The 57,061-nt window shown below is 65.0% G+C and carries 52 protein-coding genes (1 of these 52 cut by a window edge); 21 read left to right on the top strand and 31 right to left on the bottom strand.

Features of this window, described 5'->3' with window-relative positions; translation table 11 throughout:
* A protein-coding gene (gene astC, locus ACY34H_RS27870) for an acetylornithine/succinylornithine family transaminase (protein ID WP_464980676.1) crosses the window boundary here: on the bottom strand, nt 1–1,184 show its 5' portion. The gene continues 61 nt to the left of window position 1, outside the view; 1,184 of the gene's 1,245 nt are visible here — the first part of the coding sequence; it begins with the start codon at nt 1,182–1,184; its stop codon lies beyond the left edge, outside the window.
* A gap of 172 nt (nt 1,185–1,356) precedes the next feature.
* The gene (locus tag ACY34H_RS27865; protein ID WP_464980675.1) at nt 1,357–2,298 is read right to left on the bottom strand and encodes a GlxA family transcriptional regulator; all 942 of its coding nucleotides are present in this window, start codon (nt 2,296–2,298) and stop codon (nt 1,357–1,359) included.
* Nucleotides 2,299–2,479: 181 nt separating this feature from the next.
* On the opposite strand from ACY34H_RS27865, the gene ACY34H_RS27860 reads away from it, so the two are divergent.
* The 4 genes from ACY34H_RS27860 to ACY34H_RS27845 all read left to right on the top strand — a co-directional run bounded on the left by ACY34H_RS27860 (nt 2,480) and on the right by ACY34H_RS27845 (nt 5,078).
* The gene (locus ACY34H_RS27860) at nt 2,480–2,881 is read left to right on the top strand and encodes a MarR family winged helix-turn-helix transcriptional regulator (RefSeq protein WP_464980674.1); all 402 of its coding nucleotides are present in this window, start codon (nt 2,480–2,482) and stop codon (nt 2,879–2,881) included.
* A 7-nt stretch (nt 2,882–2,888) separates the two neighbouring features.
* Entirely contained in the window at nt 2,889–3,176 is a 288-nt protein-coding gene (locus ACY34H_RS27855) for a hypothetical protein (RefSeq protein ID WP_464980673.1), read from the top strand.
* Between the two features lie 90 nt (nt 3,177–3,266).
* Entirely contained in the window at nt 3,267–4,100 is an 834-nt protein-coding gene (locus tag ACY34H_RS27850; RefSeq protein WP_464980672.1) for an HDOD domain-containing protein, read from the top strand.
* A 63-nt stretch (nt 4,101–4,163) separates the two neighbouring features.
* Nucleotides 4,164–5,078 (top strand): alpha/beta hydrolase, encoded by a 915-nt coding sequence (locus tag ACY34H_RS27845; protein WP_464980671.1) that lies wholly within the window; start codon nt 4,164–4,166, stop codon nt 5,076–5,078.
* Between the two features lie 384 nt (nt 5,079–5,462).
* Here ACY34H_RS27845 and ACY34H_RS27840 read toward each other — a convergent pair whose 3' ends face one another.
* The gene (locus ACY34H_RS27840; protein ID WP_464980670.1) at nt 5,463–6,155 is read right to left on the bottom strand and encodes a helix-turn-helix transcriptional regulator; all 693 of its coding nucleotides are present in this window, start codon (nt 6,153–6,155) and stop codon (nt 5,463–5,465) included.
* A 192-nt stretch (nt 6,156–6,347) separates the two neighbouring features.
* Between ACY34H_RS27840 and gntR the strand changes: the two genes are divergently transcribed.
* Together gntR and ACY34H_RS27830 are read left to right on the top strand one after the other, a co-directional pair.
* Nucleotides 6,348–7,376 carry an HTH-type transcriptional regulator GntR gene (gene gntR, locus ACY34H_RS27835; RefSeq protein WP_464980669.1) on the top strand — a complete coding sequence of 343 codons (1,029 nt, stop codon included), beginning with the start codon at nt 6,348–6,350 and terminating at the stop codon, nt 7,374–7,376.
* 263 nt (nt 7,377–7,639) lie between these two features.
* Nucleotides 7,640–8,155, top strand: coding sequence for a gluconokinase (locus tag ACY34H_RS27830; RefSeq protein ID WP_464980668.1), 516 nt, complete (start codon nt 7,640–7,642; stop codon nt 8,153–8,155).
* Between the two features lie 85 nt (nt 8,156–8,240).
* On the opposite strand, the gene ACY34H_RS27825 is transcribed toward ACY34H_RS27830, so the two are convergent.
* Complete coding sequence (locus tag ACY34H_RS27825) at nt 8,241–10,622, bottom strand: GH36-type glycosyl hydrolase domain-containing protein (RefSeq protein WP_464980667.1); 2,382 nt, start codon at nt 10,620–10,622, stop codon at nt 8,241–8,243.
* Entirely contained in the window at nt 10,579–12,021 is a 1,443-nt protein-coding gene (locus ACY34H_RS27820) for an MFS transporter (protein ID WP_464980666.1), read from the bottom strand. The genes ACY34H_RS27825 and ACY34H_RS27820 overlap by 44 nt, the downstream gene beginning before the upstream one ends.
* Before the next feature lie 595 nt (nt 12,022–12,616).
* Here ACY34H_RS27820 and ACY34H_RS27815 point away from each other — a divergent pair.
* The 6 genes from ACY34H_RS27815 to ACY34H_RS27790 all read left to right on the top strand — a co-directional run bounded on the left by ACY34H_RS27815 (nt 12,617) and on the right by ACY34H_RS27790 (nt 19,445).
* A complete protein-coding gene (locus tag ACY34H_RS27815) occupies nt 12,617–14,830 on the top strand; it encodes a TonB-dependent siderophore receptor (protein WP_464980665.1) in 2,214 nt (737 codons plus the stop codon).
* A 70-nt stretch (nt 14,831–14,900) separates the two neighbouring features.
* A complete protein-coding gene (locus ACY34H_RS27810; protein ID WP_464980664.1) occupies nt 14,901–15,218 on the top strand; it encodes a DUF3649 domain-containing protein in 318 nt (105 codons plus the stop codon).
* Nucleotides 15,215–16,906, top strand: a complete 1,692-nt coding sequence (locus ACY34H_RS27805) for a PepSY-associated TM helix domain-containing protein (RefSeq protein WP_464980663.1) — start codon at nt 15,215–15,217, stop codon at nt 16,904–16,906. The genes ACY34H_RS27810 and ACY34H_RS27805 overlap by 4 nt, the downstream gene beginning before the upstream one ends.
* Entirely contained in the window at nt 16,903–17,223 is a 321-nt protein-coding gene (locus tag ACY34H_RS27800; protein ID WP_464980662.1) for a DUF3325 domain-containing protein, read from the top strand. Before ACY34H_RS27805 ends, ACY34H_RS27800 begins: the two co-directional genes overlap by 4 nt.
* Before the next feature lie 87 nt (nt 17,224–17,310).
* On the top strand, nt 17,311–18,045 hold the full coding sequence (locus tag ACY34H_RS27795; protein ID WP_464980661.1) for a response regulator: 735 nt from the start codon (nt 17,311–17,313) through the stop codon (nt 18,043–18,045).
* Nucleotides 18,042–19,445, top strand: coding sequence for an ATP-binding protein (locus ACY34H_RS27790; RefSeq protein WP_464980660.1), 1,404 nt, complete (start codon nt 18,042–18,044; stop codon nt 19,443–19,445). The genes ACY34H_RS27795 and ACY34H_RS27790 overlap by 4 nt, the downstream gene beginning before the upstream one ends.
* Nucleotides 19,446–19,584: 139 nt before the next feature.
* Here the strand turns inward: ACY34H_RS27790 and secF are convergent, their stop codons facing one another.
* The 5 genes from secF to queA all read right to left on the bottom strand — a co-directional run bounded on the left by secF (nt 19,585) and on the right by queA (nt 25,193).
* On the bottom strand, nt 19,585–20,607 hold the full coding sequence (gene secF / locus ACY34H_RS27785) for a protein translocase subunit SecF (RefSeq protein ID WP_464980659.1): 1,023 nt from the start codon (nt 20,605–20,607) through the stop codon (nt 19,585–19,587).
* A gap of 25 nt (nt 20,608–20,632) precedes the next feature.
* Nucleotides 20,633–22,492: a protein translocase subunit SecD gene (secD, locus tag ACY34H_RS27780; protein WP_464980658.1), complete on the bottom strand. Its 1,860-nt coding sequence runs from the start codon at nt 22,490–22,492 to the stop codon at nt 20,633–20,635.
* An 81-nt stretch (nt 22,493–22,573) separates the two neighbouring features.
* Complete coding sequence (gene yajC / locus ACY34H_RS27775) at nt 22,574–22,906, bottom strand: preprotein translocase subunit YajC (RefSeq protein ID WP_464980657.1); 333 nt, start codon at nt 22,904–22,906, stop codon at nt 22,574–22,576.
* Nucleotides 22,907–23,001: 95 nt separating this feature from the next.
* Nucleotides 23,002–24,141: a tRNA guanosine(34) transglycosylase Tgt gene (gene tgt / locus ACY34H_RS27770; RefSeq protein WP_464980656.1), complete on the bottom strand. Its 1,140-nt coding sequence runs from the start codon at nt 24,139–24,141 to the stop codon at nt 23,002–23,004.
* A 26-nt stretch (nt 24,142–24,167) separates the two neighbouring features.
* Nucleotides 24,168–25,193 (bottom strand): tRNA preQ1(34) S-adenosylmethionine ribosyltransferase-isomerase QueA, encoded by a 1,026-nt coding sequence (gene queA, locus ACY34H_RS27765; RefSeq protein WP_464980655.1) that lies wholly within the window; start codon nt 25,191–25,193, stop codon nt 24,168–24,170.
* 122 nt (nt 25,194–25,315) lie between these two features.
* Between queA and recG the strand changes: the two genes are divergently transcribed.
* From recG to ACY34H_RS27750, 3 genes are all read left to right on the top strand, one after another.
* Nucleotides 25,316–27,391: an ATP-dependent DNA helicase RecG gene (gene recG / locus ACY34H_RS27760; protein WP_464980654.1), complete on the top strand. Its 2,076-nt coding sequence runs from the start codon at nt 25,316–25,318 to the stop codon at nt 27,389–27,391.
* Between the two features lie 150 nt (nt 27,392–27,541).
* Nucleotides 27,542–28,372 carry a PEP-CTERM sorting domain-containing protein gene (locus ACY34H_RS27755; RefSeq protein ID WP_464980653.1) on the top strand — a complete coding sequence of 277 codons (831 nt, stop codon included), beginning with the start codon at nt 27,542–27,544 and terminating at the stop codon, nt 28,370–28,372.
* 111 nt (nt 28,373–28,483) lie between these two features.
* Nucleotides 28,484–29,326, top strand: coding sequence for a PEP-CTERM sorting domain-containing protein (locus ACY34H_RS27750; RefSeq protein WP_464980652.1), 843 nt, complete (start codon nt 28,484–28,486; stop codon nt 29,324–29,326).
* Nucleotides 29,327–29,336: 10 nt separating this feature from the next.
* Here ACY34H_RS27750 and ACY34H_RS27745 read toward each other — a convergent pair whose 3' ends face one another.
* A complete protein-coding gene (locus tag ACY34H_RS27745; RefSeq protein WP_464980651.1) occupies nt 29,337–29,465 on the bottom strand; it encodes a hypothetical protein in 129 nt (42 codons plus the stop codon).
* A gap of 41 nt (nt 29,466–29,506) precedes the next feature.
* Complete coding sequence (locus ACY34H_RS27740; RefSeq protein ID WP_464980650.1) at nt 29,507–30,724, bottom strand: MFS transporter; 1,218 nt, start codon at nt 30,722–30,724, stop codon at nt 29,507–29,509.
* A 148-nt stretch (nt 30,725–30,872) separates the two neighbouring features.
* Between ACY34H_RS27740 and ACY34H_RS27735 the strand changes: the two genes are divergently transcribed.
* On the top strand, nt 30,873–31,190 hold the full coding sequence (locus ACY34H_RS27735; RefSeq protein WP_464980649.1) for a hypothetical protein: 318 nt from the start codon (nt 30,873–30,875) through the stop codon (nt 31,188–31,190).
* Here ACY34H_RS27735 and ACY34H_RS27730 read toward each other — a convergent pair whose 3' ends face one another.
* The 7 genes from ACY34H_RS27730 to ACY34H_RS27700 form a co-directional block, all read right to left on the bottom strand.
* On the bottom strand, nt 31,191–32,189 hold the full coding sequence (locus ACY34H_RS27730) for a Gfo/Idh/MocA family protein (protein ID WP_464980648.1): 999 nt from the start codon (nt 32,187–32,189) through the stop codon (nt 31,191–31,193).
* Nucleotides 32,186–33,001, bottom strand: a complete 816-nt coding sequence (locus ACY34H_RS27725; RefSeq protein ID WP_464980647.1) for a DUF3025 domain-containing protein — start codon at nt 32,999–33,001, stop codon at nt 32,186–32,188. The genes ACY34H_RS27730 and ACY34H_RS27725 overlap by 4 nt, the downstream gene beginning before the upstream one ends.
* Before the next feature lie 16 nt (nt 33,002–33,017).
* On the bottom strand, nt 33,018–34,070 hold the full coding sequence (gene pyrC / locus ACY34H_RS27720) for a dihydroorotase (RefSeq protein ID WP_464980646.1): 1,053 nt from the start codon (nt 34,068–34,070) through the stop codon (nt 33,018–33,020).
* Between the two features lie 42 nt (nt 34,071–34,112).
* Entirely contained in the window at nt 34,113–34,790 is a 678-nt protein-coding gene (locus ACY34H_RS27715; protein WP_464980645.1) for an amino acid ABC transporter permease, read from the bottom strand.
* Between the two features lie 10 nt (nt 34,791–34,800).
* Entirely contained in the window at nt 34,801–35,532 is a 732-nt protein-coding gene (locus ACY34H_RS27710) for an amino acid ABC transporter permease (RefSeq protein WP_464980644.1), read from the bottom strand.
* 31 nt (nt 35,533–35,563) lie between these two features.
* Nucleotides 35,564–36,478, bottom strand: a complete 915-nt coding sequence (locus tag ACY34H_RS27705; protein WP_464980643.1) for an amino acid ABC transporter substrate-binding protein — start codon at nt 36,476–36,478, stop codon at nt 35,564–35,566.
* Between the two features lie 67 nt (nt 36,479–36,545).
* Nucleotides 36,546–37,271: an amino acid ABC transporter ATP-binding protein gene (locus ACY34H_RS27700; RefSeq protein ID WP_464980692.1), complete on the bottom strand. Its 726-nt coding sequence runs from the start codon at nt 37,269–37,271 to the stop codon at nt 36,546–36,548.
* A gap of 162 nt (nt 37,272–37,433) precedes the next feature.
* Between ACY34H_RS27700 and ACY34H_RS27695 the strand changes: the two genes are divergently transcribed.
* Complete coding sequence (locus ACY34H_RS27695; RefSeq protein WP_464980642.1) at nt 37,434–38,696, top strand: dicarboxylate/amino acid:cation symporter; 1,263 nt, start codon at nt 37,434–37,436, stop codon at nt 38,694–38,696.
* Between the two features lie 139 nt (nt 38,697–38,835).
* Here the strand turns inward: ACY34H_RS27695 and ACY34H_RS27690 are convergent, their stop codons facing one another.
* Nucleotides 38,836–40,659, bottom strand: coding sequence for an ABCB family ABC transporter ATP-binding protein/permease (locus ACY34H_RS27690; RefSeq protein ID WP_464980641.1), 1,824 nt, complete (start codon nt 40,657–40,659; stop codon nt 38,836–38,838).
* A 65-nt stretch (nt 40,660–40,724) separates the two neighbouring features.
* On the opposite strand from ACY34H_RS27690, the gene ACY34H_RS27685 reads away from it, so the two are divergent.
* Together ACY34H_RS27685 and ACY34H_RS27680 are read left to right on the top strand one after the other, a co-directional pair.
* Entirely contained in the window at nt 40,725–41,168 is a 444-nt protein-coding gene (locus tag ACY34H_RS27685; protein ID WP_464980691.1) for an acyl-CoA thioesterase, read from the top strand.
* A 2-nt stretch (nt 41,169–41,170) separates the two neighbouring features.
* Nucleotides 41,171–42,739, top strand: coding sequence for an alkaline phosphatase D family protein (locus tag ACY34H_RS27680; RefSeq protein ID WP_464980640.1), 1,569 nt, complete (start codon nt 41,171–41,173; stop codon nt 42,737–42,739).
* 55 nt (nt 42,740–42,794) lie between these two features.
* Here the strand turns inward: ACY34H_RS27680 and ACY34H_RS27675 are convergent, their stop codons facing one another.
* The 4 genes from ACY34H_RS27675 to ACY34H_RS27660 form a co-directional block, all read right to left on the bottom strand.
* Entirely contained in the window at nt 42,795–44,465 is a 1,671-nt protein-coding gene (locus ACY34H_RS27675) for a long-chain-fatty-acid--CoA ligase (protein WP_464980639.1), read from the bottom strand.
* Nucleotides 44,466–44,510: 45 nt separating this feature from the next.
* Nucleotides 44,511–46,208, bottom strand: a complete 1,698-nt coding sequence (locus ACY34H_RS27670; protein WP_464980638.1) for a long-chain-fatty-acid--CoA ligase — start codon at nt 46,206–46,208, stop codon at nt 44,511–44,513.
* 281 nt (nt 46,209–46,489) lie between these two features.
* Nucleotides 46,490–47,620 (bottom strand): aminopeptidase, encoded by a 1,131-nt coding sequence (locus tag ACY34H_RS27665; protein ID WP_464980637.1) that lies wholly within the window; start codon nt 47,618–47,620, stop codon nt 46,490–46,492.
* A gap of 9 nt (nt 47,621–47,629) precedes the next feature.
* On the bottom strand, nt 47,630–49,705 hold the full coding sequence (locus ACY34H_RS27660; protein WP_464980636.1) for a molybdopterin-containing oxidoreductase family protein: 2,076 nt from the start codon (nt 49,703–49,705) through the stop codon (nt 47,630–47,632).
* Between the two features lie 192 nt (nt 49,706–49,897).
* Here ACY34H_RS27660 and ACY34H_RS27655 point away from each other — a divergent pair, with 192 nt between their 5' ends.
* A complete protein-coding gene (locus tag ACY34H_RS27655; protein WP_464980635.1) occupies nt 49,898–51,091 on the top strand; it encodes a M20 aminoacylase family protein in 1,194 nt (397 codons plus the stop codon).
* Nucleotides 51,092–51,145: 54 nt separating this feature from the next.
* On the opposite strand, the gene ACY34H_RS27650 is transcribed toward ACY34H_RS27655, so the two are convergent.
* Nucleotides 51,146–52,045: an NAD(P)-dependent oxidoreductase gene (locus tag ACY34H_RS27650; RefSeq protein WP_464980634.1), complete on the bottom strand. Its 900-nt coding sequence runs from the start codon at nt 52,043–52,045 to the stop codon at nt 51,146–51,148.
* Between the two features lie 158 nt (nt 52,046–52,203).
* Here ACY34H_RS27650 and ACY34H_RS27645 point away from each other — a divergent pair, with 158 nt between their 5' ends.
* The gene (locus ACY34H_RS27645) at nt 52,204–52,752 is read left to right on the top strand and encodes an acyloxyacyl hydrolase (RefSeq protein ID WP_464980633.1); all 549 of its coding nucleotides are present in this window, start codon (nt 52,204–52,206) and stop codon (nt 52,750–52,752) included.
* Between the two features lie 74 nt (nt 52,753–52,826).
* Here ACY34H_RS27645 and ACY34H_RS27640 read toward each other — a convergent pair whose 3' ends face one another.
* The 6 genes from ACY34H_RS27640 to tnpA all read right to left on the bottom strand — a co-directional run bounded on the left by ACY34H_RS27640 (nt 52,827) and on the right by tnpA (nt 56,978).
* Nucleotides 52,827–53,129, bottom strand: coding sequence for a spondin domain-containing protein (locus tag ACY34H_RS27640; RefSeq protein WP_464980632.1), 303 nt, complete (start codon nt 53,127–53,129; stop codon nt 52,827–52,829).
* A gap of 327 nt (nt 53,130–53,456) precedes the next feature.
* Nucleotides 53,457–54,092 carry an NrsF family protein gene (locus ACY34H_RS27635; RefSeq protein ID WP_464980631.1) on the bottom strand — a complete coding sequence of 212 codons (636 nt, stop codon included), beginning with the start codon at nt 54,090–54,092 and terminating at the stop codon, nt 53,457–53,459.
* On the bottom strand, nt 54,089–54,619 hold the full coding sequence (locus ACY34H_RS27630) for a sigma-70 family RNA polymerase sigma factor (RefSeq protein ID WP_464980690.1): 531 nt from the start codon (nt 54,617–54,619) through the stop codon (nt 54,089–54,091). The genes ACY34H_RS27635 and ACY34H_RS27630 overlap by 4 nt, the downstream gene beginning before the upstream one ends.
* Nucleotides 54,620–54,663: 44 nt before the next feature.
* On the bottom strand, nt 54,664–56,244 hold the full coding sequence (gene tnpC / locus ACY34H_RS27625; protein WP_464976079.1) for an IS66 family transposase: 1,581 nt from the start codon (nt 56,242–56,244) through the stop codon (nt 54,664–54,666).
* 30 nt (nt 56,245–56,274) lie between these two features.
* Entirely contained in the window at nt 56,275–56,622 is a 348-nt protein-coding gene (gene tnpB / locus ACY34H_RS27620; protein ID WP_464976078.1) for an IS66 family insertion sequence element accessory protein TnpB, read from the bottom strand.
* Nucleotides 56,619–56,978, bottom strand: a complete 360-nt coding sequence (gene tnpA / locus ACY34H_RS27615; protein WP_464976077.1) for an IS66-like element accessory protein TnpA — start codon at nt 56,976–56,978, stop codon at nt 56,619–56,621. Before tnpA ends, tnpB begins: the two co-directional genes overlap by 4 nt.
* Nucleotides 56,979–57,061: the final 83 nt, after the last annotated feature.

The following is a 57,061-nucleotide window of genomic DNA, read 5'->3' as shown; positions in this document are numbered from 1 at the left end:
TGTGCGTCGGTCACGATCAGCGCCGGCGCCATGCGCACGACGTCCGGGCCGGCGATCAGCACCATCAGGCCTTCGGCCTCGACGGCGCGCTGGATATCCTTCGAGCGGCCCTTGAATTCGTCGCTGACGACGAGGCCCAGCAGCAGGCCGGCGCCGCGCACGGTGGTGAACACCTGCGGGTAGTCGCGGATCAGTTCTTCCAGCTTGCCGATCAGGTACAGGCTCGCTTCCTTCACGCGCGCCAGGAAGGCAGGCTGGTTGATGGTTTCCAGCACCGTCAGCGCCACCGTGGCCGCCAGCGGGTTGCCGCCGTACGTGGTGCCGTGCGTGCCGACCGACAGGTTCTTCGCCAGCTCTTCCGTGGTCAGCATCGCCGCGACCGGGAAGCCGTTGCCCAGCGCCTTCGCCGACGTCAGCACGTCCGGCGTCACGCCGTAGCCCATATAGGCGAACAGCGAGCCGGTACGGCCCATGCCGCACTGTACCTCGTCGAAGATCAGCAGGGCGCCGGTCTTGTCGCACAGCGCGCGCAGCTCCTGCAGGTATTCCGGATTACCCGGCATCACGCCGCCCTCGCCCTGCACCGGCTCGACGATCACCGCGCACACGTCGTCGCCGATCGCGGCGCGCGCCGCTTCGATATCGTTGTACGGAATATGGTCGATCGACGGCGGCAGCGGCTCGAAGCCTTCGGTGTATTTCGGCTGGCCGCCGACGGACACGGTAAACAGCGTGCGGCCGTGGAACGAATTCAGGCACGACACGATGCGCGACTTGTGCTCGCCGAACTTGGTATGCGCATGCTTGCGCGCCAGCTTCAATGCCGCTTCGTTGGCTTCGGCGCCGGAATTGCAGAAGAAGGCGCGGTCGGCGAACGTGGCTTCCGTGATCGCCAGGCCCAGGCGCAGCACCGGTTCGTTCGTGTAGCCGTTGCCCAGGTGCCAGACCGTGTTGGCCTGGCGGGTCAGCGCCTCGACCACGACCGGGTTGCAGTGGCCCAGCGCCGCCACGGCGATGCCGGAAGTGAAGTCCAGGTAGTGCTTGCCTTCCTGGTCCCACAGGTCCAGGCCCGATGCTCGCACCGGTACCATCTGCGCCGGTGCATAGGTTGGCACCAGGACTTCGTCATAAGTCTGCCGGGTGACAGGGCGAGTGGTAACAGTCGAATCAAGCTTGGCGTTCATTGGCATTCCCCACGAAAAGAAGAGGTACGGCCGCGGCAAGTCCACGGTGAGTACGCATTTTAAAAGCGGCGATGCTAAAACTCTTTTGAAGATGCGACAAGAAATTTCAAAAAATAGGGACGGACCCTGTTTTCTGAGAAATTTCCTGTAAAACAGGGTCCGTCCCTATTTTTTACGCGGCGGCGAGTTTGCGTTGGCGTTCTTCGCGGGGGGTGTTGCCGAACAGCGTGCCGAAGGCGGTGGAGAAGTGGGAGCCGGACGAGAAGCCGCACATCAGCCCGACCTGCACGATCGAGTGGTTGGTCTCGCGCAGCAGCTGGCGGGCGCGCTGCAGCCGCAGTTCCAGGTAGTAGCGCGACGGCAGGCTGCCCAGGTACTGCTTGAACAGCCGTTCGAGCTGGCGGCGCGACAGGCCGACGAGGTTGGCGATATCGTCGGTCGACAGCGGTTCCTCGATGTTCGCTTCCATCAGCGTCACCGCTTCGGACAGTTTCGGTTGCAGCACGCCGAAGCGGGCCTGCAAGGCCACGCGCTGCCGTTCGTCTGCACTGCGCACACGATCGATGCACAGCGCTTCCTTGACGGCGGCGCCAGTGGCGCTGCCGAGCAGGTGTTCGATCAGGGTCAGCGCGAAGTCGATGCTGGCCGCGCCACCGCAGCAGGTGATGTGCCGGCCATCGCATTCGAACAGGTGCGGCGTCAGGATTGCCTGCTCGGCGACCTCCCCGGTGTCGCCGTACAGGGCCCAGGGCAGCGCGATGCGCACGCCGGCGGCATGCCCCGCCGAGGCCAGCCACAGCACGGCGGCGCCGACGCCGCCCCAGCTGGCCGCGCTGCGGCAACGGTCGAGCACCGTGCGCAACAGTTGAGGGGGCAACGCGGCCTGCTGCTCGTCCGCGACCAGCAGCGCCACGTGCCAGCCGTCGGTGCCGGCGGCCGTCACCGTGGCGGGTGTGCGAATGTCGAGCACGAACGTTTCGCCAAGCAGGCGCTGCGCCAGCCGCAATGGCTGGGCCAGGCCGGACCAGGTCAGGCTCTCGGCATCGCCGGCATTGACGAGCAGCATGCGCAGCGGCCGCTCGCGGCCGAGCCGTGCGAGATTAGCGAAGGACATCGGACATGCAGGGTGTCATCGAAGGCAAGGGAAACGGGACTGCTATGGTAACAGTTCACGGGTGACGGCAACCCGCGGCCCCTGCCCGGCAGCCGGGGCGGCACCGGCAAGGCCGCCCGCCCGCTATAATCCGCCCATGGGTGAACGTTATCTGAAAAGTATCCGGCTGCTGGCGGAATGCATGCAAGCCTTCGAGCGCCTGTCCGGCCGCCACGTGCGCGAGAACGGCCTGACCCACGCCCAGTTCGACATCATCGCCACGCTGGGCAATACGCAGGGCATGTCGTACAAGGAGCTGGGCGAGCGCACGCTGATCACGAAAGGCACGCTGACCGGCGTGATCGAACGGCTGGAGCAGAAAGGCCTGGTGATGCGCGAGCGCAGCACGCTCGATGCGCGCAGCTGGTTCATCCGCCTCACGCCAGCCGGGGAAACAACGTTCCATGAAGTATTCCCCCGCGTGACCTCGCGCGGCGGCGCGGTGTTCGCCCATTACACGGAGGCCGATTACGCGGAACTGGAACGGGTGCTGGCGCGCCTGAAATCCGTGATCGATGCCTCTCCCGAATCCACTCCATCCTGAAAAGACGATGCTGAAAACTACCCTGATCGCCGGTTTCGCGCCGGCCAAGTTCGACAAAGATATCGCCGGCAACCTGCTGCTGGAAACCGCCACCGAGGACGAGGTGCGCGCGCAGAAGTTCCTGATCGGCGTGCGCAACGAGGATGGCGACATCTATCGCCTGATCGGCGCCACCAAGCACAACAGCTTCACCAACGCGGTCGAGGAACTGGAAGACCTGGAGCTGACCGACGAACTGGCCGACATGGACGGCACCACGCACGAAGGTTGCGACGCCATCTTCCGCCAGGAGTAATCGCACCGGCGCGGCGGCATCCGCGCAACATCGTCGCAACATCGCCATCGAGTTATTTCCACAAGGCAATCTTGTGGGTATAATTTTCCGATGGACAGAATCGAAGCCTTCAACACGATCGCGGCCCAGGCCGGCCGCGGCGAGCTTGCATTTCCCGCCAGCGTGGAGGCTTCCGTCAAGCTCCAGCAGGCCCTTGTCGATCCGGACTGCCACGTGGACATTGCCGCGCGCCTGGTCGGCGCCGATCCGCTGCTGGCCGCGCGCACCGTGGCCATCGCCAATTCCGTGGCCTTCAACCGTTCCGGCACGCCGATCTCCAGCGTGCGCGCGGCGGTGCACCGGCTCGGCGTGCGCACGCTGCAATCGCTGGTGGCAGCGCTGATCGTGCGCCAGCTGGGCAACGCGCTCGATGCCGGCTTGCGCGCCAGGGCGGATCAATTGTGGGCGCACACGGCGCATACGGCCGCACTGGCCCAGGTGATCGCGCGCCGCGTTACGCACGTGGACCCGGACACGGCCCTGTTTGCCGGCATCGTCCACGAAGTGGGTGCGTTCTATCTGCTGTCGCATTCGGCCGACTTCCCGGGGCTGCTGGACGGCGCGCCGGACGACTGGGTCGCGCACGGCGAAACCACGATCGGCCGGAACGTGCTGGGCGCGCTGATGGTGCCGGAGCATGTGGTGCGCGCCATCGAAGCGATGTGGACCGGCATGCGCGCGCTGCCGCCGGAAACGCTGGGCGACACGCTGCTGCTGGCCGACGACCTGGCGCCGGTCGCCTCGCCGATGCATGCGCGGCCCGGTGCGACGACGCCGCAGGCGGCGCGCACGATCGACTTCGCGGTCGGCGACGGCACGCTGCAGGCAATCCTCGACGAGTCGCGCGGCGAGGTGCAGTCGCTGCATGCGGTATTGATGCTGTAGTCCCGGCACCGCCCCCCGATCCCTTATTTCGGCGATAATCGTTTCTTTTGCCTCGCCGACAACATGAAGAACCAACTCCGCGCCCTTGCCGTCGCGTGCTGCTTCGTGGCCGGCGGCGCGCTGGCCCAGGGCGCCTCGATCGCGCTCGAGGGTGCGCCGTACGTGCTGGATGGAACCGAAGTGCGCACCGTGCGCGCCCGCGAACTGCAGCGCGATTACCAGATCTACGTCAGCCTGCCGGCGTCGTACGCGCGCTCCGGCCGCAGCTACCCGGTGGTGTTCGTGACCGACGCGCCCTACGCGTTTCCGCTGACGCGCGCCATCGCCGGCCGCGCCGGCCGCAAGGGCCGCACGATCGGCGAATTCATCCTGGTGGGCCTGTCCTACGCGAACGGCGACACGCCGGAATACAGCCGCCGCCGCGACTATACCCCGGGCCCGCCGGACGATGCCGACGTGCGCTCCGACATGCCGGGCCGCGAACCGAAGTTCGGCGAAGCGGCACCCTTCGCCCGTTTCATCGCCAACGACGTGTTCCCGTTCGTGGCCAGGCACTATCGCGCCGACATGAACCGCAAGACCTTCATCGGCCATTCGTACGGTTCACTGCTGGGCCTTGAAATGCTGTTCGGCGAACGGCCGATGTTCGAGAACTACGTGCTGGGCAGCCCGTCGCTGTGGTTCGGCCGGCGCATGATGTTCGAGCGCGAGAAGGCCGTTGCCGCCAGCCGCAGGGATATCCGCGCCAACGTGCTGCTGGCCGTGGGCGAATACGAAGCGATCAAGCCGGGGCCGCGCTTCAACAAGCGCGAGGACCTGGTGCGCGACGTGCGTGCCTTCAAGGCGGCACTGAAGTCGCGCCAATATCCGGGGCTGAAGGTCTCTGCCGACGTGATCCCCGAGGAAGACCACCTGACCGTGGGCCCGGCCGTGATCACGCGCGGACTGCGCTGGGCATTGCCGGGCAGCGAACAGTAGCTTCGGTCGCGGCGGCGGCCCATGCCTCCAGGCGCAGCCGCCGGTAACGGTTGAACAGGCGGTCGGGGCCGTCACCGTCCGCATCGTCCCAGCCGGAGGGCTCGCGCAGGGCCGCATTCGGGCGGCCTTCCCCAACGTCCGCGGGCTGCGGCCGCCCAAGCAACATCTCGTATCCCTTGTCCATTCCCGGCTCCATCGCGCGGCGCAGCAATCGCACGGGACAAAAAAAATGCCCGCTCGAAAGCGGGCCAAGTCCAAAACTAGGGATGTCCTGAAAGAGACAGTTCCATAGTACTAGCCGGACCAGCCGCGCTCTGTGCGCCAGTTCACATAACATCAATATTCGTTGGCAAGCATGGTAAGGGTGGCGCCTGACAGTTCCTGTCAGGAGTCGTCGCGGATGCCGTGCTCGGCGCGCCAGGCGCGGATCAGGGCATGGCGCGGCGTCGGATAGCGCTCGCCGAGCGCGGTGGCATCGCGGATGCGGTCGATGCGGAAGTGGCGCTGGGCGGCTCGCAGTTCGCACCAGGCGGCGAGCAGCCGCCGGCCATCCAGGAAGGCCAGTGCGAACGGCCAGACGGTGCGCTCGGACGCCCGGCCATGTTCGTCGCTGTAGCTGATGCGCAGCTTGTGCTGCCGGCGGATCGCTTCGCGGGCCGGGCGCACGAAGGCATCATGCTCCGTCTGCGGAGGCGCGAGCGGCACCCACAGGCTGGTTTCCGCCATCTCGTCGCGCAGGTCCTTCGGGGTGGCGGTAGCGATCTTGGCCAGCGCGCTGGCGGCGGCGGTGGCGAGCGCCGCGTCGCCCTGGCGCCGCACCCAACGCGCGCCCAGCACCAGGGCCTCCAGCTCATCGGCATCGAACATCAGCGGCGGCAGGAAGAAGCCGCTCTTGAGCAGGTAGCCGACCCCGGCGGAGCCCTGCACCGGCGCGCCCAGTTCGGCCAGCGCGGCGATGTCGCGGTAGATCGTGCGTTCTGAAACGCCCAGCCGCTCGGCCAGCGCGGCCGCCGTGACGGGATGCCGGTTGCCGCGCAGCGTATCCATCAACTGGAACATCCGGCCGGTGCGGCTCATGCGGTCCTCCCGTGGCAAAGCGGCAAGCTTAGCATGCGGGCATGCCACTGCCGAGGGCCGCATCGGTCATACTATGGGGGTATCGACAGCGCAGCGTCGATTGACAGTGGTTCCCGATATATGGATAAATCCAGCCCAACAACACCACAAAACAAAGTAGGATTCCAAGGGTCCTCAAGAGCCCCTCCAGATATGAGCAAATCCCCTTCTTCCCGCAGCCGCGCCAGCGGCCGCGTCACGCTGAGCGACGTCGCGGCCCGTGCCGGCGTGGCGCCGATGACGGCTTCGCGCGCCATCAACCAGCCGGACCTGGTGTCCTCGCTGCTGCGCCAGCGCGTCGAGCAGGCCGTGCAGGAACTCGGCTACGTGCCGAACCGTGCCGCCCGCGCCCTCGCCTCGGCGCAATCGAACGTCATCGTGGTGCTCGTGCCCTCGCTGTCGAATACCGTATTCACCGCCGTCCTGCAGGGGATCCAGGATGCGCTCGATGACGACAACTACCAGCTCCTGATCGGCAACACCCGCTATTCCGACGCCGAAGAGGAAAAGCTGCTCAACGTGTACATGCAGTCGAACCCGGACGGCATCCTGCTGTCCGGCCTGACGCACAGCCCGCGCGTGCAGCAGATGCTGGAAACCTCGCGCGTGCCGGTGGTATCGATGATGGACCTGTCGTCCGACCCGGACCTGCTGTGCGTCGGCTTCTCGCAGGTGGAGGCGGGCCAGGCGATGACGCGCTACCTGCTCGGCAAGGGCAAGAAGCGCATCGGCTTCATTGGCGCCCAGCTCGACGAACGTACGCTGCGCCGGGCCGAAGGCTACCGCAAGGCGATGGCCGATGCCGGCCTGGCCGACTCGCGCCTGGAAATCATGGTGCCCGATCCCTCCACGATCGCGCTGGGCGCCGAACTGCTGGGCCGCATGCTGGCCCAGGTGCCCGATTGCGACGCGATCTTCTGCTGCAACGACGACCTGGCGCACGGCGCGATCTACCAGTGCCAGCGCCGCGGCATCGACGTGCCCGGGCAACTGGCCATCTGCGGCTTCAACGACTTGCCGGCATCGGCATGGATGAAGCCGGCGCTGACGACGGTCGGCACCCCGCGCTACAAGATCGGCTTCGAAGCCGCCACGATGCTGCGCGCCACCATCCGCGGCGAACGGCCGGCCCAGGCCCACCTCGACCTCGGCTTCACGCTGATGGCGCGCGAAAGCGCGTAACAGTGGTGGAGATCCGGCGTCCCCGAAAATCGGGGACCGCCCCTGTTTTCTGCGCAACTTCCTTCAAAAACAGGCGGTCCGGCGTTCCGGCCCGTCCTTATTTTTTAATTTCCTCAAAAACAGGGTCCGTCCCTATTTTTGGGTCCGTCCCTATTTTTTTAGGTTTTCGGAAAAATGGCAGGCTGGTTACTGGTTTTCCACGGTTGAACAATACTGGCTCGTACAGTACACTGGTCGCTTTGTTAGCGCTATCAGAGGTTGAAATGAGTAAAGTGGACGCGCCGTACTGGGTGGTGATGGGTGTGGCCGGTTGCGGCAAGAGTTCGGTGGGCATGGCGCTGGCGGAGCGGCTGGGCGTGCGCTATGTGGAGGGCGACCGGTATCACTCGCCCGAGAACGTGGCGAAGATGAGCGCCGGCGTGCCGCTGACGGATGGCGACCGCCTGCACTGGCTGGCCAGCCTGCAGGGAGAGATCCGCGACGCGGCGCAGCGCGGCGAAGGCATCGTGGTGGGGTGCTCGGCGCTCAAGCGCCGTTATCGCGACGTGTTGCGCGAAGGCGTGCGGGGATCGCCGGGATTGCATTTTGCGCACCTGGATGGCACGCGCGAGCTGATTGCGCAGCGCATGAATGCCCGCGTCGGCCACTACATGCCGCTGTCGCTGCTGGACAGCCAGTTCGCGGCGCTGGAACCCTTGCAGCCTGATGAGGCGGGCATCGTCCTCGATATCCGCGACGACGTGCCGCAGCTGGTCGGCCGGATTGCCCCGGCAGCCTGATCTTCCAGCCGGAGTTTCAGCCTGAACTCCAGGCCGGAGTCCCGGCCTGGAAGCCCAGCGCGCATCGCACTGGCCGGCCCTCCGGTCACGCGGCCGGCACCGTCACTTCCAGCCGGTAGGTGCGGCCTGCCTCGATGCCGGTCACGCGCGCCGCCGGCAACGGCGTGCCGTCGCAGCGTACCGTCACTTCCCGCACGTCGCCACGCTGCACGCTGACGTCGAAGGTCGCGCCGCGGAACGTGCGCACGGCCTTCATGCCATGCCACGCGGCCGGCAGTTGCGGCGCAATGCGCAGTCCTTCAGCATCGCCCACCAGGCCGCACAGACCCTCGATCACGCAGCGGTAGATCCACGACACGGTACCGGTATTGAACAGGTGGCTCGAACGCCCCGCCGTGCGCGGGTATTCGCGCCACGCGCCGCGGTAGTAGTTCGGGATGAACACCGGCAGCTGCCCGCGGCGCAGGTAATCCTCCTCGTCCGGGCCGGGGATCATCTTGCGCATCAGGTCCCAGGCCTGCTCGCCATCGGCGCCGTCGTACAGGCTGTAGATGTAGAACGCGGCGGCGTGGTTGTAGACGGCGCCGTTCTCGGCCGAGCCGGGATGCTTCTGTGTGACGCGCCCGACGTCTTCGCGCATCTTCGAGAACGGCGGCGCGAACATCTGCACGCCATACGGCGTGTGCAACTGTTCTTCGACCGCGGCGATCATCGACGCGCGCTGCTCCGCGCTGGCCGCGCCGGACAGCATCGACCACGCCTGCGGGTTGAGCCAGATGCGCCCTTCCCTGTCATCGGCCACGCCGAACACCACGCCGTCGTCGGTGATGCCGCGAGCGAACCAGCGGCCGTCCCACAGGTGGGTATTGGCCGCGTCGTTCATGGCCTGCGCGCCGGCGCGGAAGTGCCGGGCTTTTTCCTCGTCGCCTTTCTGCGCGCACATGCCGGCCCACAGGTTCAATGCGTACGCGGCGGCCACCGTCAGCCAGCCTGACACGCCCTTGCCCTTGTAGCCGACCATGTTCATCGGATCGCACCAGTCGCCTTGCGCGATATACGACAGCCCGCGCTCGTCGCGCTCCGTCAGCAGCCAGTCCATTGCGCGGCCGATGCGCTGCGCCACCGTGAAGCCGTGGCCTTCGCTGTCGAATACCAGCTCGTCGAGCAGCGCCCAGTCGGCCGTCTCATCCAGGTAAGCCTTCAGGCACACGGGCAGCCACACGCAGTGGTCCGTGTGCGGCACCTGGTTGATGTATTTCAGTTCGGCGCCTTCGACCAGCAGGATCCCGTCCGGCATCGCGCCGCTGGCTTCCTGCTGCGACAGCGCATGCAGGAAGGCGCTGCGCGCGGTGGGCGGGTGGACGAAACTCATGCCCATGTTGTCCTGCAGGTAGTTGCGCGTCTGCGGATCGGTGGTCAGGCGGTTCGAGCCGCCGTGGTAGTACACCTGGCGCGGCAGCCAATGGTTGACGAAGTTGTCGAATTCCGGGTCCGGCGTCTCCACCGTCACGCAGCCCGCGCCGGCGCCGATGTACGCGGCATAGGCTTCGCGCGCGGCGGCGAAACCGGCGGCGGAGAGGTAGCGCTCGCGCAACGCGGCGATCTCGGCATCGTCGAACGCGGGCCCGAACAGGAAGCGGTATTCCTCGCTGCCGTCAGCCGCCAGCGCCAGCCGGTACTGCACGGCGGCCACCGGCGTTTCATAGCGCGCATCGCCGCCGGCCAGCACGGCTTCCCGCAACGCCGATGGCGCATGCAGGCCACCTTCTCCTTCGAACGCTTCCTGGGCGGCTTCCCATGCGTCGGGGGTGCGCTCGCACAGGAAGAAGGTGCGGTCCTTGAAATCCTTCTGCTTGAAGTAGTCCGCCACCTTCTGGTAGGGCGTGACGGACGACGCCACGATGCCGCCAAGGTCGGCACGGTATTCGGCCGACTGGTTCATCCAGCTCATGTAGCCGATCGTGAAGTACGGGTACACCGACAGGCGGCGCGGCCGCCCGGAGAGATTGCAGATCTTCAGCGACCACAGCTCGGCCACGTCATCCACCGGCAGGCCCATGACGAGTTCGATGCGGATGCCGAGGTTCTCGACAATCCACGCCATGTCGCTTTTCCCGGCCGAGAACTCGAAGCGGTCCGGCGTGGCGCGCACCGGTTCGTGCGGCACGGAGAACAGCTCGCCCGTTTCCTCGTCCTTCACGTAGAAGAAGCGGCCCGGATGGTGCGCGTAGTATCCCTGCTCCGGCTGCATGAACGTTTTCGCTTCCAGGTTCGGCGCATAGGCATACTTGGCCGGCTCCGGCTGCATGTACTGGGCCACCGCGTAGCCGCGGCAGTTCACCTGGATCATCATCCTGCGGTTCCACAGGAAGCCGGCCGCGCGCGGCATGGCAGTTGGCGACAGCAGGTCATAACGCTGCCCGTCAGCGGACGGGCGCAGGGTCGAGGGGTGTTTCGGGGCTTGCATCAGGTTCTTCTCCGGAATTGCGGGATGCCGGCTTGCGCGCGGCGAGGTCGGACTGGATGGTGCGCAGCGTGGCCGCGTCGAGCCGGTAGCAGCACATCACGCCCACGGCGGCCAGCGCGAAGGCGGCGGGAATCAGCGACATCAGCCACACGATGCCGGCCGTGGAGCCGGGGTTTTGCGCGGCGTTCGGCACATAGCCCAGCGTGGTGAACAGCGTGCCGATCACGGCCACCGCCAGCGCGGTACCCAGTTTCTGCGAGAACGTGGCGGCGGCGAACGTCATCGCCGTGGCGCGGCGGCCGGTGCGCCATTCGTTGTAGTCGGCCGTGTCGGCGTACATCGAGAACGCCAGCGGCGATTTCGGCCCCAGTACCAGGCCCATGCCGGCCTGCAGCACGAACATCAGCCACACCTGGTCCTGCGGCACGAAGAAATAGGCGCCGGACAGCACCGCCGTGGTGCTCATCAGGATGATCATCAGCTTCTTCTTGTCGACGAAGCGCGTCATCAGCGGCGACGCGGCGGCGCCCACGGCCGCGGCGAACATGTATACCGACACGAAGGTTCCCATCAGCTCCGGCCGGCCGACCACGTACTTGAAGTAATAGGCGGCGGTGGTGGTGCGCAGCGTGATGGTGACCATGATGATCAGCGCCAGGAAGAACAGCACCACCCACGGGCCGTTGCGCGACAGGTCGCGCACGTCCTGCATGACGTTGCTCTTCTGCTGCGGCGGCGGCGCGATGCGCTCGCGCGTGTTGGCGAAGGCGATCAGGAACATCACGCAGGCCGCCACCGCCCACGCCGCCATCGTCAGCTGCCAGCCCCGCTCGTCGTTGCCGTTGCCGAACGCCTTCACCATGGCCGGCGTGGCGGCGGTCACCAGCATGCTGCCGCCGAAAGCACAGATGAAGCGCAGGCCGTTGATGGTGGAACGTTCCTGCGGATCGGCCGACATCACGCCGGACAGCGCGTTGTACGGGATGTTGATGGCGGTATAGCAGACCATCATCAGCAGGTAGGTACCGTAGGCCCAGAGCAGGCGGCCATCGCCATCGAGATCGGGCGTGGTGTAGGTGAGCACCGCGGCGCAGCCGAGCGGCACGGCCACCCACACCAGGTAAGGGCGGAATTTGCCGAAGCGGGTCGTGGTGCGGTCGGCAATGGCGCCGATCATCGGATCGGTAAAGGCGTTGATCAGCTTGATCGCGAACATCATCGACGCCGCGGCGGCGGCCGAGATGCCGAATACGTCGGTGTAGAAGATCAGCAGGAAGGTGGCGATATTGGTCCAGTAAAAATTGAACCCCATGTCGGCAATGCCGTAGCTGATCTTTTCGCGCCATGAAAGCCGAACGCCGGCGTGCCTGGCTGCACGGTTTTGTGAAGAATCACTCATTGGGAAGGCCTGCGAAAAAAAAACTGCGCGGGCAGACCAATGTCCACCCGCACAGAAAAAAACAGACCGGGAAAGTGTAACCCGGTCCGCCCATCGGACCTTCCGTCATGCTGCCCGGGATGCGCGCGGCGTGAGTGCCGCAGCGGCAATGGCGGGTGGCTTGGTGCGCAGCATGGTCGTCTCCTCCTGCATCGCGTTGCCGTTCATCTCTGTGGACGTGCTGGCAGCGCTAACAATCAATTTGTCCTAGCCAGCGCGACCTGGTTTTTTATCATTTTCGATACTGCTCTGATAGCGCTAACAGATGCATTTAGTGTAATCACGGCATTTTGCGAAGTCAACACATTCGTGCACGGTATCGCCAGATTCTTTGCACCGCATTCCACACGCGCATTCCACATGCGTTCCCGCCGCCGGCTCGACCTGGGAACTTCGCCATCCACCAGCCGCTGCCACACTTTGACAAACTTTTATGCGTGTGAATGCGTATCATTCTCAGTTGCGCGCGGCCCAGAAGTTTTCAACAGTCATGCTCGAAACAGGATCGTCGACCACGGCGGCCGCGGAAAAAGTCAAAAACAATCGGATCAGGAACATGAATCACACTCTGCAACGCACCCCGCTCGCCGCCGCCCTCTGCCTGGCCTTCCTGGCCACTGCCGCGGCTGGCCCCGCCCTTGCGCAAGTCGCCCCCGAGCAGCGGCTGGCCGAAGTCCAGGTCACCGCCACCGCCGAGGAGGAGCTGAAACAGGCGCCCGGTGTATCGACGATCACCGCGGCCGACATCGAGGCACGCCCGCCCGCCAACGATCTCTCCGAAATCATCCGCACGATGCCGGGCGTGAACCTGACCGGCAACAGCTCCACCGGCCAGTACGGCAACCACCGCCAGATCGACCTGCGCGGCATGGGCCCGGAAAACACGCTGATCCTGGTCGACGGCAAGCCGGTCACTTCGCGCAACTCGGTGCGCATGGGCCGCAGCGGCGAGCGCAATTCGCGCGGCGACACGAACTGGGTGCCGGCCGAACTGGTCGAGCGCATCGAAGTACTGCGCGGCCCGGCCGCGGCGCGCTACGGCTCCGGCGCGGCCGGCGGCGTGGTCAACATCATCACCAGGGCGCCGGGCGACAAATTGTCCGGCTCCGTCACGGCCTATGCGCTGGCGCCGGAACATGGCGAGGAAAGCTCGACGAAGCGTCTCGGCTTCAACCTGTCCGGCCCGCTGGCCGGCAAGTTCTCGTTCCGCGTGTTCGGCAACGTGAACAAGACCGATGCGGACGACCTGTCGATCAACGCCACGCCGGAAAACACGGCCGATGGCGCGATCCCGCCGGCCGGCCGCGAAGGCGTGCGCAACCGCGACGTGGGCGGCCTGCTGCGCTGGGACCTGGCACCGGGCCAGGTGCTGGAACTGGAATCGGGCTTTTCCCGCCAGGGCAACATCTATGCGGGCGATCGGGCGGTCAATTCAACCGGCACGCCGCTGCTGGGCGAGCTGGCCAATGCCGGTGCGGAAACCAATGTGATGATCCGCCGTACCGCCTCGCTGACGCACCGCGGCAAGTGGGATATCGGCACCTCGAAGCTGTCGCTGCAATGGGAAAACACCGACAACACGCGCCTGAACGAAGGCCTGGCGGGCGGCCCGGAAGGCAGCATCTCGAATGCCACGTCGTGGTCCACGTCCGAGCTGGAAAATTACATCCTGAACGGCGAACTCAATATGCCGGGCAAGCTGTTCGGCCTGTCGCAGATGATGACGGTGGGCTTCGACGTGCGCCAGGAAAAACTGAACGATCCGTATTCGATGACGCAGACGGCCACCGCGATTCCCGGCCTGGGCGCGACCAACCGCGACGGCAAGGCCGATGCCGAAACCTATGCCGTGTACGTGGAAGACAATATCGGCGTGACCAGCGAGCTGATGCTCACGCCCGGCCTGCGCTTCGACAAGCACAGCCAGTTCGGCAGCAACTGGAGCCCGAGCCTGAACGCCTCCTATGCGCTGACACCGACCGTCACGCTCAAGGGCGGCGTGGCGCGTGCATTCAAGGCGCCGAACCTGTACCAGTCGAACCCGAACTACCTGTACTACACGCGCGGCAACGGCTGCCCGGTCAACAATCCGAACCTGGGCGGCGGCTGCTACCTGCGCGGCAACGACAACCTGGAAGCGGAAACGTCGGTAAACAAGGAGATCGGCATCGGCTGGAGCGATGCCGGCCATAGCGCCAGCGTGACTTATTTCCACAACGATTACCGCAACAAGATCGTCGGCGGCATGGACAGCCTGCTGGGCAACACGTCGGCCAACGGCCGCCTGTTCCAGTGGGAGAACGCGCCGAAGGCCGTGGTGCAGGGTGTCGAGGGCAATGTGACGATCCCGTTCGGCACCGGCGTGAAGTTCATCAACAACCTCACGTACATGATCGAGAACGAGAACAAGACCACGGGCGAGCCGCTGTCCGTGATCCCGGAGTTCACGCTGAACACGTCGCTCGACTGGCAGGTGAACGACAAGGTATCGCTGCTGTTCACCGGTACCTGGTACGGCAAGCAGGAGCCGCGCAAGCTGACCACGCAGGGCGCGCCAGCCACCGGCGACGCGCTGAACACGCTGGACCCGTACAGCGTATGGGGCATCAGCGCCGGCTATGCGTTCACGAAGAACCTGCGCCTGCGCGCCGGCATCAACAACCTGTTCGACGAACGCCTGTTCCGCCAGAGTACCAATGGCACGACCGGCGCTGCTTCGTACAACGAAGCGGGCCGTTCGCTGTTCGTCAGCCTGACTTCGTCGTTCTGATTCTTGCCTTGATCCCTGGCTCGCCCGCGTACCGGCAGTGCGCGTGCGCTTTCGTTGAGAAGGACTTACCGTGAGCAAGAACACTCCCCTGCCCGCCTCCTACCGATGGCTGGTCGCATCGCGCAGCGTGGCGGCGATCTTCGGCGGCTATGTGCTCGCCGCCGCCTGGGCCGCATGCATGAGCCTGTGGCTGCAAAAAACCGGCATGGCCCGCGTGGATGCCGTCAGCACCGCTACCATGTCGTCGTTCGTCGTGCACCTGTGTGCGGCGATCTGGGTGTTCGCGGTGGCGAGCACACGCCGTGCGTGGATCGGCATCGTGCTGCCCGCCGCACTGCTGGCGGCCCTGGCGTGGCTGGCCAGGGTCGGCGCGGGAGGTGCGGCATGAGGCCCGACAGCAGGCCGGAAGGCATCCGCCAGTCGATGTCGTGGCTGCACACCTGGACCGGCATCGTGCTGGGCTGGCTGTTGTACGCGGTGTTCTTCACCGGCACGCTCAGCTATTTCCTCGACGAGGTGAACCTGTGGATGAAGCCGGAGCTGCATGCGTCGATACCCGGCGCCGATGCCGCGCAGACGGCTGCAGTAGCGATGGCCGGCATGCAGAAGCTGGCGCCGAATGCGAACACGTGGACGCTGGAACTGCCGAACGAGCGGCAGACCACCGTGTCTGCCAGCTGGCGCGACAGGAATGCCGCGGCCGGCCGCGCCGGCACCAAGCGCGCCGAACTCGATGCCGCCACCGGCGAAAAGATCGAATCGCGCGAAACGCGCGGCGGCAATTTCCTGTACCGCTTCCACTTCGAACTGCATGCGATGGATCGCGTAACGGGCCGCTGGATCGTGGGCATCGCCACCATGTTCATGTTCGTCGCGATCATCAGCGGCGTCATCACGCACAAGAAAATCTTCACGGAATTCTTCACGTTCCGGCCGAAGAAGGGCCAGCGCTCGTGGCTCGACGCGCACAATGCGACAGCCGTGCTGGCGCTGCCGTTCCACATCATGATCACGTTCTCCGGCCTGCTGCTACTGATGGGAACGCTGATGCCGTGGGGTGCTGAGAGCGCCTATGGCGGCGATCGGCAGGGTTACAACATGGAGCGCCGCGGCATGGTGGCGGGCGGGCAGCAACAGCAGCAGCAGCAACAGCGTGATGGCGCCGGCCGCGAGGGCGGCCGTGGTGGACAGGAAGGCGGGCGTGGCGGCCGTGCGCGTGATGGGGCCGATGCCGGCGTCCACCTGGCGGCGGCGATCGTCCCGATGATGGCGCAGGCGCGCGCCGAGTGGCCGGACCATGCAGTGGGCCGCATCACAGTCAACCGTCCCAACAAGCCGGGTGCCACGGTGGAACTGCGTGCGCACGGCAGCGACAGCCTGACCACGCGCGGCGCCTCCGAGCGGCTGGTCTTCGATGCCGCCACCGGCAGGATCAAGGAGCGCCCGCCGCTGCCGACACCGTCCGCCGCGAGCGCGTTCGGCAACGTGTTCTCCAGCGCGCACATGGGCCGCTTCGCCGGGCCAACGGTGCGCTGGCTGCTGTTCCTGTCCGGCGTCGTCGGCACCGCGATGGTGGCCACGGGACTCGTGCTGTGGGTCGTCAAGCGGGCGCCGGAGCGCAGGAAGCTGGGCCGCACGCCGTTCGGCCACCGCGTAGTGGAAGTGACCAATATCGGCGTCATCACCGGCCTCGCGCTGGCGACCGGCGCCTACTTCTGGCTGAACCGCCTGCTGCCGGTGGAAATGGCGGAACGATCGGCATGGGAGATCAACGGCTTCTTCCTCGCCTGGCTGGCCGCGCTCGTGCATGCCGCGGTGCGCCCGGCGCGCGCCGCGTGGATCGAGCAGTGCATCGCCGTGGTCGTGCTGTTCGTGCTGCTGCCGGTGCTGAATCCGCTGACCGGCGGGCATGGGCTGTTCACCAGCATCCCGCTCGGCCAGGCCGGCATCGTCGGTTTCGATTTCGCGATGCTGGCCATCGCTGCGCTGTTCGGCTGGATCGTCCGGCACCTGGTCCGCAAGGCCCGGCCGGCCGCGCAGGCCGTGCCGGCCGCATTGAAGGAGGTGACGCCATGACCGCGCTGATCGTGCTGGCGCTGAGCTATGCGGCCATGGCGGCGGTATCGCTGTCGATGGAACGGCACCAGGAACAGGTGTACGGCAAGCCGTTTGCCGCGATGCCGCTGCGGCTGGGCGGCTGGGCCCTGCTGGCGGTGGCGCTGGTGCCGGCGGTCGCGGCCTGGGGCACGTCGGTGGGCATCCTGGCCTGGCTGGGCTTCCTCACCTTCGGTGCGCTGGGCATCGGGCTGCAGATGACCTATGCGCCCCAGCCGGTACGCTGGACGGCGCCGGCGGGAGCGCTGCTGGGCGCGATTGCATGGGTGCTGGCATAAATACGATCCGGCGATGGCACCTGCCTTGCGGCACTGCTACAATCAAGGCTTGTAAATGAGAATCATCCGCATTGGCGGAATGCCCCGATGACAGCAGCCGACCATATCCTCGTCGTCGACGACCACCCCGAGATCCGTAGTTCCCTGGCCGCCTACCTGCGGCGCCAGGGGCTGGCGGTCACCACCGCCGCCGATGCGGCCCAGGCCGGCGTGCTGCTGCGCAAGGAACGCTTCGACCTGATCGTGCTGGATGTGATGATGCCGGGCGAAGACGGCCTGTCGCTGTGCCGGCGCGTCAGCGGCACGCTGGATACGCCGGTCATCCTTCTGACAGCCATGCATACGTCGGCCGACAAGGTGGCCGGGCTGGACAGCGGCGCCGACGACTACGTGGTGAAACCGTTCGACCCGCCGGAACTGGTGGCGCGGATCCGCATGGTGCTGCGGCGCTGGCGGCGCGCCGCCAGCCCGGCCGGCAATGGCGCCGGCGGTTATGCGTTCGGTGGCTGGTTCCTCGATACCGGCAAGCGCGAACTGTTCGATCCGGACGGCCAGCCGGCCGCGCTGTCCAGCGCCGAATACCGGCTGCTGCGGGTGCTGGCCGAGCATCCCGGCACGGTGCTTTCGCGCGACCGGCTGATGGACCTGATCGGCGGCGGCGACGCGCTGGCCTTCGACCGCAGCATCGACAGCCAGGTGAGCCGGCTGCGCAAGAAGCTGGAGCCGGATCCGCGCAGACCCAGCCTGCTCAAGACCGTATGGGGCAACGGCTACCTGTTTGCCGCCACGGTGACGGCCCGCCCGGCCCTCGCCGTCTCGTGAAAGGGTTGGCCGCGCGGCTGCTGCCGCAGACGATGGCGGGCCAGCTGGTCGGCCTGCTGTTCTGCGGGCTGCTGGCGGCGCACCTGATCGCGCTGCTGGCCACTGCCAGCAACGGCGGCAGCGGCACGCTGCACAGGATGTCGCGGCGCTACGTGATGGAAAACGTCGCATCGGCCTACCGGCTCGCGCTGGTGCAGCGCGATGCCGCCTCCGGCAATGCGATGCTGGCGGCGCTGGACACGGGCACGTCGCGCCATCGCATCGGCCCGCGCAGCGCCGTCACCGATATTTCACTGGACGAGGAAGAACGCTCGCTGCAGGCCATGCTGCAGCGCGAACTGCGGCTGCCGGCCGAGGCGGTGCAGGTGTCGCTGACTCCGCATGCCGGCGTGGACAAGGATCCCGATCTCGCCATCGCGCTGCGGCTGCCGGGTGGCTGGTTCAACAGCGCGCAGCGGCCGCTCGCCAACAACCAGTGGTGGTGGAAACCGCTGCGTTTCTCGATCCCCGTCAGCACGCTGCCGGTACTGGTGATCGGCATCGTGTTCGTGCGGCGCATCGTGCGACCGATCAAGGCGCTGTCCGCTGGCGCCGAGCGTGTCAGCCGCGGAGAATACGAGCCGCTGGCGCTGTCCGGCCCGCGCGAGGCGCGCGAAGTGACGGCGTCGTTCAACCTGATGCAGGCGCGCCTGACGCGCTACCTGGAAGACCACAAGCGCATGCTGGCCTCGATCAGCCACGACCTGCGCTCGATGGTGACGTCGCTGCGGCTGCGCGCGGAACTGGTCGACGACGATGAAGTACGCAGCGGCATGCAGCGCACGCTGCGCGACATGGCGGCGATGATCGAGGAAACGCTGCGCTTTTCCAGGGACGATGCCTGCGACGAACCGACGATCGGCATCGACGTGGCCGCCATGGCCGCCGAGATCGCGGCCGACCAGGCGGCGCAGGGGCGCGACGTGGCACTGGCCTCTGCTTCCCCTTCCGCTTCGGCCGCTTCTGCCTCTTGCGCCAGCGCCGGCGAACCGCCTTCCCTGCCCTCGCTGCCCTGCCGCTGCCGGCCGCTGGCGATCCGGCGCGCGCTGACCAACCTCGTCGACAACGCCGTACGCTACGGCAGGTGCGCGCGCATCGCCGTCGCGCCGGCCCGGATCGACGGCGGCCGCGACGCCATCCGCATCACCGTCGACGACGACGGCCCGGGCATCCCGGCCGCGCAGCTCGACGACGTGTTCAAGCCGTTCTACCGGCTCGACGCCTCGCGTCAGCCGGAACTGGGCGGCGTGGGCCTCGGCCTCGCCATCGCCCGCTCCTGCATCGACGCGCACGGCGGCAAGGTCACGCTGTCGAACCGCCCCACCGGCGGCCTGCGCGCCACCATCCTCCTCCCCGCCTGACTGAAATATTGCCCAAAACCGGGGTCTGACCCCGGTTTGAGGAAATATTTCCAGGATTCGGGGTCTGACCCCGGTTTTGAGAAACACGACAGGCGAAAAAAATGCCGCCCGGAGGCGGCATTGCGATGGAGCGGTGGGGTTAGACCACGGCGCCGTCGGTCTCGTCCTTTTCCTTGACCGGCTTGATCAGGTCTTCGCGCTTGACGCCCAGCCACATGGCGATGGCGGCGGCGACGAACACGGAGGAGTAGATACTGAACAGGATGCCGATCACCAGCGCCATGGCGAAGTAGTGCAGTGCCGGGCCGCCGAAGAACAGCATCGCCAGCACCGACATTTCCGTCGAGCCGTGGGTGATCATGGTGCGCGAGATGGTGCTGGTGATCGCGTTGTCGATCACTTCCTGCACGCTCATCCTGCGCTGCTTGCGGAAGTTCTCCCGGATCCGGTCGAAGATCACGACCGATTCGTTGACCGAATAGCCCAGGCACGCCAGGATCGCCGCCAGTACCGTCAGCGAGAACTCCCACTGGAAGAAGGCGAAGAAGCCCATGATGATGATCACGTCGTGCAGGTTGGCGATGATCGCCGCCACCGCATACTTCCACTCGAAGCGGATCGCCAGGTAGATCATCACGCCGACGATCACCATGATCAGTGCGTTCAGGCCGTTCTGCGCCAGTTCCTCGCCGACTTGCGGGCCGACGAATTCCACGCGCTGCAGCGACACGATTTCCTTGCCGGCCGCGTCCACGCAGGCAGTGCGCGAACGGTGCTCGCCCTGCGGCGTCACTTCATCGAAGTGGCGCGCCGTGCCCTGCTCGGCACGGCACAACCCTTCGAATGCCCGGGCCGACGTCTTGTCCGAACTGGAGCCCGGCGTGATCGGCAGGCGGATCATGACGTTGCGGGCGGTGCCGAAGGTGGAGACCTCCGGATGCTCGAAGCCGGCCGCGGTCAGCGACTGGCGCATCTTCTCCAGGTTGGCCGCGTGCGGGTACTGAACCTCCAGCACGGTGCCGCCCTTGAATTCGATCGAAAGATGCAGGCCCTTGGTAGCCAGGAAGAACACGGCTGCGACGAACGTCAGCACCGACACCACGTTGAAAATCAACGCGTGGCGCATGAACGGAATGTCTTTCTTGATGCGGAAAAATTCCATGAGATCCTCTAAATAGCGATGGCCGTTACTTCGCCTGGCCCGGCACCCACACGGTGCCGATCGACAGCGACTGCAGTTTCTTCTTGCGGCCGTACCACAGGTTGACCACGCCGCGCGAAATGACGACGGCGGAGAACATCGAGGTCAGGATCCCCAGGCAGTGCACCACCGCGAAGCCGCGGATCGGACCGGAACCGAACACCAGCAGCGCCAGGCCGACGATCAGCGTGGTCACGTTCGAGTCGAGAATCGTGGCCCAGGCGCGATCAAAGCCGGCCGAGATCGCGGACTGCGGCGATGCGCCGGCACGCAGCTCCTCGCGGATACGCTCGTTGATCAGCACGTTGGCGTCGATCGCCATGCCCAGTGCCAGCGCGATAGCGGCGATACCCGGCAAAGTCAGCGTTGCCTGCATCACCGACAGCAGCGCCACCAGCAGCAGCACATTGATGGCCAGTGCCAGCACGGAGAACACGCCGAACAGCATGTAGTAGACGATCATGAACACGGCGATCGCGGCGAAGCCGTACAGCGTGGCGTTAAAGCCCTTGGCGATGTTCTCGGCACCCAGCTGCGGGCCGACCAGGCGTTCCTCGATGACTTCCATCGGTGCGTACAGCGCGCCGGATTTCAGCAGCAGCGCCAGTTCGGTGGAGTTCTCGATGCTGCCCATGCCCGTGATGCGGAAGCGGCTGCCCAGCTCGTCCTGGATCGTGGCCACCGACAGCACTTCCGGTTTGCCCTTCTCGAACAGCACGATCGCCATGCCCTTGCCCACGTTGTCGCGGGTGGCTTCGCGCATGCGGCGGCCGCCGTCGCCGTTCAGGTCGAGCGACACGGCCGGCTGCTGGTTCTCGTCGAACGTGGCCGTGGCGGCCGAAATGAAGTCGCCGGTGATGATCACATCCTTCTTCAGGACGACCGGGACATTCTTGCCGGTGGTGAACAGCTCCGACTCGAACGGGATAGCCGCAGTCAGTTCGGTGCCGCGCGGCACGGTCTGGTCGACCAGGCGCACTTCCAGCGTGGCGGTGCGGCCGATGATTGACTTGGCACGGGCCACGTCCTGCACACCCGGCAACTGGACGACGATGCGGTCGATGCCCTGCTGCTGGATGATCGGTTCGGAGACGCCCAGCTCGTTGACGCGCTTGGACAGCGTGGCGATGTTCTGCTTGACGCCGTTATCCATCGCCGCCTTCAGCGCATCCGGCCGCATCGACGCGGTCAGCGTCAGGTCGGCGCCGCTCGTGCCGTCGACGAACTGCAGTTCGTTCATGTCGGCCAAAGCCTTGCGGGCAGCCTGGCGTCCGGCATCGTCGCGGAACTTGACGATGATGGAATCGCGCACCCGCTCGATGCCGGCGTGGCGCACGCTCTTGTCGCGCAGCTCGCTGCGGATCGCGGCCTGGAAGCCCTGGATGCGCTTGTCCAGCGCGGCCTTGGTGTCGACCTGCAGCAGGAAGTGCACGCCGCCGCGCAGGTCCAGGCCCAGGTACATGGGCATCGCGCCCAGCTTCTGCATCCATGCCGGCGTATTGGCCAGCAGGTTGTTGGTGACGATATAGGTGGGATCTTCCGGATCGGCGTTCAGGCCGCGCTCCAGGGCCAGCTTGGCCTTGAATTGGGTATCGGTATCGCCGAAGCGGGCACGGACCGAATTGCTCGTCCCCGTATCCAGGCTGACGCCGGTGGTGGGCAGGTTCTGTTCCTTCAGCAGTTGAGCGACGCGGTCGGCAACGGCGCTGTCCACCTTCACGGTCGACTTGCCGCTGGTGATCTGCAGGGCGGGCGATTCGCCGAAGTAGTTGGGTGCCGTGTACAGTGCCCCCAGCAGCACGATGACGGCAATGACGATGTATTTCCAGACGGGATAGCGATTCATGATCTTCAGCGATAGTTGGACCGGCGGTTGGACCAAAACTGAAGCGGGCGGTCGATGCCGCCCGCTTTCTTTGGCCGGGTCTTACAGACCCTTCAGCGTGCCCTTCGGCAGCAGCGTCGTGACCGAGGCTTTCTGCACCACGATCTCCGTGTTCGGCGCCACTTCCACCGTCACGTACGCATCGGTCACGCGGGAAACGCGGCCCAGGATGCCGCCGACCGTCACGACTTCATCGCCCTTGGCAAGCGCGTCCATCATGGCCTTCTGTTCCTTGGCACGCTTCTGTTGCGGGCGGATCATCAGGAAATACATGACCACGAACATCAGGATCAGCGGCACGAAGGTCGAGAGGTTGCCCATCATCGACGCATCGGCGGCGCCGGCGGTTTGAGCATAAGCGTTGGAAATGAACACGGGTGACTCCAATGTAATTAAAAAAAACAGCGCTGTATTCTAGCACTGGCCAAAGCCGCACAGATTGCGGACTTTTACACTAATGCAAGCTCTTTTTACACGCCGCGGGCGCGATCGGCATGGAACTGCTTCACCCATTCCGGGAAGCGGTCCTCGTCCAGCGCATCGCGCATCTGCTGCATGATGTCCAGGTAGAAGTGCAGGTTGTGGATCGTGTTCAGCCGGGCACCCAGGATTTCCTGCGCGCGGTGCAGGTGGTGCAGGTAGGCACGGCTGAAATTGCGGCAGGCGTAGCACGAGCAGGTGGAATCGAATGGCTCGGTGTCTTCCTTGTAGCGGGCGTTCTTGATCTTGATGTCGCCGAAGCGGGTGAAGATCCAGCCGTTGCGCGCATTCCGGGTCGGCATTACGCAGTCGAACATGTCGACGCCGTTGCTGACCCCGGCCACCAGGTCTTCCGGCGTGCCCACGCCCATCAGGTAGTGCGGCTTGTTGGCCGGCAGGCGCGGGCCGATATGCTCGAGCACGCGCATCATGTCTTCCTTCGGCTCGCCGACGGACAGCCCGCCGATCGCCAGGCCCGGGAAATCGATCTCTTCCAGGCCGGCCAGCGATTCGTCGCGCAGCGACTCGAACATGCCGCCCTGGACGATGCCGAACAGCGCGTTCGGGTTTTCACCCGACTTGAACTCGTTCATCGAGCGCTGCGCCCAGCGCAGCGACATGCGCATCGACTTCGCCGCCTCTTCCAGCGTGGCGGGGCGGCCGTCGATTTCATAGGGCGTGCATTCGTCGAACTGCATCACGATGTCGGAGTTCAGCACGCGCTGGATCTGCATCGAGATCTCCGGCGACAGGAACAGCTTGTCGCCGTTGATGGGCGAATTGAAGTGCACGCCCTCTTCGGTGATCTTGCGCATCTCGCCCAGCGAGAACACCTGGAAACCGCCGGAGTCGGTCAGGATCGGCTTGTCCCAGCCCATGAACTTGTGCAGGCCGCCGAACTTGCCCATCACGGCATTGCCGGGGCGCAGCCACAGGTGGAAGGTATTGCCGAGGATGATCTGGGCGCCGATTTCCTTCAGCTCCAGCGGCGACATCGCCTTCACGGAGCCATAGGTACCGACGGGCATGAAGATGGGCGTCTGCACCACGCCATGGTTCAGTTTCAGCGTGCCGCGGCGCGCTTTCGTCAGACCGGTCGTGTCGGTCTTGATCAGTTTGAATTCCAGCATTGTTTGGGTATCCGTCCGGGTATCCGTTATGCCCGATTGGGCGTGGTCAGCAGCATGGCATCGCCATAGCTGAAGAAGCGGTATTCGCTGGCGATCGCGTGCGCATAGGCGGCGCGGATCTCGTCGAAACCGGCGAATGCCGAGACCAGCATCAGCAGCGTGGATTTCGGCAGGTGGAAGTTGGTGATCAGGCGCGTGACGGACTTGAAGCGGTAGCCCGGCGTGATGAACAGTGCCGTGTCGGCACTGCCGGCCTCGATCGTGCCCGACTGCGACGCCGATTCCAGCGCGCGCAGGCTGGTGGTGCCGACGGCGATCACGTCGCGGCCCGCCGCGCGCGTGGCCTTCACCGCGTCGACGGTCGCCTGCGGCATGGTGTACCACTCGGTATGCATCTTGTGCTCGGCCAGGTTCTCGGTGCGCACCGGCTGGAACGTGCCCGCGCCCACGTGCAGCGTGACATAGGCGAACTTCACGCCCTTGTCCTTCAGTTTCAGCAGCAGCGCTTCGTCGAAATGCAGCCCGGCGGTGGGCGCGGCGACGGCGCCCGGCACCTTGTTGAACACGGTCTGGTAGCGGGTCTCGTCCACTTCGCCCGGCGCGTGCTCGATGTACGGTGGCAGCGGCAGGCGGCCGTACTGCTCGATCAGGTCGAACACGTCGGCGTCGAACCTGAGCGTGAAGAACTCGCCGGCGCGCTCGCCGACCGTTACGTCGAATGCCTCGGCCAGGCGGATCTTCACGCCGGGGCCGGGCGACTTCGACGCGCGCACCTGGGCCAGCACGGTGCGCGTGTCGAGCACGCGCTCGACCAGCGCCTCGACCTTGCCACCGCTGTCCTTGACGCCGAAGAAACGTGCCTTCAGCACGCGGGTATCGTTCATCACCAGCAGGTCGCCGGGCTGCAGCAGGTCGAGGATGTCGGTGAACTTGCGGTCGACCAGGCGGGTCTCATCCACGTGCAACAGCCGGGAAGCGCTGCGATCCGGCAGCGGAAACTGAGCAATGCGCTCGGGTGGCAAGTTAAAATCGAAATCGGAGAGCGAATACATTGGTGTCATGGCGGTAGTACGCACTGGTGACGAAGCACGCACAATTCCGTTCAAAAAGCATTGGGCAACCTTCTATTGTACGCTACTGCTCCGTAGTCGAGTAAAAACTGCACCACGAAAACATGGCCGAAACGAAGCAAAGCAAGCCCCCCGTCAAGAAAGTATCGAAGGCCGCCTCGACCGAGAGCAAGCTGGCCAGGCTCGGCCTGCGCACCGACATGGACCTGGTGCTGCACCTGCCGATGCGCTACGAGGACGAGACCGAAGTGATCGACATCCGCGCGGCCTGCCTGCGCGGCGGCCAGACGTCGCAGGTCGAAGGCATCGTCACGAAGAACGAGATCACGTACAAGCCGCGCAAGCAGATGATCGTCCACATCGCCGACGACACGGGCGAGCTGATGCTGCGCTTCATGAACTTCTACGGCAGCCAGACCAGGCAGCTGGCGGAAGGCACGCGGGTGCGCGCGCGTGGCGAGCTGAAACACGGCTTCTTCGGCGCGGAGATGGTCCATCCGGGCTACAAGATCGTCAACGAAGGCGCGCCGCTGCCCACCTCCCTGACCCCGGTCTATCCTTCCGGCGAAGGGCTGTCGCAGCCCGTGCTGCGCCGCGCGATCGCCGATGCGATGGGGCGCGTGGACTGGACCGACACGCTGCCGCCGCGGCTCGTTGAGAAAATGCAGTTGCACGGCTTCGAGCCGGCCGTCAGGCTGCTGCATAACCCTCCGCAGCGGATCGACGAACATGCGCTGGCGGAGCGCTCGCACCCGGCGTGGACCCGGATGAAGTTCGATGAGCTGCTGGCGCAGCAGCTGTCGCTGAAGCGGGCGCAGAACGCGCGCCGGCAGAAAGGCGCGGCGCCGCTGCAGGCGGTGGGCTCGCTGACCGCGGCATTCCAGGCCGCGCTGCCGTTCCGGCTGACCGGGGCGCAGGCACGCGTGCTGGAGGAAATCCGCGCCGACCTGCGCCAGCCGTACCCGATGCAGCGGCTGCTGCAGGGCGACGTGGGCAGCGGCAAGACCGTCGTCGCCGCGCTGGCGGCCACGCAGGCCATCGACAGCGGCTTCCAGGCCGCGCTGATGGCGCCCACCGAGATCCTGGCCGAGCAGCATTTCAGGAAGATCGCCGCGTGGATGGAGCCGCTGGGCGTGAAAGTGGCGTGGCTGACGGGCAGCCTGAAAAAGAAGGACAAGATGGCCGCTTCGGCGCTGGCCGAGTCGGGCGAGGCACAGCTGGTGATCGGCACGCACGCGCTGATCCAGGAGACGGTGCAATTCGCCCGGCTGGGCCTGGTCATCGTCGACGAGCAGCACCGTTTCGGCGTGGGCCAGCGCCTCACGCTGCGCAACAAGGGCGCCGACGGGCTGGTGCCGCACCAGCTGATGATGTCCGCCACGCCGATTCCCCGCACGCTGGCGATGACGTATTACGCCGACCTGGAAGTGTCCGTGATCGACGAGCTGCCGCCGGGCCGCACACCGATCGTCACGCGCGTGATCGACCAGAACCGGCGCGACGAGGTGATCGAGCGCGTCCACGCCGCCGCGCTCGACGGCCGCCAGGTGTACTGGGTCTGTCCGTTGATCGAGGAATCGGAAGCGCTGCAACTGCAGACCGCGACGGAAACCCATGAAACGCTGGCCGCGGCGCTGCCGGACCTGCAGGTGGGCCTGGTGCATGGCCGCATGAAGCCCGCCGAGAAGCAGGAAGTGATGGATGCGTTCACGGCCGCCCGGGTGCACGTGCTGGTGGCGACCACCGTGATCGAGGTGGGCGTGGACGTGCCGAATGCGTCGCTGATGGTGATCGAGCATGCGGAACGCTTCGGCCTGTCGCAGCTGCACCAGCTGCGCGGACGCGTGGGCCGCGGTTCGGCGGCCAGCGTCTGCCTGCTGCTGTATCAGAGCCCGCTGGGCCCCGTGGCCAAGCAGCGGCTGGCGACGATGCGCGAAACCACCGACGGCTTCGAGATCGCCCGGCGCGACCTGGAGATCCGCGGCCCCGGCGAATTCCTCGGCGCCAGGCAGTCCGGCCAGGCGATGCTGCGCTTCGCCGACCTGGAAACGGATGGCTGGCTGGTCGACCAGGCGCGCGACGTGGCGCATGCGCTGCTGCACGACCCGGCCGGGCAGCCGGTGGTCGAGGCGCACCTGGAGCGCTGGCTGGGCGGGCGTGAGGAGTTCCTGAAGGTGTGAGTCCGATCCTGCCGAGTATGGCGGACACAACACTGCACCGATTGTCCTTGCAGACTGCAAGCGCTGGCATATGCTGGTAGACGCATTGCCAGGATCGCAGCGCCAACGCCGCAGCGCCAGGCAATAATCGACGCACACCCGGGGGTTACCATGCATCGAGCATTGCGCTTGCTGTTGCTGTCCCTGCTCAGCCTGTCGCTGTCATTGACCGCCGCCGGTACATCGGCCGCCCCGGTCATGACCTTCACCGCCAGCTCCGCCACCACCGGCATCGAGGATGCCGTTGAAACCCAATGGAACGACAGCACGTTCATCGAGCATGGCGAACGGCATAACTTCGCGTACACGCTGCGCGATGAAATCGTCTTCGAGAACGGCATGCAGTCCATCTACCACTATCGCGACGTGACGTACGACGTGGCCGGCCACGTGCGCGACTGGACGCTGCTCAATATCGACGGCATGGCCGGCGGCGCGCACAGCGTGCAGTTCGCCGCCACGGGAACGCTCGACGCCACGCAAACGTCGCGGCTTGTCGATGGCGGCGACATTTCCTTCCAGATTTTCCTGTCCCTCGGCGGCAGTTACGCGCCGGGCACCGTGCCGGAATACCCCGACCTGACACAGCCGCCGGCACCGCCCGTATTTGCGGATACCTCGTCCGGCACGCCCGTCGACCTGAGCGCCTCGGCTTACTACGACCCCGTGCAGCTGCATTATTTCGCCAACGTGCTGCAGACCTTCACCGCGCCGCGCGATCTCGCCGCTTACGACTATTCCTACCTGATCCATGCGAACGACGAGCTGCTCTCCGACCAGGCGGCGTTCATGATCTACGGCCCGGGCTATGACGCAGGCATCCGTAACCTGGGCTACAGCGAATTCCTGGGCATGGACGTGGTCGCGGTGCCGGAACCAGGCACCTGGATGATGCTGCTTGCCGGGGCCGGCGTGCTGGCAGCCCGGCGCCGATCGCGCTAACCGGGCACGGCCGCCACCCTATGCACAGCTTTCATACGCGGCGTCCCTGGCGCAGGATGAGCATCCAGGGTGAACGGCGCATCGACTAATCAACGACTCCTGGGGGATAACATGCTTCGATTGCTGCGCCCGGCATGCCTGTCGGCATGCCTTTGCCTGACATTGCTGCCATCGGCAGCCGCTTCCGCCGCCCGCGTGATGACGTTTGTCGCCAACTATGCCACGACGGGCATCGACGATACCAGCGAATGGATTTCCAGCAGCTCCTCGTTCTGGGAGAGCGGCAGCCGTTTCAACTTCGCGTACACGCTGCGCGACGAGGTCGTCGTCGAAAACGGTTTGCAGACGACTTCGCACTATCGCGACGTGACCTACGATGTCGAAGGCCACTGGCGCGATGCGGCGCACATCAGTCTCGATGTGACAGCGATCGGCGAGCATACCGCGCAATTCTGGGTCATCGCCACGCTCCTTCCCGCCGAGGTGCCCCGCCTGGTCGATGGCCTGCCGGACTTCCAGGCCAGCCTGTACCTGAGCGGCGACTATGCCGCCGGCCCGGTGCCGGAATACCCCGATCTGCTGCAGCCGCCGGCACCGCCCGTGTTCGCGGACGTGTCGTCCGGAACGCCCGCGGCGCTGGCCGCGTGGACGAATTACGACCCCTCCGGATCGTTCAACAGCAGCGCATCCCACGTCTTCACCGGGCCGCCCGGCCGGTTCCAGTTCGAGTACGCGTACCTGCTGTATGGGAACGAAGACCTGCTGACCAGCTATATCGATTTCAGTCTGTACGGCCCGGGCTACGACCAGCAGGTGCTCAACCGGGGGTACACGGAACTGCTGGGCGTCGACGTCGTGGCCGTGCCCGAACCCGGCATCTGGATCATGCTGCTGGCCGGCGCCGGCGTGCTGGTGCTGTCGCGCAGCTCCCGCTCCGTGGTATTCCGCAACTGAACGCGGGCGGTCAGAAGCACATGACGATCCGCGTCGCCATGTCGAACATGAAGCCGGGCTGCAGGTAGGCGCCAAAGCAGGCCGCCAGCACGAGGGCGACGAGGCACCAGACCAGCAGCCGCCGCCAGCGCGGGCTCATCGCGTAACCCTCCTCATGCCGCCCGCCTCATGCCGTCCTCCTCATGCCACCTTCAGTTCGGGGCGCGCCAGCGCCCGTTCGTCGATCGGCAGGTTGGCCAGGCCGGCCAGCACGCCGAGGCCGATCGAGATCGCCCACACCAGGTCGTAACTGCCCCGCAGGTCGAACAGGTAGCCGCCCAGCCAGACGCCGAGGAAGCTGCCCACCTGGTGCGAGAAGAACACCACGCCGGCCAGCATCGACATGTGCGACAGGCCGAACACCCCCGCGATGATGCCGTTCGTCAGCGGCACCGTGGACAGCCACAATACGCCCATCGCGGCCGCGAACAGGTACACCGAGAGCGGCGACAGCGGTACCGCGAGGAACAGCGCGATCACGCCGGCGCGGGAAAAGTAGATGAACGACAGCAGGTAGCGCTTCGGCAGCCGGCCACCCAGCTTGCCCGCCCAATAGGAGCCGAAGATGTTGAACAGGCCGATCAGTGCCAGGGCCGTGACGGCCACCTTGGGATCGGCCACGCCCTGGTCTTTCAGGTAAGCAGGCATGTGCACGCCGATGAACACGAGCTGGAAGCCGCACACGAAGTATCCCGCCACCAGCAGCAGGAACGAGCGGTTGCCCAATGCCTCGCCCAGGGCTTCGCGAATGCCCTGCTTGTGCCCGGCCACTGCCTGCACGGCCGGCTCGCGCAGCCGGAATGCCATCGGCACCATCAGGAAAACGACGATGGCGGCCAGCAGGTACAGCGCGTTTTGCCAGCCGACCTGCGAAATCATCGTCTGCTCGATCGGCATCAGCAGGAACTGGCCGAACGAGCTGGCGGCACCCGAAATGCCGAACGCCCACGAGCGTTTTTCTGGCGGTGCAGCACGCCCGATGATGCCGCTGACGGCGCCGAACGCGGTGCAGGCGAGGCCGAGCCCGATCAGCACGCCGGAACCCAGGATGAACAGCGTGGGATCGGAGACCGACCCCATCCAGACCAGGCCCGCCATGTAGGCGAATGCGCCGGCCAGTACCACCCGCATCGTGCCCCAGCGGTCCGCCACCATGCCGGCAAACGGCCCGAACGCGCCCCACAGCAGGTTTTGCAATGCCATCGCCAGCGAGTAGGTCTCGCGGCTCCAGCCATTTTCCTGCGAGATGGGTTGCATCCAGAAGCCGAAGCCGTGGCGCACGCCCATCGCCAGCGTCAGCACGACGCCGGTGGCGAGCAGGATCGTTTTCAGGTCGTGAGGACGCTGGCTGGCAGCCATTTAAATACTCCGAAGAAACTTAATGAAACAATTCAGCAACAAAGATGCTGCACTGCAACCAAGTATATATACATCTGCGAATAAAACCGTTGTGTTGCGCGCATTGCAACATTAGAATTGCATGCAATTTATACATCACTGAAATTACATGCTAAAAACCAAACAGTATCTTCTTCTTGCTTTCGCGGCATTTGCCGCATCGCTGGCCAATGCCGCCCCAGTCGCGGTGATCGAGACCGGCACCGCATTGTCCCAGCCAGCACCTCACGCCGCCACTACTTTGGTGGAGACCGCGCCGGTAATCGTACTGCATCCGAGCGAGCATCAGGTGCAGGTCACCCAACAGGCTGCGGCCCAGACCACTGCCGGCGCGGAGTCCGAACTGTCCAACTGGTCGATGCTGCTGGTGGGCGCCGGCGTGCTGCTGCTGCCACGCAAGCGCCGCGTCGACAACAGCGTTCGCTGATCAGCGGTCGGCGTCGTAGACGACGCCGACCTGCCGCCGCATCTCGTCCAGCACGCCCATCAGTGCCAGCGTTTCATCCAGCGGCATGACCGGGCTTTCCGTCAGTCCTTCGCGCAGGCAGCGGTTCACTTCGATGATCTCGTGTGCATAGCCGTTGCCGATACGCGGTATCCGCTGGGTGCGGCGGCTGCCGTCGTCCAGTTCCACCGTCAATTCTTCCGTGTTGTGGAAGCGGCCGAGCAGGCGCACGGAGCCCTTGCTGCCGCATACCGTGAACTCGGCCGGGGTGCGCGCGGCCAGGCTGGCCGTGCAGGCCGCCAAACCGCCGTTCTCGTGCTGCAGCGCAAAGGTACATTGCAGGTCCACTCCTGTCGGACCGAGCTGGCCGACCGCCCGTACCGATGTCACGGGGCCGAGGAAGTATGCGGCGATCGACAGCGGATAGATACCCAGGTCCAGCAGCGCGCCACCGCCCAGTGCGGGATTGAACAGGCGGTGCTCCGGCCCTGCGTCCGAATAAAAGCCCAGGTCGCCCTGCACGTTGGCCACGGTGCCGATCTCTCCGCTGGCCGCGATGCGCTTTGCTTCCAGCACGGCAGGCTGGAAGCGGGTCCACATCGCTTCCATCGCGAACAGCTTTTTCTCGCGCGCCAGCGCCACGATGTCTTCCGCTTCCCGGCGGTTGACGGTGAAGGCTTTCTCGACCAGCACATGTTTGCCCGCATTCAGGCACATCAGCGCGTTCTCACGGTGCATCGGATGCGGCGTGGCGATGTAGATCGCATCGACATCCGGATCGTCGGCCAGCGCCTGGTAGCTGCCGTGGCTCTTCGTCAGTTCATGCGCGCCATATTCGGTGGCAAATATGGTAGCGCTATCAACATGGCGGGATGCAACGGCCGCGAGCACGGCATCGGGCGTGTCCTTCAGCGCAGTGGCAAAGGCCTTGGCGATCTTGCCTGTGCCGAGGATGCCCCAGCGAATCGTTCGTACTGTCATGATGTCTCCAGAGTGGGTGCGTTCCGCTTCGGGCGGAACACGGTGGTGTCGCCATAAAACGCATCGTCCTGCTCCGCCCACCAGCCGGGAATGCCCAGCACCGGCAGCGGTGTGAAATCAGCCTTGCGCAGGCCGGCCGTGCGCAGGCGTTCGGCCACGTGCGCATCGATCCATGCCTGCTGTTGCTCGCGCGGCAATGCAAAGTACGCATCCGGCGCGGCCACCACCAGCGTGTGCGCGGTGATCGCCTTGTACGGCGCCACCAGCTTTTCCATCAATGCATGGCCGAACAGCCAGACCTGCGCCGCCGTGCCGAACAGCCCGGCGCGCTCGACGAATGCTTCGCGCCAGCGATGGTTGCGCAGGGCGTCGGCCAGGGCGTGGCCTTGCATATTATCCAACACCACGAGCAGGGCCGCATTCTCGTCGAACAGCGTGGCCGCGTCGCGTGCCGGGCCGCGCTGGCCACCGATGCCGTCGCGCGCGATCTGCGCCGCCTGCAAGGCATTCAGTTCGCGCTTGACGAGCGGGAAGCTGAGCCATACCAGGCCATTGAAAAAATCGTGCAGGTTGTCGCGCGTGGGCACGCAGCCAGTGGCGCCGATGTGTTCTTCATACGCCGTGCCGTCGGGGAGCGCGGCCTGCGGCACGAAGCGGACCGGCAGGCCGGCATGGTTGACCAGGCCCAGCGCCGCGGCACGGGCGCTGAAGCTGCCGATGACGTCGGCCACGTCGACGGTCTGCGCCGCCGGGCGCACCGCGTCGAACCAGCGGCGCGACCAGTCGACCGGCGGCAAGGACAGGGACGACATCGGCTGGACCGCGCCGTTACACCATTTTCCAGTTGATGGCTTCGCCAGCGTTCAGCGGGACTACCTGCTGCTCGCCGAGCGGCAGGGTTTCCGGCAGCGTCCACTGTTCGCGCTTGAGCGTGATCGTGCCCTCGTTCGGCGCCAGGCCGTAGAACGCCGGGCCGTTCAGGCTGGCGAAGGCTTCCAGCTTGTCCAGCGCGCCGGCGCGTTCAAATGCCTCGGCGTACAGCTCCATCGCGTGCAGCGCGGTATAGCAGCCGGCGCAGCCGCAGGCCGCTTCCTTGGCGCCCTGCGCGTGCGGCGCCGAATCGGTGCCGAGGAAGAAGCGCTCGTCGCCGCTGGTGGCGGCCGTGACCAGCGCCAGGCGGTGTTCTTCGCGCTTGAGTACCGGCAGGCAGTAATAGTGAGGGCGGATGCCGCCCTTGAAGATCTCGTTACGGTTGTACAGCAGGTGATGCGCGGTGATCGTGGCGGCGATCGGGCCTTCGGCCTCGGCCACGTACTGCGCCGCATCCTTGGTGGTGATGTGCTCGAACACCACGTTCAGCGCCGGGAAGTTCTTGCGCAGCGGGCGCATCACGCGCTCGATGAACACGGCTTCGCGGTCGAACAGGTCAATGTCGCCATCGGTGACTTCGCCGTGCACGAGGAACGGCAAGCCGGTTTCCTGCATCACTTCCAGCACCTTGTAGCAATTGGCGAGATCGGTGACGCCGGCATCGGAATTGGTGGTGGCACCGGCCGGGTACAGCTTCACGGCATGCACGAAATCCGACTCGGCGGCGCGGCGGATCTCGTCCGGCGAGGTGTTATTGGTCAGATAGAGCGTCATCAGCGGCTCGAACGACAGCTCGGGCGGCAGCGCGGCCAGGATGCGGTCGCGGTAGGCGGCGGCCTGGGCGACCGTGGTGACGGGCGGCTTCAGGTTCGGCATCACGATGGCGCGGCCGAACTGGCGTGCGCTGTGCGGCAGCACGCTGGCCATGGTGGCACCGTCGCGCAGGTGCAGGTGCCAGTCGTCGGGGCGGATGATGGTCAGGGAAGATGGGGCGTCGAAGGTGGTGGACATTGGCGGGTCTCGGAAAGCGCTGTGTAAAACGGATGCGGTATTTTACCCCCTCGCATGCTGCATCCGCCTTGCCAGCGCCGACAACGCACAGCACAGCACGAAGTAAACGACGGCAACGAAGCTGTACATTTCCACCAGCCGCCCGTCGCGCTGGGCGACGCGCACCGCGGCGCCGACAAAATCGGGCACCGACAGCACGTAGACCAGCGACACGTCCTGGAACAGCACGATGGTTTGCGTCAGCAGCACCGGCAGCATGTTGCGCAGCGCCTGCGGCAGCACCACGTACCGCATGCACTGCCAGTAGCGCATGCCCAGCGCCTGCGCGGCGTGGACCTGCCCGCGCGGGATGGCGGAGATGCCGCCGCGCATGATCTCGCAGTAGTAGGCGGCCTGGAACAGCGTGAACGTGATCAGCGCGGACCAGAACGCGCCCACGCGCACCGGCTCGCCGGCGCCGATCACCCAGGCGCCCAGGTACGGCACCAGAAAATAAAACCAGAAGATCACCAGCACCAGCGGTACCGCCCGGATCAGGTTCACGTAGCCGGCGGCCAGCAGCGCCAGCGGCCGCCAGCCGGACAGCCGGGCCAGCGCCAGCAGCGTGCCGAGCACCACGCCGCCCACCATGGCCAGCACCGTCAGCTGCAAGGTAAACGTCATGCCGTTCAGCAGCACGTCCGCCCAGGAACGCCGGATCACGTCGAAATCGAACTCCATCAGCGCACTCTCAGTAAACCCGCAGCGAGCCCGGCAGCGCCAGCCGGCGCTCGACGGCGTGCATGCCGGCGATCACGGCCAGGTTGACCAGCACGTACAGCACGGTGGCGGCGGTATAGGCCTCGAACACCTGGAACGAGAATTCCTGGATAGCGCGAGCGCTGGCCGTCAGTTCCACCAGGCCGATCGTCAGCGCCACCGAGCTGTTCTTGATGATGTTGAGGAATTCGCTCGTCAGCGGCGGCAGCACGATGCGCACCGCCAGCGGCAGCAACACGTGCCGGTAGGCTTGCCGGCGCGTGAGCCCCAGCGCCAGTGCAGCCTGCGCCTGGCCGCCGGCCAGCGCGTCGATGCCGGCGGCGACCTGCACCGCCACACGCGCCGAGGTGAAGAATCCCAGGCTGGCCACGGCAGTGAGGAATGGCGCCTGCGGCAGGGCCTTCAGCCAGTCGCCTGCCGCGCGCGGCAGCAGTTCGGGCACCACGAAGAACCACAGGAACATCTGCACCAGCAGCGGTACGTTGCGGAACAGTTCGATATACGCGCCGGCCGCCATGCGCAGCGGGCGTTGCGGCATCGTGCGGGCGATGCCGGCCAGCATACCCAGCGCCAGTGCCATGGCCCAGCCGGCCAGCGACGCCGCCAGTGTCCAGCCCAGGCCGGACAGCAGCATCTGCCAGTAAGTGTTCACGCCATCCGGCGACAGATCGCCGAACACCGCCCAGTTCCAGTGATAATCCATGGCGAACGCCGTGGCGCGACCGGTCAGCCTGTCAACGATAGGCGGCGGGGTCGGACGAATCGGTCGGGCTGGCAAGCAGCCTCTGCAACTGCGGCGACATCGGCACCCTCAGGTTGATACCTTTCGGCGGAACCGGGCTGGTAAACCATTTCGCATACAGGCGCGGAAAATCGGGCGATGCGAAGGCGGCGCGCAGCGCCGCATCCACCGCTTCCTTGAACGGCGCGTCGCCGCGGCGCAGCATGATGGCGTATGGTTCGACAGACAGTGCCTCGCTGCCGATCGCATAGTCGGCAGGCTGCTTCGAGCCGGCCACCTGGGCCGCCAGCAGGATGTCGTCGTTGGCTTCGGCGTTGGCGCGGTTCGTTTCCAGCATCAGGAACGACTCGGGATGGTCCTTGCCGATCACGATGCGCATGCCCAGGTTGCGCTCGCGGTTCAATGCCGTCATCTGCTTCAGCGTGGTGGTGCCGGCGGTGGCCACCAGCGTCTTGCCTTTCATGTCGGCCAGCGTGCGGATATTGGCCGTCTTGCGGGTAAGGAGCCGGTTGGCGATCACGAAGATCGTCGGCGAAAAAGCCACCTGCCGCGCGCGCTCGGCATTGTTGGTGGTGGAGCCGCATTCGAGGTCGATGGTGCCGTTCGCCATCAGCGGAATGCGGTTGCTGGCGGAGACGGGCGTCATCTTCACCGCCACGGGCTTGTTCAGGCGCTTTTTCACCTCGTCGACAATCTTCATGCACAGGTCGACCGAGTAGCCCACGAAGCGGCCCTTGTCGTCCAGGTACGAAAACGGCACCGAACCTTCACGCACGCCGAGCGTGATGTAGCCGTCGCGCGCGATCTTGGCCAGCGTGCCCGATCGCTGTTGCTCAGCTTGCTGCGCGCGGGCGCCGGCAAAGGCCAGTGCGAGAACGAGAACGACGACCAGCCGGATCGATGCCATGATTTCCTCCTTCGAGAAACACACGTCGACAAAAGCTGCTGCCCTGCTCCCGGCGAATGCCTGCCAGTCAGCGGATGATTTTGGCCAGGAAATCTCGCGCGCGCTCCGAGCGGGGTGCGGCAAAGAATTCATCCTTGCCGCAATCCTCGACGATGCGGCCCGCATCCATGAACACGACGCGGTTGGCCACGCGCCGCGCGAAGCCCATCTCGTGGGTGACCACCATCATCGTCATGCCATCCTGCGCCAGGCCGACCATCACGTCCAGCACTTCGTTGATCATTTCCGGATCGAGCGCGGAGGTGGGTTCGTCGAACAACATTGCGATCGGGTCCATCGCCAGCGCACGCGCGATCGCCACGCGCTGCTGCTGCCCGCCGGAGAGCTCGGCCGGGTATTTGTCCTGCTGCGCCAGCAGGCCGACACGATCGAGGTATTTCAGGCCGCGTTCGTTTGCCTCGTCGCGCTCCCGCTTCAATACCTTGACCTGGCCAAGCGCCAGGTTTTCACGCACCGACAGGTGCGGAAACAGCTCGAAATTCTGGAACACCATGCCAATCCGGGCACGCAGGCGCGGCAGGCTGGTGCCGGGCGCGGTCACCGGCGTGCCATCGACGACGATCTCGCCGCGCTGCACCGGTTCGAGGCCGTTGACGGTCTTGATCAAGGTGGATTTGCCGGACCCGGATGGCCCGCAGATCACCATCACGTCGCCCCTGGCCACTTGTGTGGTGCAATCGGCGAGCACCTGGAATTGCCCATACCACTTGCTGATGTTCTGGATGTCGATCATCGCCATTCGTGCGCTCACAGCCTGCTTGACAGTGTTGAATGCCCCAAGGATACTGCGCGAAACTTTTCAATTAAATGCCTGATAATTAATCATTTTACGGCAAACCCCGGCCCCGGCGCGCACCCCGCAGCCGCAAGGCCCCAGCATGGAGAGACACCGCTCATGGAGAAAAAAAATCGGCTGACCACCTGGATCCTGGTGGCACTGGCCCTGGGGATCGTGGTTGGCTACATCCTGAACACCACGATGGCGGCGCCGGCGTCGTATTCCGATGCGATGTCGCTGATCACCACGATGTTCCTCCGGCTGATCAAGATGATCATCGCGCCGCTGGTCTTCTCGACGCTGGTGGTGGGCATTGCACGCATGGGCGATGCCAGCGAAGTCGGGCGGGTGGGCCTGAAGTCGCTGGCGTGGTTCTTCGGCGCTTCCGTGCTGTCGCTGGCGCTGGGCCTGGTACTGGTGAATATTTTCCGCCCGGGCGATGCGCTGAAAGGCACGCTGGACACCGCCGCACATGTGACCAATCTCGCCACCAGCAGCCTGACCCTGAAGGACTTCATCACCCACCTGATTCCCGCATCGATCGTGGATGGCATGGCGAAGAACGAGATCCTGCAGATCGTGGTGTTCTCGCTGTTCTTCGGCCTGGGCGCCGCCGCGGTGGGCAAGAAGGCCGAGCCGATGGTCGACGCCATCGACGGCGTGGCCCACGTGATGCTGAAGGTGACCGGCTACGTGATGCAGTTCGCGCCGATCGCCGTGTTTGCCGCCGTTTCCGGCATCGTCGCCAAGGAAGGCCTGATCGTGCTGAAGACCTACGGCGTATTCATGGCCGAGTTCTACTTCGGCATTGCCCTGCTGTGGGGCCTGCTGATGTTCGCCGGTTTCATTTTCCTGGGCAAGCGCATCTTCGAGCTGATGACGGAAGTGCGCGGCCCGACGATCCTGGCGTTCTCCACCGCGTCTTCGGAAGCGGCCTTCCCGAAAACGCTGGAAGGCCTGGAACGCTTCGGCGTGCGCAACCGGATCGCCGCGTTCGTGCTGCCGATCGGCTATTCGTTCAACCTCGATGGCTCGATGATGTATTGCACGTTCGCCGCGGTGTTCATCGCCCAGGCCTACGGCATCGAACTGTCGCTGGGCACCCAGATGGCGATGATGGCGGTGCTGATGCTGACCTCGAAAGGCATGGCCGGCGTGCCGCGCGCCTCGCTGGTGGTGATCGCCGCCACGCTGTCGCAGTTCAACATTCCGGAAGCGGGCCTGGTGCTGCTGCTGTCGATCGACCACTTCCTGGACATGGCCCGTTCCGCCACGAACGTGATCGGCAACAGCATCGCGACTGCCGTGGTGGCCAAGTGGGAAGGCGAGCTGACCCATCCTGCGAAGGACAAGGACCCGGCCCTGGAACCGCTGACCTGATCAGCGGCGCCAGCGCCAAGGCCGGGCTTGAGAGCCCGGCCTTTTTTATTAGCGCTGTTCGCGTAGATATTGAGGCTGCTATGCCCCCGATTCACACCCTGGATGTGACGGCATGCCATGCTGTCAACCGCGCCGACACTTACGCGGCGTCGGCCGGGGCATCGGCCCGGGCTTGCTGGCGCGCCCACATCTGCGCATACAGGCCGTCCGCGGCCAGCAAGGCCGGATGGGTGCCCCGCTCGACGATGCGCCCATGGTCCAGCACCAGGATCTGGTGGGCATCGGCCACGGTGGACAGGCGGTGGGCGATCACCATCGTCGTGCGGTTCCTGGCGATGTCCTTCAGTTGCGCCTGGATCGCCTGTTCGGCCTTGGAATCGAGCGCGGACGTGGCTTCGTCGAAGATCAGGATCGCCGGATTCTTCAGCAGCGTGCGGGCGATGGCCACGCGCTGCTTTTCGCCGCCGGACAGTTTCAGGCCCCGCTCGCCCACCATCGTGCGGTAGCCGTCCGGCAGGCTGTCGATGAAGTCGTGGATCGATGCCGCCCGGGCCGCCGCCACGATCTCGTCATGCGTGGCGCCCGGCTTGCCGTAGGCGATGTTGTATTCGATGGTGTCGTTGAACAGCACCGTATCCTGCGGCACGATGCCGATCGCGTGGCGCAGCGAATCCTGCGTGACCGCCCGGATGTCCTGGCCGTCGATCGTGATCGCGCCGCTGCCCACTTCATAGAAGCGGAACAGCAGCCGCGACAGCGTGGACTTGCCGGAACCGCTATGGCCGACGATGGCGGTGGTGGTGCCGGCCTGGATCGTGAAGTCGACGTCGAACAGGATCTGCCGCTTGGCTTCGTAGCTGAACTGCACATGCGAGAACCTGACCTGTGCGCCATGCGTGACCAGCGGCTTTGCATCCTTCGCATCGGCCACTTCTCGATTCTCGTCGAGCAGCGAGAAAAGGCGTTCCATGTCGGCCAGGCTTTGCTTGATCTCGCGGTAGATCACACCCAGGAAATTGAGCGGGATGTACAGCTGGATCATGAAGGCATTCACCAAGACCAGGTCGCCCAGCGTCATGGTGCCGTCGACGACGCCGACGGTCGCGCGCCACAGGATCAGCGTGACGGCGGTGGCGATGATCGCCGACTGGCCGGTGTTGAGGAAGGACAGCGAGGTTTGCGAGCGCACCGCCGCAGATTCGTAGTGCTTCAGGCCTTCGTCGTAGCGCTTCGCTTCGTACTCTTCGTTGCCGAAATACTTGACGGTTTCATAGTTCAGCAGCGAGTCGATCGCCTTGGTGTTGGCTTTCGAATCCAGGTCGTTCATGGTGCGGCGGAAATGCGTGCGCCAGTTCGTGACGATCACCGTGAACGCGATGTACAGCACCAGTGCGCTGACCGTGATCACGGTGAACCATACATCGTAGTGCGTGACCAGGTAGACCAGCACCAGCGTGATCTCGACCAGCGTGGGCAGGATGTTGAACAGCGTGTACGAGATCAGCGAGCCGACGCCGCGCGTGCCCCGCTCGATGTCGCGCGTCATCCCGCCGGTCTGCCGGTTCAGGTGGAAGCGCAGCGACAGCGCGTGCAGGTGCCGGAACACCTGCAGCGCAATGGTGCGTACGGCGCGCTGCGTGACGCGGGCGAACAGGAATTCGCGCAGCTCGGTGAATACGGTGGTGGACAGCCGCAACGCGCCATACGCGAGCAGCAGCCCGGCCGGCAGCACCAGCAGCGCGCGGGGATCGCCGGGCTTCAGCGTCATCGCGTCGACCAGGTGCTTCAGCACGACCGGTACGCCCACGTTCGCCAGCTTGGCGCCCACCAGGGCCAGCATGGCCAGCAGCACGCGCCACTTGTAGACCCATAGATAGGGCAGCAGGGTTTTCAGGGTGGCAAGATCGCTGCGGCCGGGGCGGGCGGGCGGAGCTGGTTCTGAAGAGTAGGCGGAACGACGCATGACTGGCTTGCTGGCTGGCGTGGTTTAAAATCGGAACCCATTGTATCCCCCAACGAGTTTTCATGATGACCACCCCCGACGTTACCGCCGCTCCTGCCCCCGCTCCCAATTGCCTGCCCGTCGGCAAGATGCCGGAACTGCGGGTCATGCCCGCCCCTGCCGACGCGAATGTGTATGGCGACGTGTTCGGCGGCTGGATCATGGCCCAGGTGGACATCGCCGGGTCGCTGCCGGCCACCCGCCGCGCCAACGGCCGCGTGGCGACGATCGCCGTCAATTCCTTCGTGTTCAAGAATCCCGTGTTCGTCGGCGACCTGCTGTCGTTCTATGCCGACATCGTGCGGGTCGGCAACACGTCGATCACCGTCAACGTCGAGGTCTATGCGGAGCGCAACCGCCTGCAGGCGGATATCGTCAAGGTCACGGAAGCCACGCTGACCTATGTCGCCACCGGTTCGGACCGCAGGCCCCGCCCGGTGCCGCCGATCGAATCGCTGATGCACAAGTAACGATGGAGCACGGCCGCCGGCAGTTGCTGCTGACGGGTGCGCGCGTGGCCGGCCTGGCCGCGCTCGGCCCGACACTGGCGTGCGCGGCGGCACCGCGCAATGCGCCGTATCCGTTCACGCTCGGTGTCGCCTCGGGCGCACCACTGCCCGACAGCGTGGTGCTGTGGACCCGCATCCTGTTCGACCCGCTCGATGCCCGCAGTACGCCGCCAGTGGCGTTCGCCGTGCGCTGGGAGATCGCCGAAGACGAGGGGTTCCGCCGCATTGCCGCCAGCGGCAGCGCCACCGCCAATCCGGCGCTGGCGCACAGCGTGCACGTGGACGTGAAAGGCCTGCGGCCGGACCGCTGGTACTGGTACCGCTTCATGCTGGACGGTGCTGTCAGCCCGGTGGCGCGCACCCGCACCGCGCCGGCGCCCGGCACCCTGCCCCGTTCGCTGAAAGTGGCCGTGGCCTCGTGCCAGCACTGGGAGTTCGGCCACTATGCGGCGCAGCGCCATCTGGCCCAGGCCGCGCCCGACCTGGTCGCCTTCCTCGGCGACTACATCTACGAATGGGGCCAGTACCGGCTGGAACATCCCGAGCGCGCGGTGCGCCGCGACGAGAGCTTCACGCTGGACCAGTACCGCGCCCGCTACGCGCAGTACAAGAGCGACCGCGACTTGCAGGCGGCGCACCACGTGGCGCCCTGGATCATGACATGGGACGACCACGAGGTGGCCAACGACTACGGTGCATTGCGCGACGAGCTGCTGACACCCGGTTTCGCGGCGCGCCGCGCGGCCGCCTACCAGGCTTACTGCGAACACCAGCCGCTGCGCTTCAGCGCCAGCGGATTCAGGGACGTGCGCATGTACCAGCGCTACGACTGGGGTGCGCTGGCACGCTTCCACGTGCTGGACAATCGCCAGTACCGCTCGCCGCAGGCATGCGCGCGGCCGAACCGCGGCGGGTCCAATTCCGTCTACCGCAACGCCTGCGCGATGCTGGCGGACGGCAGGCGCACGATGCTGGGTTCCGCACAGGAGACCTGGCTCCAGAATGGCCTGAAGGGCTCCAGGGCGCGCTGGAACGTGCTGGCCCAGCAGACACTGATGGCGCAGTCGTCGCAGGTGGAGATCCACCGCGTCAGCGACGGCCGCTTCTGGACCGACGGCTGGGACGGCTATCCGGCCGCGCGCCAGCGGCTGCTGGACGCGGTACGCACCAGCGGCGCCGCCAACCCGCTGGTGCTGTCCGGCGATGTCCACACGTTCTATGCGGCCGAGCTGCGGCGCGACCCGACCCGGCCGCGCTCTTCCGGCAATCCCGTCGTGGCGACGGAATTCTGCGGCACCTCGATCACGTCGAGCTCACGGCCGCAGGCACGCACCGCGCAGTACGTGGCGATGAATCCGCACATCAGGTACGGGCGCAGCGACCGGCGCGGCTACATGCTGGTGGAAATCACGCCGGAGCGGACGTCGGTATTGTTCCAGGGGCTGGACGATGTGCGGAACAAGGCCAGCGGAGTGCAGGCGCTGGCCCGGTTCGCGGTCGAGGATGGCACGGCGGGGTTGGTGGATACGTAGAACGATGATTCAGGCGGCAGTTTTCAAGACTGCCGCCCTGGAGGAAAGCTGCCTGTCACGCAGCCTTCTTCTCGTCCCGCAGTTGCCGCCGCAGGATCTTGCCCACATTCGTCTTCGGCAGGTCGTCCCGGAACTCGATGTACTTCGGCTTCTTGTACGCCGTCAGCTCGTGCTTGCAGAATTCCATCAGCGATTCGGCCGTCAGGTTCGGATCCTTGCGCACCACGAACAGCTTCACGGCTTCTCCGGAATTCTTGTCCGGCACGCCGATGCACGCGCATTCCAGCACGCCCGGGTGCGCGGCCACCACGCCCTCGACTTCGTTCGGGTACACGTTGAAGCCGGAAACGATGATCATGTCCTTCTTGCGGTCGACGATCCTGGTATAGCCCCGCTCGTCCATGATGCCCACGTCGCCGGTCTTGAAGAAGCCGTCGGCCGTCATCGACCTGGCCGTCTCGTCGGGCCGCTGCCAGTAGCCGGCCATGACCTGCGGGCCGCGGACGGCGATCTCGCCGGCCGTGCCCAGCGGCACTTCGTTGCCATCGTCATCCAGGATTGCCACGTCGGTGGACGGGATCGGCAAGCCGATCGTGCCGGTGAATTCCTTGATGTCGACGCGGTTGGCGGTCGCCACCGGCGACGTCTCGGACAGGCCGTAGCCTTCGATGATCGGCGTGCCGGTCAGCTTCAGCCACTTGTCGGCCACGGCCTGCTGCACGGCCATGCCGCCGCCGTTGCACACCTTGTAGCTGGAAAAGTCGAGATGGGCGAAGTCCGGGTTGTTCAGCAGCGCGTTGTACAGCGTGTTCACGGCCGGGAAGACCGTGACGCGGTACTTCGCCAGTTCCTTGACGAAGCCGGGAATGTCGCGCGGGTTCGGGATCAGCACGTTCAGGCCGCCCAGGCGCATGCCCATGAAGGCGGAAATCGTCAGCGAATAGATGTGGTACAACGGCAGCGCGCAGACGAATACCACCTGCTCCTGCTGCGGCCCCATGTGCAGCCAGGCTTCGTTCTGCAGCACGTTGGCGACCACGTTCCGGTGCAGCAGCACGGCCCCTTTCGACACGCCGGTGGTGCCGCCCGTGTATTGCAGGAAGGCGATGTCGTCGTGGCCGATCCTGGCCGGGTGCAGTGTCATGCGGCCGCCCTCGGCCAGCACCTGCTTGAACGATACGGCGCGCGGCAGCGAGAAGGCCGGCACCATCTTTTTCACGCGGCGCACGACGAAGTTGACGATCGCGCCCTTCACGCCGCCCAGCAGGTCGCCCATCGTGGCCACGATCACGTGCTGTACCGGGGTTTCATGCAGCACCTGCTGCACCGTGTTGGCGAAGTTTTCCAGCACGATGATCGCTTCGGCGCCCGAATCCTTCAGCTGGTGCGCCAGCTCGCGCGGCGTGTACAGCGGATTGACGTTGACCACCGTGTAGCCGGCACGCAGGATGCCGGCCATCGCCACCGGATATTGCAGCACGTTCGGCAACATGATCGCCACGCGCGCGCCCTTCTGCAGGCCCTTGCCCTGCAGCCACGCGCCGAATTTGCGGGACATCTGGTCGACCTGCGCATAGGTGAGGAACTTGTCCATGCAGACGTAGGCCTTTTCACCGGCATACTTGCGGAACGAATCCTCAAGCAGATGCGTCACCGAGGTGTACTGCGAGACATCGATCTCGGCGGGTACGCCTTCAGGGTAGGATTTCAACCAGATTTTTTCCATGCAGTGCCTCTTTCGTGTTGTTCGGGGATCCCTTGTAGGGATGCCTCATGCAGCTTCCTTGGTGCCGGCCGTGGCTTCGTCGCGCAATACGCGCCGCAGGATCTTGCCGACATTGGTTTTCGGGAGTTCGTCGCGGAACTCGATGTATTTCGGCTTCTTGTAGCCGGTCAGGTTTTCCTTGCAGTAGGCCATCAGGGCATCGACCGTGAGGGTCGGATCCTTGCGCACCACGTACAGCTTGACCGCCTCGCCGGAGTGCGCGTCCGGCACGCCGATGCAGGCCACTTCGAGCACGCCCGGGTGCGCGGCCACCACCGCTTCGAGTTCGTTCGGGTAGACGTTGAAGCCGGAGACGAGGATCATGTCCTTCTTGCGGTCGACGATCTTTACATAGCCGCGCTCGTCCATCACGCCCACATCGCCGGATTTGAAGTAGCCGTCGGCCGTCATCACCTTGGCGGTTTCCTCGGGCCGGTTCCAGTAGCCGGCCATCACCTGGGGACCGCGGATGGCGATCTCGCCGGGCTGGCCCAGTGCCACCTCGTTGCCGTCGTCATCCAGGATCGTCACCTCGGTTGACGGGATCGGCAAGCCGATCGTGCCGGAAAACGCGGTGCTGTCGGCTCGGTTGCAGGTAGCCACCGGCGCCGTCTCGGACAGGCCGTAGCCTTCGATGATCGCCACGCCCGTGGCCTTCAGCCATTTGTCGTTGACGGCCTGCTGCACCGCCATGCCGCCGCCGTTGGCGATCTTCAGGCCGGAAAAATCGAGGTGGTGGAAATCGGGATGGTTCACCAGCGCGTTGTACAGCGTGTTCACCGCCGGCAGCATGTTGAACTTGTACTTCGCCAGTTCCTTGATGAAGCCGCCGATGTCGCGCGGATTCGGGATCAGGATGTTCAGCGCGCCCATGCGCATGCCCCACATCGCGCAAGCCGTCAGCGCAAAGATGTGGTACAGCGGCAGCGCGCAAACGATCGACAGCTCCTCGACGCGCGGCTCCCTGGCCAGGCCCGGTTGCGACCAGGCTTCCACCTGCAGCACGTTGGCGATCACGTTCCGGTGCGTCAGGGTCGCGCCTTTCGACACGCCGGTGGTCCCGCCGGTGTACTGCAGGAAGGCCACGTCGTCATGCGTGATTTCCACCGGGGTGAGCTTCATCCCCGACGCATGCGACAGCGCTTCCTTGAAACGCACCGCGTTCGGCAGCGAATAGGCCGGCACCATCTTTTTCACGTTGCGCACCACGAAGTCGACCACCAGGCCCTTGGCCATGCCCAGCATCTCGCCCATGCTGGCCACGATGATGTGCTTCACCGCCGTGCGGCCCAGCACCTGCTCGAGCGTATGGGCGAAATTTTCCAGGATGACGATCGCTTCCGCGCCCGAGTCGGCCAGCTGGTGCTCCAGCTCGCGCGGCGTGTACAGCGGATTGACGTTGACCACCGTGTAGCCGGCACGCAGCACGGCGGCCAGGGCGACCGGGTATTGCAGCACGTTCGGCATCATCAGCGCCACGCGCGCACCCGGCTTCATGCCGCGGCTTTGCAGCCAGGCGCCGATGCGTTTCGAATAAGTGTCGAGCTCACCGAAGGTGATGAACTTGTCCATGCACACGAACGCCCTGCGGCCCGCGTATTTCTGGAATGACTCCTCCAGCAGATGTACCAGGCTGCGGTACTGGTTCGGATCGATCTCGGCAGGAACGCCGGATGGGTACGACTTCAACCAGATCTTGTCCATGCTGTGCCTCTTGTCTCCGTTTTATTGCAGGGCGATCGTGGCTCGCCCCGCTGTCATGGGCCGCCGGCTGCACAGGGCCGGCGGGCTGTCGCGGTGTCGACTTCCAAAAAAAACGAACGCTCGTACTATCTGCGAGCTAAGATGCTATCGGCAGGCAGGGCCGTATGCAAGCGCTTTTTGCGGACCACGATAGCGGCCTGCTGCTGCGTTCGCCCAGCCGCGCCCGGGCGATACGCCTGCGGCAGCGCAGCACCCGAGCCATGCCAGGTCACATGCGAATGTCAGTGGCCGCGTGCCGTTTCCGCTTCTTTTTCTGCCACGACGGTCACGGCAGCCGGCGCCGCGGAACGCGCAAGTTCGGCCAGCCGCTCGCTGCGCTCGACGGACGGCAGGTTGCTCATGCGTTGCACTGCAGCATAAAAGCGTGGAAACGTCTTTTCCTGGGCCAGCAATGCCTTGAAGCCGGGCAGGAGATCATTATAGGTGGCCACGGCGGCCAGGTGGGCGTTCGTCAGCTTCTCGGCAAAGAAGCGGTCATAGCCGGCATAGCCGCCCCAGCTTTCCTTCAGCACGGCATATTCCTTGTGCAGCGATGCGAAGATACGCGCTTTTTCCTCGCGCTTTTTCTTCACGCTGGCCTTGCCGGCATACAGCTCGGAGAGCATCTGGCGATGCCTGACCAGCAGCGCCAGGAATTCCTTCCGGCGCATGCTGTAGCGGGCATACGCTTCGCGCATCGCCTGGTTGCCGTACAGCTCGAGCCAGCGATCGACACCCGCTTCCTCGACGGCTGAGGCAAACGCTTCGTTGAAGCGCGAATCGCCGGGAATGTACACGACCTGGTGAGCCAGTTCGTGGAATACCATGCGGGCCAGTTCGGCGTCCGAATAATTGATGAAGGTGGACAGCAGCGGATCGCTGAACCAGCCCAGCGTGGAGTAGGCAGGCACACCGCCCACCTGCACGTCGTCGCCTTCCTTGCGCAGTTCTTCCGCATAGGCCATCGCGTCTTCCTTGCTGTAATAGCCCCGGTAGGCGACGCAGCCGGCGATCGGGAAGCACCACTGGATGGGCCGCAGGGAAAGTTCGGGCGTGGCAACGACGTTCCACAGCACGAACGGGCGGTTCAGGGCGGCGTATTGCTTGTAGCTGGCGTTATCGGGCAAGCCCAGTTCGCGCACGGCGAACTTGCGGATCGTGACGGCCTTTTCCAGGCGCGCACGCAGTTTCGGTTCGGTGTTGGGATCGCCCAGCCAGTCGTCGACGGAGCGCGAATCGGACCAGAGCGAATACTGGCCCTGGGCTGCCTGAAAATAGTATTTCACCTGCGCGCAGCCGGCCAGCACCGCCGCGCAAGAAAGCCCTGCCACGAGGTACTTGGCACGTATTTTTAAACGGGCAATCTTGCGCATGCTTCCTACTCATGAGACACGTTCGACTTGAACCAGTGTATCGTAAAAAGTCGGCGCGCGGCCCATGTCGGTCAGGCGCTGGCTAGTCACCTCATTGGCATTCTTGCCATCGCGCGCCAGCTTCTTCCACCAGATCGACAGCCCGACGACGAGGCCCTTGCGGGCCTTTTCAGTCACGCGGGCCTTGCACACGAAAGCACCACGATCGTTGAAGATGCGCACCATATCGCCGTGATTGATGGCACGTGTTGCCGCATCGTCAGGATGAATGTCGAGCTGCGGCTCGCCTTCCGTGGCACGCAGGCTTTGCAGGTTGACGAAGGTGGAGTTCAAGAAGTTGCGCGCCGGCGGAGATATCATCGCCAAGGGGTATTTTGCTGCGAGATCGGGGGTAGATGCCGCCGATTCATAGTTCTCGATATAGGCCGGGAGGGGGTCCAGGCCATCCGCTTGCATTGCTTCCGAAAAGAACTCGCATTTTCCTGAAGGTGTGGGGAATTTGCCATAGGCAAATGGCGCCGCCGGCATCTCCAGCTTTTGCCAGCCCTTCTTCTTCAACGAATCCCAGTCAAAATGAATAGATCTTGCGTCATCTTTTCGAAATGCCCGGGATGCCAGTTCATCGTCGGTCTCTGCAAAGCAGGGGTCGGTGAAGCCCATGCGGGCCGCCAGCAAGCGGAAAATCTCCGTGTTCGGTTTCGCTTCGCCCAGCGGCGCGATGGCCGGGTTATTGGCCATCATGTACAGGTGGCCGTATGCCAGGTGCGCATCGGCGTGCTCCAGTTGCGTGGTAGCGGGCAGCACGATGTCCGCGTAGTCGACGGTATCGGTCTGGAACTGTTCCAGCACCACGGTGAACAGGTCTTCGCGCGCGAAGCCGGCCTGCACTTTCGACGAATCCGGCGCCACGGCCACCGGGTTCGAGTTGTAGACGATGACGGCATCCACCCGTGGCCCGAACTCCGGCGAGGCCGGGCGCAGCAGGTCGTCGCCGATCGTTGTCATGTTGATCGTGCGGGGCAGTTTCTTCAGCAGGTCCGGGCGCTGCAGCGCCGGCTTGTTGGTCGGGAAGGAGCCGGATGTCGACAGCTGGATACCGCCCGCCGCGTGCCGCCACGCGCCGACGAGCGCCGGCAGGCAGGCGATGTTGCGCACCGCCATGCCGCCGCCGCGCACACGCTGCACACCGTAGTTGACGCGGATCGCTACCGGCTCGCCGGCCTTTGCCGTCCCGCCATACAGGCGCGCCAGCTCCAGCACCTGTTCTTCCGGGATGCCGCAGGTAGCGGCAGTGCGTGCCGGCGGCCACTCGGCGGCGCGCTCCTTCAGTTGTTCGTAACCCAGCGTGTACTGCGCGATGTAGTCGTCGTCGACCAGGTTTTCGGCGATCAGCACGTGCATCATGCCCAGCGCCAGCGCGGCATCCGTACCCGGCATCGGCGCGATATGCAGGTGGCATTTCTCGGCCGTCAGCGAGCGGTAGGGATCGATCGCCACCAGCGTCGCGCCACGCCGCTTGGCTTCCTGCGCGCGCATCCAGAAGTGCAGGTTCGATGCGATCGGATTGCCGCCCCAGATCAGGATCACTTTCGCGTCCTGGAAGTGCTCGAGATCGGTGCCGATCGAACCGCCGATCGTGTACTTGTAGCCGGTGGCCCCGGCCATCGCGCAGATCGTGCGGTCCAGCAGCGAGGCGCCCAGCTGGTGGAAGAAGCGTGACGACATCGATTCGCCCTGCAGCAGGCCCATCGTGCCGCAATAGCTGTAGGGCAGGATGGCTTCCGGCGCGGCCTGTGCCAGCGGCGCGAGCCGGGAGGCGATCTCGTCCAGGGCTTCATCCCAGCCGATGCGCTCGAATTTCCCCTCGCCCTTCTTGCCGACACGGCGCAGCGGATACAGCAGCCGGTCCGGCGAGTAAGTACGTTCGGCGTAGCGCGACACCTTGGTGCACAGCACGCCAGCCGTGGTGGGATGGTCGGGATCACCTTTGATCTCGGTGGCGACGCCGTTTTCGACGGTGACGAGGATGGCGCAGGTATCGGGGCAGTCGTGCGGGCAGGCGGCGCGCACTTGGGTGGAGGTCATGGCGGCGATGGAACTTGTGAAGAACAATCCGCTATCGTAAACCATCCGGCGGGCAGCCGCGCGGGGTGGCCGTGGGGCCGTTACAAAGGCTACAATGTTCTTTCGCTCATTGGCACGTTACTGCATGTCATTGGCGTGTTTGGCGTTGCGGCCCACCATCCGGGGCCGCAAGAGAATAATGGAGAGAGCCAGATGAAACTTGTAGAACCCATCATTGCGTTTCAATCCGAGCTGCAGGAGATCCGCCGCGACCTGCATGCCCATCCCGAGCTCTCCTACGAGGAAGTGCGCACCGCCGACGTGGTCGCTGCGAAACTGACGGAATGGGGCATCCCCGTGGTGCGGGGCCTCGGCGTGACGGGCCTGGTGGGCATCATCAAGAACGGCACCTCGGACCGCGCGATCGGCCTGCGTGCCGACATGGATGCGTTGCCGATGCAGGAAGTGAACACCTTCCCGCATGCGTCGCGCCACCCCGGCAAGATGCACGCCTGCGGCCATGATGGCCATACGGCGATGCTGCTGGGCGCCGCCTATCACCTGGCACGGCAGCGCGACTTCGACGGTACCGTGTATCTCGTGTTCCAGCCGGCCGAGGAAGGTGGTGCCGGGGCCCGCAAGATGATCGAGGATGGCCTGTTCGAACGCTTTCCGATGGAAGCCATCTACGGCATGCACAACTGGCCCGGCTACGCGGCCGGCACGATGAACGTGTGCACGGGGCCGATGATGGCGTCGTCGAACGAATTCCACGTGACGGTGCGCGGCAAGGGCGCGCACGCGGCCCAGCCGCACAAGGGCATCGACCCGGTGATGATCGCGGTGCAGATCGCGCAGGCATGGCAGACCATCATCACGCGCAACAAGAGCCCGCTGGACACGGCCGTGCTGTCGATCACGCAGATCCACGCCGGCAGCGCCACCAACGTGATTCCCGACACGGCACAGCTGGTGGGCACCGTGCGCACGTTTACGACACCGGTACTGGACCTGGTCGAGCGCCGCATGCGGGAACTGGCCGAAGGCATCGCCGCCGCGTTCGAGGCGGAAGTCGATTTCCACTTCAAGCGCAACTATCCGCCGCTCGTCAACCACGAAAGGGAAACCGCCTTCGCCGTGGATGTGATGAAGGCCGTGGTGGGCGAACACAACGTGGATGCCAATGCCGAGCCCACGATGGGTGCCGAGGACTTCGCCTTCTTCCTGCAGGAAAAGCCCGGCTGCTACATTTTCATCGGCAACGGCGACGGCGACCACCGCACCGGCGGCCACGGCCTGGGGCCCTGCGTGCTGCACAACGGCAGCTACGATTTCAACGACAACCTGCTGCCGGTGGGCGCCAGTTTCTGGGTGCGGCTGGTGGAAACGGCCCTGCCGCTGCGCTAAGTTCCGCGACCAGCTCCGGCAATTCAGTTCGATCGTTGAATTCGATCGATTGCGTCAAGCCGGCGGCAACTGATCCGGCGCCTCGCCGACGCGCCGGCCTGGATTCAACTGTTCGAGCGCCAGCAGCGCCGCCGAGTGATCGGCTTGCGGATGCACATCCCGGATCGATTCATAACGTTCGGTCACCAGGCTGGTGACTGGCAGCGCGACGCCGGCTGCTGCCGCGGCGGCCAGGATGTTGTGCTGGTCTTTCAGTTGCGTGGAGACCTGGCCGCCGGGCAGGAAGTTCCGCTCCAGCATGCGCTGGCCATGGACCTCGAGAACGCGGCTCTCGGCAAAGCCGCCCCGGATCGCCGCGCGCACGGCAGCGGGATCGGCACCGGCGGCCTGGGCCAGCAATAACGCTTCCGCGACGATATTGATCGTGCCGCCAACGATCAGCTGGTTGCACAGCTTCGACACCTGCCCGGCACCGGCCGGGCCGACCCTGGTGACGCGCCCCATCGCCTCGAAGGCCGGACGGGCATCGTCGATGTCCGCCACGCTGCCGCCCGCCATGATCGCCAGCGTTCCCGCCTGGGCGCCGCCGACACCGCCGGATACGGGGGCATCGACGAAGCGGCAGCCGGCAGTCTCCAGCCGGGCATGGAATTCCTGGGCTTCGGACTGGCGGGTGGAACTCATGTCGATCCATAACGCACCCGGGCGCAGCGATGGCAATGCGTCGTCGATGACAGCGCTGACCACCGGGCCGGCTTCCAGCATCGAGATGACGATGTCGGCATCGCGCACGGCGTCGGCCAGGCCGGGTACGGCAACGGCGCCATCCGGTGCGAGACGCTCGGCCTTGCTGAAAGTACGGTTCCATGCGTGGACGGGAAGCCCGGCCTGCAACAGCCGGCGTACCATCGGCTCTCCCATCAAGCCGATACCGAGAAAAGCTATTTTCGTCAAGAATGCCACTTTATTTGCTCCGCAATATTGTTGATTTGATCAGCACAGGGACCGGATACGCTTTAGGTGTCCTTCAGCTTAAATCCGTCGAGCCCGCTACAATAGCTGGATTGCCGTATCGATTATGTATACAGCATGTCACTTGAGAGAATACGAACATGAAAAAAATGATCGCGGCCATGGCCGCACTGCTGGCGGCCAATGCCGCATTCGCGGCCGAAGGCCAACTGATCGATGGCGTGTATGGCGAGGCCGCAACCGCATCGAAAATCCGCATGGCGCGCGTCGGCGTGACCAAGGACTGGAACCCGAACTGGAGCTGGTTCGATTCCGGCAACACGCACCTGACCGGCTACTGGGATGCCAGCGCCGGCTACTGGCAGGGGCGCCAGTACAAGAACGTTCCTGGCGATAAGCAGCATATCGTCGATATCGGCTTCACGCCGGTATTCCGCTTCGAGAACAAGAACAAACTGGGCTTTTATGCCGAGATCGGCATCGGTGCTCACTTGATGTCCGAAACCTATAACAACAACGACGACCGCCTGTCGACGGCGTTCCAGTTCGGCGACCACATCGGCGTTGGATATGTGTTCAACAAGAACTGGGAAGTGGCAGTGAAGATGCAGCACTTCTCGAACGGCAGCATCAAGAAGCCGAACAGTGGCGTCGATTACGGCGTGGTGAAGCTGGCTTACCGCTTCTGACGCATGGCTGCCCCGGCATCCCGGGCACTCGCTGCACCTGGCCCGCCTCTGGCGGGCCATTGTTTTTGGACGCCCTACTTTACAGTGACCGTCACGCGGGCCACCGGGTTCAACCAGCGATACGTGGACTGCTCGAGGGCGCTTTCGCCTCCAGCCGGCCCGCCAACGATGCCGCGGTGCACATGCACGTATCCTTCCGCCGCCGCAGCGGCAAAGCCTGGCGCATCCGGGTAGATGCCTGCGGCAGCATTGCCGTTGGGATCGTTAAGGAAAGGCGGCAGCCCCATGCCGGGCTGGTTGACGCCCGCTGCCGCCGCCGCCGCTTCATTATTGGCCTCGGTACCGGCATCGTAGGCTGCCAGCGTGTAGGTGTACATGCCTGGCTATCCTTCTTCATGTCCTTTGCCTTCGCGCGCATTTCCTCCTGATCCGCCTTCTTCATTTCCCCCTGTTTCATCACATCCTTCTGCATGGTTTGCCCCTGGGTCACCGGTTCGCCCTTCCGGGTATCGCCGGCGGTCGCGGCGGTCGAGATGAGCAGGCAGGAGAAGGCTGCAGCGATTGATTTGTTCATGACGTTCCTCTGTAGGGTGCCGTGATTGGCGGAGCCGGAAAGCCCGGTTGAAGCGTTGGCGAACCAACACCAACGTATTCGCTGGCGCAGCGCGGGCGGTTACAGAGAAACGAGATTTATTTTGCGGGCGTTACCACGCAAGGAGGGTGCGGCCGGCCGCGGCGCCGGCCACGGTCGGGATCAGGATGCCAAGTCCGTACCAGATGGCGACGAACGAAGGGGACAGCTCAGGGCAGTGCAGGCAGTACAACAGTGCGGCGAGTGCCCCCGCGGCAAACCCTGCAATGGCTCCTGCCAGCCGAAGCCGGGTTGGCGCCAGCCCCCGCAGCCGATACATCATCGCCGCGAAGATCGGCAGCGACAGCAGCGCAATCAGCAACGGGCACGTACGCCAGGTACTGCCCCAGACCTGCCGGGCGCGATCGCCGGCCGCTTCGTCGGCCAATGTAATGGCCGCGGTGGCAGCCATGATGACGAGCAGTATCGCCAGCAGCCAAGGCAATGTGCGAAGACGCGCACCCGGCACGCCGGAAATCCGTGCCGCGCGCTGGCCGATCAGTGCAAGGCTGCCGACGAATGCACATTTGAGCCAGAAAAGCCCTGTGGCGGCAAGCTCCATCAAATCGGCACGGATGCCGAGCGCCACCACAATGATGGCAAGGCTCAACCCAGTGGCTGCCAGCAGCGGCAGCATGCGCGCTAGAACCGTTGGCCGGCGTACCGGGGTATCGGCAGCGAGCGTTGCGATCAGGTCGTTGGTATTCATTGTCTGGTCCGGAATTTTTCCACAAGTGCCTTCAGTCCGCGGTGTACCGCGACCTTGACGCTGGCTTCCGACATCCGCAGCGCCTGGGCGGTTTCCCGTACCGACCATCCGTCGAGCCTGGTGTGTACGATTGCCGCCCTTTGCTGCTCGGATAACAGACCCAGTGCCTTGTCCAGGTCCCGGCCGGCTTCGGCCGCCTCCAGGCCGGCACCAGTGAAGAGCTCATGTTCCTCGTCGAGCGGATCGTTGAGGGCGGCTTGACGGGCGTGGCGCCGCAGCCAGTCTAGCAGCTTGTATTTGGTGATTGCGTATATCCACGAGGTCAGCGGAGCGCTGGCATCATAAGTATGCCGCTGACGATGAATTGCCAGCAACGCTTCCTGTACCAGGTCTTCCACCTCATCAGGCCGTTGCCCCATGCGGCGGCGCAGGAACTTGCGCAGGTGGACGGCGGCGCACTGCAGGAATTCCCGGTAAGCAGCCTCATCGCCCGTAAGCGTCTGTTCAGCACCGTCTTGAGCCGTCAGATGGAAAGCGAGATGATGTTTGCCACACCGCTGGGAAGCGGAGTTCAGCCGGCCAGTTTGGCGGCACAGTTCCAGGGCAGGAAGTCGTCGACGCGGTTCACAGGATGATCGGCGATATGCGTCAGCACGTGGCGCAACCAGGCTTCGGGGTCGATGCCGTTCAGCCTGGCCGTTCCGATCAGCCCATACATGGCAGCGGCGCGTTCGCCACCGCTGTCGGCGCCGGCAAATAGGAAGTTGCGCCGGCCCAGCGCGACGCCGCGCAGCGCGCGTTCGGCGGCCGAGTTGTCGATTTCGATGCGGCCATCGTCGGCATAGCGGATCAGTGCCGGCCACAGCTTGAGGGCATACAGGATCGCTGCCGCCGTATCGGATTTACGCGACAGCGTAGCGAGCGTGGCGTGCAGCCAGCGCTCCAGGTCGTCGAGCAGCGGTTTCGCTTGCTGCTGGCGGGTGACACGACGTTCGTCGGGCGGCTTGCCGCGGATGGATTCTTCGATGGCATACAGCTCGCCGATCCGGCGCAGCGCTTCGGTGGTCAGCGGTGTCGGGCGCGCCGCATGCAGGTCGTAAAACTTACGTCGCGCGTGTGCCCAGCATGCTGCTTCGATCACGCGGCCAGTGTCGTAGACCGCATTGAAGCCGGCGTAAGCGTCGGCCTGCAGCACGCCGTTGAAGTTGGCCAGGTGCGCCTGCGGATGTTCGCCTTTGCGGTCGGGTGAGTATGCAAACCATACTGCCGGTGGCGTGTCGTCACCGCCGGCGCGGTCGTCGCGCACGTAAGTCCACAAGCGTGCCGTGCGCGTTTTGCCGTTGCCTGGCGCCAGTACCGGTAGTGGCGTATCGTCGGCATGCAGTTTAGTGCCGGCAAAAACATAGCGGCGCAGGGCATCGATCAGGGGACGCAGCAGCATGCTGGCGGCACCGATCCAGTTGGCCAGTAGACTGCGCTCAAGCTCCACGCCTTCACGGCCGTAGATCACGCTTTGGCGATACAGCGGCAGGTGGTCGGCATACTTCGCTACCAGCACATGGGCCAGCAGTCCAGGACCGGCGATGCCGCGCTCGATCGGCCGGCTTGCTGCCTGTGCTTGCACGATCGTATCGCAGCAGGCACAGGCCAGCTTGGGACGTACGTGGCGGATCACGCGGAAACTGGCCGGCACGTACTCCAGTTGCTCCGAGACGTCTTCACCCAGATACTTCAGGTGGCCGCCGCAGTCCGGGCAGGCATCATTGCCCGGTGAGTGCACATGCTCTTCGCGTGGCAGATGTGGTGGCAGCGGCTTGCGTTCGGCTTTCTTGCGAGGCGCTACCTCTGCAGGCGCCTGGGCCTCGGCGACCGCTTCTTCCGCTTCCAGGTCTTCCAGCTGCAGTTCCAGTTGCTCTATCTGCTGGTCCAGCTTTTCAGAGCTGCGGCCAAACTGCATGCGCTTGAGCTTGGCCAGGACCAGCTTCAGGTGCTCGATCTCGGCGTCCCGCCTCGACAGTTCAGCGGTCAAATGCGCCAAGCGCGCTTCGCTCTGTTCTGCGTATGTTTCAATCCGTGCAGCACGCGCTTCGCTGGCCAGCAGCATGGCCTTCAAGGCAGCGATATCGTCGGGCAGGTCAGCGGCGTTGAGCATGCGACCAAGTTTACGCTGACGATAGCAAGTTTACAAGGCCGACTCCGGTCGCCAAGTCCGTTCTGGCCGGCGCCAGTCGATCCCTTCAAGCAGCATCGAGAGTTGGGCCTGTGTCAGCGTGACGGTACCGCTCGTGGCCTGTGGCCAGATGAAGCGGCCCTTCTCGAGGCGCTTGCACAGCAGGCACAGGCCATCGCCAGTCCACCACAGCACTTTAATGAGATCGCCGCGCCGGCCGCGGAAAACAAACACATGGCCGCTGTACGGATCTTCCTCCAAGGCAGTCTGCACTTTTGAGGCCAAACCGTTGAAGCCGGAACGCATATCGGTCACGCCGGCCGCGAGCCAGATACGTGTTCCTGCGGGCAGGCCGATCATCGGCGTAGCCCTTCCAGGACCACTGCCAGCGTTGCTGGATCGGGCCGACCTTCGATCCGCATCGTCGCATTGCCCAGCCGGATTTCGATCACGCCTTCGCAGCGCTGATCGCTCACACCAAGCCGTGGCGGTATCACTGGCGCCAATGTCACCGCAACCAGCCCCGGTTGATCGAACAGGCCGGCGCGCAATTGGCGCCGCCATTTGAACACCATATTCGAATTCAACTGATGCTGCAGAGCCAGCTGTGCAACCGACACACCGGGTTCGCACGCCTGTTGCGCCAACTTCCGCTTGAACTCCAGTGGGTAGTTCGTACTGCGTCGGCGCCTGCCGGGTTTGACCTCACTCTCCAAGATAGTCTCCACCAAAATTTAGTGGGGACTATCTTGGCAACTGGTGCTATTCAGTGTCTAGACGGTGCAGGCTGTACGCTTAC

The organism is Pseudoduganella sp. jia 9 (assembly GCF_055502615.1).
The sequence above is the reverse complement of the archived record's forward strand: the minus strand, read 5'-3'. Positions and strand labels throughout refer to the sequence as shown.

Coding starts and splice junctions, on each gene's coding strand:
- ACY34H_RS27865 (WP_464980675.1), bottom strand. CDS start 2,298: ATGTCCTTCGCTAATCTCGCACGGCTCGGCCGCGAGCGGCCGCTGCGC.
- ACY34H_RS27860 (WP_464980674.1), top strand. CDS start 2,480: ATGCAAGCCTTCGAGCGCCTGTCCGGCCGCCACGTGCGCGAGAACGGC.
- ACY34H_RS27855 (WP_464980673.1), top strand. CDS start 2,889: ATGCTGAAAACTACCCTGATCGCCGGTTTCGCGCCGGCCAAGTTCGAC.
- ACY34H_RS27850 (WP_464980672.1), top strand. CDS start 3,267: ATGGACAGAATCGAAGCCTTCAACACGATCGCGGCCCAGGCCGGCCGC.
- ACY34H_RS27845 (WP_464980671.1), top strand. CDS start 4,164: ATGAAGAACCAACTCCGCGCCCTTGCCGTCGCGTGCTGCTTCGTGGCC.
- ACY34H_RS27840 (WP_464980670.1), bottom strand. CDS start 6,155: ATGAGCCGCACCGGCCGGATGTTCCAGTTGATGGATACGCTGCGCGGC.
- gntR (WP_464980669.1), top strand. CDS start 6,348: ATGAGCAAATCCCCTTCTTCCCGCAGCCGCGCCAGCGGCCGCGTCACG.
- ACY34H_RS27830 (WP_464980668.1), top strand. CDS start 7,640: ATGAGTAAAGTGGACGCGCCGTACTGGGTGGTGATGGGTGTGGCCGGT.
- ACY34H_RS27825 (WP_464980667.1), bottom strand. CDS start 10,622: ATGCAAGCCCCGAAACACCCCTCGACCCTGCGCCCGTCCGCTGACGGG.
- ACY34H_RS27820 (WP_464980666.1), bottom strand. CDS start 12,021: ATGAGTGATTCTTCACAAAACCGTGCAGCCAGGCACGCCGGCGTTCGG.
- ACY34H_RS27815 (WP_464980665.1), top strand. CDS start 12,617: ATGAATCACACTCTGCAACGCACCCCGCTCGCCGCCGCCCTCTGCCTG.
- ACY34H_RS27805 (WP_464980663.1), top strand. CDS start 15,215: ATGAGGCCCGACAGCAGGCCGGAAGGCATCCGCCAGTCGATGTCGTGG.
- ACY34H_RS27800 (WP_464980662.1), top strand. CDS start 16,903: ATGACCGCGCTGATCGTGCTGGCGCTGAGCTATGCGGCCATGGCGGCG.
- ACY34H_RS27795 (WP_464980661.1), top strand. CDS start 17,311: ATGACAGCAGCCGACCATATCCTCGTCGTCGACGACCACCCCGAGATC.
- secF (WP_464980659.1), bottom strand. CDS start 20,607: ATGGAATTTTTCCGCATCAAGAAAGACATTCCGTTCATGCGCCACGCG.
- secD (WP_464980658.1), bottom strand. CDS start 22,492: ATGAATCGCTATCCCGTCTGGAAATACATCGTCATTGCCGTCATCGTG.
- tgt (WP_464980656.1), bottom strand. CDS start 24,141: ATGCTGGAATTCAAACTGATCAAGACCGACACGACCGGTCTGACGAAA.
- queA (WP_464980655.1), bottom strand. CDS start 25,193: ATGTATTCGCTCTCCGATTTCGATTTTAACTTGCCACCCGAGCGCATT.
- recG (WP_464980654.1), top strand. CDS start 25,316: ATGGCCGAAACGAAGCAAAGCAAGCCCCCCGTCAAGAAAGTATCGAAG.
- ACY34H_RS27755 (WP_464980653.1), top strand. CDS start 27,542: ATGCATCGAGCATTGCGCTTGCTGTTGCTGTCCCTGCTCAGCCTGTCG.
- ACY34H_RS27750 (WP_464980652.1), top strand. CDS start 28,484: ATGCTTCGATTGCTGCGCCCGGCATGCCTGTCGGCATGCCTTTGCCTG.
- ACY34H_RS27745 (WP_464980651.1), bottom strand. CDS start 29,465: ATGAGCCCGCGCTGGCGGCGGCTGCTGGTCTGGTGCCTCGTCGCCCTC.
- ACY34H_RS27740 (WP_464980650.1), bottom strand. CDS start 30,724: ATGGCTGCCAGCCAGCGTCCTCACGACCTGAAAACGATCCTGCTCGCC.
- ACY34H_RS27735 (WP_464980649.1), top strand. CDS start 30,873: ATGCTAAAAACCAAACAGTATCTTCTTCTTGCTTTCGCGGCATTTGCC.
- ACY34H_RS27730 (WP_464980648.1), bottom strand. CDS start 32,189: ATGACAGTACGAACGATTCGCTGGGGCATCCTCGGCACAGGCAAGATC.
- ACY34H_RS27725 (WP_464980647.1), bottom strand. CDS start 33,001: ATGTCGTCCCTGTCCTTGCCGCCGGTCGACTGGTCGCGCCGCTGGTTC.
- pyrC (WP_464980646.1), bottom strand. CDS start 34,070: ATGTCCACCACCTTCGACGCCCCATCTTCCCTGACCATCATCCGCCCC.
- ACY34H_RS27715 (WP_464980645.1), bottom strand. CDS start 34,790: ATGGAGTTCGATTTCGACGTGATCCGGCGTTCCTGGGCGGACGTGCTG.
- ACY34H_RS27710 (WP_464980644.1), bottom strand. CDS start 35,532: ATGGATTATCACTGGAACTGGGCGGTGTTCGGCGATCTGTCGCCGGAT.
- ACY34H_RS27705 (WP_464980643.1), bottom strand. CDS start 36,478: ATGGCATCGATCCGGCTGGTCGTCGTTCTCGTTCTCGCACTGGCCTTT.
- ACY34H_RS27700 (WP_464980692.1), bottom strand. CDS start 37,271: ATGATCGACATCCAGAACATCAGCAAGTGGTATGGGCAATTCCAGGTG.
- ACY34H_RS27695 (WP_464980642.1), top strand. CDS start 37,434: ATGGAGAAAAAAAATCGGCTGACCACCTGGATCCTGGTGGCACTGGCC.
- ACY34H_RS27690 (WP_464980641.1), bottom strand. CDS start 40,659: ATGCGTCGTTCCGCCTACTCTTCAGAACCAGCTCCGCCCGCCCGCCCC.
- ACY34H_RS27685 (WP_464980691.1), top strand. CDS start 40,725: ATGACCACCCCCGACGTTACCGCCGCTCCTGCCCCCGCTCCCAATTGC.
- ACY34H_RS27680 (WP_464980640.1), top strand. CDS start 41,171: ATGGAGCACGGCCGCCGGCAGTTGCTGCTGACGGGTGCGCGCGTGGCC.
- ACY34H_RS27675 (WP_464980639.1), bottom strand. CDS start 44,465: ATGGAAAAAATCTGGTTGAAATCCTACCCTGAAGGCGTACCCGCCGAG.
- ACY34H_RS27670 (WP_464980638.1), bottom strand. CDS start 46,208: ATGGACAAGATCTGGTTGAAGTCGTACCCATCCGGCGTTCCTGCCGAG.
- ACY34H_RS27665 (WP_464980637.1), bottom strand. CDS start 47,620: ATGCGCAAGATTGCCCGTTTAAAAATACGTGCCAAGTACCTCGTGGCA.
- ACY34H_RS27660 (WP_464980636.1), bottom strand. CDS start 49,705: ATGACCTCCACCCAAGTGCGCGCCGCCTGCCCGCACGACTGCCCCGAT.
- ACY34H_RS27655 (WP_464980635.1), top strand. CDS start 49,898: ATGAAACTTGTAGAACCCATCATTGCGTTTCAATCCGAGCTGCAGGAG.
- ACY34H_RS27645 (WP_464980633.1), top strand. CDS start 52,204: ATGAAAAAAATGATCGCGGCCATGGCCGCACTGCTGGCGGCCAATGCC.
- ACY34H_RS27640 (WP_464980632.1), bottom strand. CDS start 53,129: ATGTACACCTACACGCTGGCAGCCTACGATGCCGGTACCGAGGCCAAT.
- ACY34H_RS27635 (WP_464980631.1), bottom strand. CDS start 54,092: ATGAATACCAACGACCTGATCGCAACGCTCGCTGCCGATACCCCGGTA.
- tnpC (WP_464976079.1), bottom strand. CDS start 56,244: ATGCTCAACGCCGCTGACCTGCCCGACGATATCGCTGCCTTGAAGGCC.
- tnpB (WP_464976078.1), bottom strand. CDS start 56,622: ATGATCGGCCTGCCCGCAGGAACACGTATCTGGCTCGCGGCCGGCGTG.